The following is a 43789-nucleotide window of genomic DNA, read 5'->3' on the forward strand; positions in this document are numbered from 1 at the left end:
GCCAGCATGTTTGCAAACGCCGCGTTTTGGTCGCCGATGAACATGAACCGGATCCGGTCGATCTTCGGTCGCCCCAGAACGTGCTGGTCGAACGCGGTTGCCTCCATGAACGAGCCGGGCTCCCAACGGCTGAGCTTAAAAGGCCCCGCACCGACAAACTCCGTGTCCCAGTAGTGGCTCTCCCTGATGGCCTTTGGATCACCGAGGGCAAAGGTCGATTCGAGCAGATGTCGCGGCAACGGGACCAGTCCCATTCGGGAACCGGTTCCCAGAAGCACCCCGGCGTCGGGGTACGGACCCTTCCAGTGGATTGTCAGCGACCGGTCGTCGTCCGCGCTCACGCGATCCATCTGGTTGTACGGTGCGATGCCGGTCCGAAAGCCGATCTCCGGCGTCGCATTCTCAAAAGTGAACACGAAGTCGCTTGCGGTGAGCGGCGCCCCGTCGTGCCAGACCAGATTCGGCTTCAGGCGGTAGTGAGTCTCCATCGTCCCGTCGGGGAACACCACCCAGCTATCGTCGTGCAGAGCCGGCAGCGCCTCGGCGAGGTACGGGTGAGAGATGCTATCGCCGTCGTACAGGTCCAGAAACGCGCTGAAGGCGCGCGTCCAGAAGTCGCTGGCGCCCAGGCCAGCCATCGGCGCCAGCGCAGCGATGAATTGCGGCTCGCCCTCGATCGATACAACGAGCACGTGCTCCGCGTGCGGTTCCGCAGCCTGCCCCGCCCGTTGAGCGGGTTGAGGAGCGGGCATGCATGCGGCAACCACAAACGCGGACAGGACCAGCATGGAGGTGCGAGGATCTGGGAGCCACGCTGTCATCCGCCGCCTCCACTACCTGTCGAGGTGAAAGAAGTCGATCAAATTCTGGCTGAGCATCTTCCGCCGCTCGTCGGCGGGCACTTCCGCGAGCTGCTGGCTGAGCAGTTTCTGCGATTCGGGCCAGCGGGTTACCTCGTGCGGAAAATCGCTTCCCCAGATAATGCGATCGATGCCAACCTCGTGGCGAAGCTTGACGCCGATGGGGTCATCGAAGAACCCCCAGTACGCGTGCTCTTCAACGTACTCGCTCGGCTTTCGCCGCAACCTATGGAGTCCGAGTGCCCGCTCCGCCCAAACGTGGTTGACCTCGTAGATCATGTCCATCTGCTCTTTGAAGATGGGTATCCAGCCGATCTGATTCTCCGCAAAGTAGATGTGCAGGGCCGGGAAGCGGTCGAAGATTCCCGTCATGATCATTTCGGTCAACTCGAGGCAGCCGCAGTGGGTCGTGCCGTAGCGCGACATCCGGTCCACGATACAGATCGGCGGCCGCTCCCAGCCGTCGGGCTCGATCGGGTACTTGATCGAGAACTCGCCGTATTCTGCGCGCCGAATGTTCATCGCCGTGTGCACGCTGATGGGCATTTGAAGATCGAGCGCCGCGGCCCAGAACCGGTCGTCCTCGGGCGTGGGGTAGCGCTGGCCGTTCGGCCACTTGTACACGACGACGCCGGTGAGCCCCAGCTTCTTGCAGTGCTCCATCTCCGCGATGTCGTCGTCCACCAACCCGCTGTGGGGAAGGAGCCCGATCCCGAGCAGCCGATCGGGCGCGTAGGAGCAGAATTCTTCGGCGAGATAGGCGTTGTACGCATGAACGACGGCTTTGGTGGTCTCCGTGTCGAAGCCCCGCCGACCCCAGATCGTGTACAGGATCTCGGCGTCGACGCCGTCCGCGTCCTGCTCCCTCAGTCGCTGCTCGGGACCACCGTGGCCGACCTCCTCGTCGAAATGGACGAGGCGCGGATCGAACGTCTCGGGACTATGGCCCGCGTAGTGTCCGGTGCTGCCGACGAACGTCGTGCCGTCTGGATAGCGCCGTCCATCCCCGCCGTTCGGCAGCTTGATCCGCTGGGGCAGCTTGTCGCGGAATTTCTCAGGAACGCGGTGCGCATAGGTTTCCGCCTCGAACTGGACGTGACTGTCGCCCGACATGCATGAATACGTCATTATTCTCATGCTCTCCTGGTTCCGATACACGGAAGCATCAGCGAACGCCTGACTCGGCCTCGTCGGGGTATTCGAGGGCCGACCATGGGATGTCGACGGGGACGACGGATGTTCCCCCTCGGATGAGATCCCAACGGATGGATCTGTCCTCCGCCGGCGTCTCCCCCGATTCCATGAATCGCCGAACTGCCGCCAGCATGCGCGCTCGAAGGTGAACGACAACGGTATCGCTCATCCCGAGATGCTCGGTCTCCCGATCGTAGATCGGGCCCATGCTCTCGGTGACCAGCATATCCTGCAGCGGTTTTCCCCAGGGGATCCCCGAGTAGCTCCAGTACTCCCGCCGCTCCCGCATCGCTGTGCGATCCTGCTGGTAGTTGTTCTGCAGGGTGCGGAGCTTGTGGTGGTCAGGAGCGAGGTCCTCCCCAACGCGCTCGCCGCGCTGCGCGAGTTCCGTATCCCGGTCGATCGCGTGCACTTCAGAAGCACGCACGTCGTAGAGCCACGTGTGCTCGTCATCTGCGGGCACGAACATGTGTGGGACCTCGTGCAACCAGACGTGAAACGGGAGCAGCATCGGCGTCATGTTCAGGACCTTCTTCCCTTCTGGGGCGGGTCGATCGCGTCGCGCGCTCCCGTAACGGAAGCCGTAGGCCGTATCAACGATATCCAACGTGTGCGGAAGCGCCGCCTCCGAGCCCACGGTGCCCACCATGCGGATCCCGCGTATGCGCTCGATCTGATCAGGCGTCCAGTGCATCAACGCAAAACCCGCGTGGAGGGCGCTGTTGTGCGCATCGCTCACCGTGCCCTCCAACCCCTGGAGGTAGTTGCAGGCGTAGTCGATCTTCCCGACGACGCGGTGGCTGGCCGGCACGTTCGTCCACCAATAGTTGGGGAAGGGCGGCTGCTTCTCCCTGGGTCCGAGGTAGGCCCACAGCACGTCGCCGGCTTCGACGGTCGGATAGGCGCGGTGCGTTACGTGGTGGCGGATCATGCTCTCGGACGGCTCGCACGGCGTGTCGAGGATCTTCCCCTCCACGTCGACCTTCCACCCGTGGTAGAGGCAGCGCAGCCCTCCCTCCTCGTTGCGGCCGAAGAACAGCGATGCGCCCCGGTGCGGACACCGGTGCTGCATCAGCCCGACGCGGCCGGACGTGTCGCGGAACGCCACCAGGTCCTCGCCCAAGAGGCGGACGCGGATGGGGTCGCAATCCGGCTCCGGTAGCTCTTCCGACAGGCAGGCCGGCACCCAGAATCGTCGGATCATCTCTCCCATCGGCGTGCCCGGACCGACGCGGGTGAGAAGCTCATTTTCTTCGCGGCTGAGCATCCTTCCTCCAAATTACGACCTACACTGGGGCCAATGTTGTCGGCCATTGTACGGGGGATCCCAAAATGGTTCACGGGACGAACGATATCGAGGCAACCGCGCGCGTGGATACGCGTCATCTATACTCAGGACCACGATTTTTGGGGGGCTGCCATGTTGACCGCGGAGGAAAACCGACTCCTTACGCAAGTGGGTCCGGGGACGCCGGGCGGTGAGCTTCTTCGCCGCTACTGGCATCCCGTCGCATTTGTGTCGGACGTCTGCTCGGATAGTCCCGCGAAATACATTCGGATGCTGGGCGAGGACCTCGTCCTCTTCCTCGACAAGAGCGGTAGAGTGGGGCTCCTCGCCGACCACTGCTCCCATCGTGGCGCCTCACTCCTGTACGGCCGAGTCGAGGAGCGCGGTATTGCGTGCGCCTACCACGGCTGGCTATTCGACACGCGGGGCAACTGTCTCGAGACGCCGGCAGAGCCGCCCGACAGCAAGTTCTATCTCACGGTCAAGCACCGCGCCTATCCGGTCGTCGAGCGTTACGGCATGTACTGGACGTACATGGGGCCAGCGCCGGCGCCCGTGCTCCAGCGCTACGACGTCACCGAACGGGGAGTGATCTCCAGCATTCGACGCCTGGAGAGCCTGGACTGTAACTGGCTGCAGACGATGGAGAATCACGTGGATCAAACCCACACGGTGATCCTTCACCAGGCCACGCGCCAGCGAGGTGTGGATGGCATGAACACAGCGCGGGGTTTGATTGACCAGCTCGCGTCGACCGACTACACGGAGACCGCGTTCGGAATTAGTCGCCACCGGGTGGACGCAGACGGCTACGACGATTCCGACCTGCTCATATTTCCCACCTGTCAGCGCATTTACAACATCTTGAACTTTAAAGTGCCGATCGACGACACCCACACGCGGCGGTTCAGCTTTCTCATTGATCTGGGTCTCGGCAATGCGTCGCCGACGGACGCGCGGGCCGCGGCCGGCCGGGACCCTTCTGGACGGATCAGGTACGCCGATGAAACCGTCGGCAAAACGCCGGCCAACGCCCGCCATCCGTTTGCCACCTATCGCATGGACCAGCTTCTATACCAGGACAACACGGTCCTTGAAACCCAGGGGGCGATCTCCGATCGCACCGTCGAGCGACTCGCGACGGCCGATAAGGGAGTTGTGCTACTCCGCAAGCTGCTCCGTCGGGAGATCGACAAGGTGCAGCACGGTGAGGACCCGATCGGAGTAATTCGGGACCCCATGAATGAGCTGATCGACACCAACATCCAGGTCTATATCGATGCAGTGCAGAAGGTTCCCGCACCGGTGTCGGCCGTGTCGGTGGCGCCACAGCCACGGTGAGAGCGGCTGCGTCACCCTCGCAGCTTGAACCATTGACGCCGGCTCGCCTCGAGCCTACAGTGGCGCAGGCCGATGACATGGGAGGGCTGCGATGAGCGGGCACGTCCGGTTGTACGCGGGGACCGAACGCGGGCTTTCCGTGTGGCGCGAGGGGCTCGCCGGCTGGGAGGTCGTTGGGCCGGGCATCCCGAAGGAACCCTGCCGGGCGGTGGCAGGTTCCCGCTCCACGCCAGAGCGCGTGTTCGCCGGCGTCGAGCATGACGGCGTCTACCGGACAGACGACGCCGGCCGGAGCTGGACAAAGCTGCTGGAGCACGATGTCTGGTCACTCACGGTCGATCCCACCGACGATCGCGTCATCTACGCGGGGACCGCGCCGGTGCATCTGTATCGAAGCGAGGATTCCGGTCAGCACTGGGAGGAGTTGACGGGGCTCCAAGAGCTGCCGCCCGAGATCCGCGCCCGCCAGATCTATCCCGTCTTGGGCGAAGAGAGCCACATTCTCAACATCTTCGTGGATCCGGAAAACCCCAAGCACATCGTGCTGGCGCTGGAGCACGGCGGCGTGATCCGGAGCGACGATCGGGGCGAGACGTGGGAGGACGCCACGGAGGGCATCGACTACGTGGACATCCACATGGTGACGAAGCTGCAGGGGCGCGCCCAATACTTTGCCGCGACGGCCCGCGGCTTCTTCTCGACGACGGATCTGGCGCGTGGTTGGACGCGCGCCGAGAACGGCTTCACGCGCGATTATTTCTACAAATTCATCGTCGTGCCATCTCAGGATCCCACAGCAGACCCGGTGATGCTCATCTCGACGGGCGATAAGTCGCCGGGCTCGTGGAACCGACCGGAGGGCGCGCGCGGCGCAATCTTTCGCAGCCTGGACAGCGGTGAATCCTGGCATCGGGTGGGAGCCGGCGCGGGCCTTCCGGAGGATATGCGGGAGCGCGCGTGGAGCTTCGTCCCGCACCCGCACGATCGCAATGCCGTGTTCACCGGGTTGGGGCGCTATCCTTATCCCAACGTCGATACCGGCCCAGGCGCGATCGCCCTCACCCGCGACATGGGCGAGCACTGGGAGATCATGCCCGGCATCCAGGTGAAGCCCGTTTGGGGGCTGTGGGCCGCGGCGGACGATTGAGCGACCCGATACGATGGGCGGGCGCGAGGATCCCGGCTCTCCCGTACTCGACGTGACACGAGGTGCGCATGGATGAGCTGACGCCGATCGCGGCGGGGTACGCCACGCCCGCCCAGGGGGCCGGACCGATGCTCATCACCGTTCGAGCCGGTCTCTTCGAAAAGCATGGGCTTGCCGTCGAACCGCAGGACCGCGGCCGAGCGCGAAGCGTCGTCGACGGACTCATGGCGGGCGAGCTTCAGTTCGGGAACCTCGCCGCGCCCTCCATGCTTCGTATGGTTTTGACCGGCGAAGCGGACGTGGTGTTCCTCGCCCTCGGGATCAATCAGCAATTTCTGGTCGGCCGCCCCGGCCTCGGCAGCAAGCGCGACCTCGCTGGGGCGCGGCTGGCGCGAAGTGGGGATGGGGCGATCACCGATCTGCTCACCGTGTTCCTCCACGAGCAGCTTGGCCGGGAGGGGATCGGCGGAACGACGCTGGTTCCGCATGCGGGCAGCCAGGCCAGCCAGATCGACGCGCTCTTGCGCGGGGAATACGACGCGGTGGTCCTCACGCCTCCCGCAGCCATCGAGGCGCGGCGTAGAGGGTGCCACCTGGTCGTCGATCTCGCGGAATACGGGCTGAATTATTCGCTGGGAGGAATCGCGGCCCGGCGACCCTACGTCGCCGCCCATCCGGATATTGCCCGGTCCTTCATCGCCGCGTACATCGAAGGGCTCCACCGGTACAGAACGGACCGCGCGTTCACGGTCGGCGTGCTGCAAGAGTTCACCGGCGAGCGCGACCGCTCGCTGATGGAGACGCACTACGACCTGACGATGCCCGGGATGCCGAAGGCGCCCTATCCGCGCACAGACGGATTGGCCACCGCGCTTCGCATCATCGCGCGGGACCTTCCGGCGGCTGCGAGCGCGGATCCCGGGGATTTCGTCGACGAGCGCTTCGTGCGCGAGCTGGACGCGAGTGGCTTCATCGCTCGCGTGTATGAGGAGTCGTGAGCGCCGCAAGGGGCCAGGAGTGAGCCTCGCTTAACGAGCGGGGACAGGGACGGACGCTGGCGCCGGCTCGTGGCTCGCCCGCGTGTCGGGCACGTAGGCGATGAGCAGCACGACGACGACAGCCGCCGCCATGGCGACGTAGACGAACGAGAAGCCGTAGCCGCTGTGGTCGGCCAGAAAGGCGAAGATTGAGGGGCTCGCGGCTGTCCCGATCTGCGCGGTGAAACGCCAGAGACCCAGAAACATCCCGCGTGCGCCGTCGGGCGCCACGTCCGCGCCAATCGTCTGCACCGAGCCGCCGGTGAGGCTCTGCGCCGCCGCGGCGCAGAGAAACGCCGCGACGTACCAGCCGAGTGGGAGCTGGAGGAACGCAGTGGCCGCGACGCCGAGCATCGTGAGACTCACGCCGAGGAAGCCGGGCACCATGGTGATCTTGCGGCCGAAGCGATCCATCAGCCACCCGGAGGTAAAGCTCACGGGAAGGGCCATGACGCTCGTCGTGGTCGCGAGGACGCCTATGGCTTGTGCGTCGAGGTTGTAGGCGAACGCCGCGTACAGGTGCATGACGCCGGCAAATATGGGTCCGCGGGCCATGGCTGAGAAGAACGCGACGCCGAAATACTGGAGGCGCGGCAAGACGATCTCCCGCAGACTGGGCCGACGCGTTTGGCTCGGTGCAGACCGGCTTCGTTCCACCTGCACTGGCCGGATCTCCGGCGCCAGCTTGACGGTCGGGATCAGCGCCAGGAGGGCGAGGACGGCGTACGCGGCGAAGGGACTTCGATCACCCCACGTCGCGGCGATCAGCCCGCCGACCAGCGGTCCCGCCAGTCGGCCGACGTTGTCCATCCCGTACATCCACGTCACCTGCCGGCCACGTTGGCTGCTAGCGGCCCCGAACGAGATCCGGGCCAGCCTGGCGAGAAGCCACATCTGCGCTGCCCAACCGTCGAAGAAGCGATAGATCAGCAGCTCCGGGAAGGATTGGGCGGTCATGACAAGCAGGGCCATGGCGGCGGTGAGGATCGGGCCGGCGATCATCACCGGGCGGCGTCCGAACCGGTCGATCACCCATCCTGTCGGCAGCGTGCCGACCATTCCCCCGATGAGAAATGACGTGACGACGAAGCTCGCAAGGCCAAAGCTCACGTCGAACGATTTCGCGATCCGCGGGATGGCGGGCAGTGCGACGCCGGTCCCCAGGGCGAGGAGCATCGCGGGGAAATAGATCGACAGAAACGCATTCCACGAAACTGCGTTTCCTTCTGCACGGCCGCCGGCTCGCCCGGGGGGCGCAACCTCAGTCACGGGCCCATAGTACCGGATGGGCGCGCCACGATACGGCGCTTCGCGCTCGAATCGGCACAGCGTCGCCGCAGAAGATTGGCCATGATGTGTCCCGGTCCGCCGATCAGTATCATGGTGCCATCGCACGATTTCCGATGGGCAGGAGAAAGGCATGGGACGGGGGATCCTGTGGGTACTTCGCGACAGGGTGCGGTGGCACGCGTCCCGCGCATTCGTGCTTCTGGTCACCGCTCTGGTTGGATGCACGACCACACCCGCAAGCGTCGGCCAATCAACAGCGCCGAGGGACACGGGGCAGGCAGACCGCCCGCTGGTGATTCTGGTCGGCGTGGAACCGGCCACGGTCGCAACGAGGGGATTTGTCCAGAAGGGAGCAGGCCTCCACGTCGCGCTGCGCATCTTCAACGCGCTGCCCACCCTCATCGATGCCCGGGGCCAACCTCAACCCGAGCTGCTCGCAAGCATCCCCGCGCTCCACACCGATACGTGGCAGGTGTTTCCCGATGGCACCATGCGCACTCTGTACACCTTGCGGCCCAATCTCACGTGGCACGACGGCGAGCCGCTCACCGCGAACGACTTCGAGTTCGCCTGGCACGTGTATTCCACGCCCGAGCTTGGCCTCGCCAGCCAGCCGCCCATGTCGTCGATCACAGACCTGGAAGTTCTCGATCGCGAGCACTTCGTGATCAACTGGAGCGTGCCCTACCCCGATGCCAACACCCTCTCGCTGTACAACCGGGAGTTCCCCCCGCTCCCGCAGCACATCCTGGCGGGCGCTTTCGATCAGATGGCGTCGACCGGTCGCGATGCGTTCGCCACCAATTCGTTCTGGGGACCCGAATACATAGGAGCGGGACCCTACCGCATGCAGCAATGGCAGCAGGGCGGGTCCATCGACGCGATCCGGTTTGAAGGCTACCCGCTGGGCGCGCCAAAGATCGCTCGCATCCAGCTGCGATTCGGGAACGATCAGAACGTGGTGATGGCGACGCTGCTTTCGGGGGAGGCGCACGTGGCGACGGACAGCTCGATCGCCCAGGCTGCCGAGACCTTACGGGCGCAGTGGGCCCAGACGAACGATGGCGCGGTCTTTCGCTGGCCCAACGCCTGGCACGCCACGGCCTTCCAGCTTCGCCCCGATTTAGCAAATCCGAACGCCATTCTCGACGTCCGCGTACGAAAGGCAATCGCGCACGCCATCGACAAACAGGCGATAAACGAGGCCGTGTACGCGGGCCAGGCGATCTTCGCCGATACGCCCATCTGGGAAGGCTCGGCATGGGGCGAGGCCCTGGATGACTCCATCACGACGTATCCGTATGATCCCCGAACCACTGAGGCGCTGATGAGTCAGGCCGGCTTCGTCAAAGGGAGCGACCGCTTCTACCAAGGAGCGGACGGGCGGCTGTCGCTCGAGCTGGTCACGAATCAGAATCCCGATTTCGTTCGCGAGATTCTCGTGATGGCCGATGGGCTCGGTCGCGCGGGGTTCGATATTCAACAGAAGGTGCTCCCGTCCGCGCAGTCGCGGGATGGGCAGGTCCGCGCGACATTCCCTTCGATGTTCACGAGCAATACAAACCTGGGTGATTCCGCGCTGAACTACCTGGCGATTAGCCAGATCCCCAGCCAGGCGAACCGATGGGTTGGAGGCAATCGCGGTGGCTGGGTCTCCCCGGAGTTTGACCGGATCCTCAGCAGCTTCAACACCACGCTGGATCGCGGAGAGCGCGTGGACCTGGTGCGTCAGATGCTTCGCATTTACAGCGACGACCTACCGCTGGTGTCGCTCTTCTTCAGCGCGCAGCCGTTCGCCTACGTTCGAGGGTTGACAGGTCCCGCTATCGCCGTTCCGGAGTCGAACCTCGCATGGAACGTGTACGAGTGGGAGTTCAGGTAACGAAGCGACAATGGCGGCAACTTCCCGCACCGACGAGGAGGACCCGATGGCTCGCAGCTATCCGATCATCTCAGCCGACTCACACCTGCAGATCGCCGCGGAGCGCTGGACCTGGCGCGTGCCACCCAAGTACCGCGACTGCGCCCCGAAGACGATTCAGCTGCCGGACGGGACCGACGCGACGGTCGTGCTGGATGGCAGGCCCGAGATGTGTACCGCTGGTCTTTCGGGCCTTCCGTACGAGAAACGGACGCCCAACCTCGGTCGATTCGATTCAGCCCCCGGTCGAGGGAGCCCTCAGCAGCGGTTGCAGGAGCAAGATATCGACGGGGTCGACGGGGAGATCATGTACGCATCGCCCGCTGGGGCCGACTCCTACCGACGGATCAAGGCGAAGGACGTCGCGGCCTATGCGGCCGTGATCCATGCCTACAACGAGTTCCTGGCGGAGGAGTACTGCACGGCATCGCCGCATCGGCTGATGGCCATGGGGATGATTCCGGACTCCGGGATCGATGACGCGGTGGCGGAGCTGGAGTACTGCGCCGCCAGCGGCCTGAAGGGCGTCTGCCTGACGCGGTATCCCAGCGGTCAGGAGTATCCCACGCCCGAGGACGACCGCTTCTGGGAGCGCGCGCTCGAGCTGAACATGCCTCTGACCGCGCACATGTACCTTGCCGGGGCCGGGGCAGATGCTGGCCACCCGCCATTCCCACTCCCGTGGGAGCAAGCCGGGCTGCCGTACGATCTGCGGGACGTGGCCCGGGGCCTCGATCCCTTTTCGAAGTTCACGATGTACGCGGTGCGCGGCGCCGGAAACGCCGTCCAGATGATTTTCGACGGATTGTTCGAGCGCTTCCCCGGTCTGCGCTTCTACTTCGCCGAGACGATGGTGGGCTGGCTGCCTCACTTCCTGGAGACGCTCGACGACCAGTACCAGCGTCACATCTCCTGGTCGTCGCGCTATCTGGGCGTGCGCAAGCTCGATCGGATGCCCAGCGAGTACGTGCGCGAGCACTTCTACTGGGGATTCATGAAGAATCCGGTCGGCGTACGCATGCGCCACGAGATCGGTGTCAACCGCATGATGTGGGCGAACGATTTCCCCCACGCGGAGAGCGATTGGCCGGAGTCGCAGCAGGCGATCGAGGTGACGTTCGCGGGGGTGCCGGAAGACGAGCGGGCCCAGATGTTGAGCGGCAACGTCTGCGACTTCTTCCACCTCGATCCGGAGGCTTACCTCTCGGCCTGAGTGACCCGCAGCTCGATCTCGTTGCCGTCCGGGTCATTGACGCGGAACTGGATCCAGCCGCGGCCCACGTCCTTCGGGCCGTCCCACGGCTTGGCGCCGTGGGCGCGCACGTAGTCCAGCAGCTCGTCGATGCTGCGATCGGTCCTGAGAAACAGGGCGAGGTGCTGGAGATTTTGCCCGTCCGGCCGCGGCGTGTAGTTGGGCTCGTGATGGAGCAACACGCGGGTCGCGGGACCAAGCGCCATGGGCGTGTTGACGGCGCCGGTCGCAGCGGTGCGACCCCCGAACATCTCATAGAAGGCGATCGACTTCTCCAGATCTCGAACGCGCAGCACGATGTGATCGAGGCTCTCGACGATGAATGGGCTCTCCACGTTCCGTCGTCCTCCCTGCAAAGTCAGCGGTATGCGGCGGAGATCAATCCGGGAGGGTGATCCCCGCGTCGTGCAGTCGACGAATCAGGCCGGAGCCTTGACCGGTCTCAACGAATCGCCCGGCGGCCGCCCCATCATGCGGTATCTCGAATCGGAATGCGTCGTTGAGCGCGAGTTGGCCGGCCGCGTCGAGCCCGGCGACTTGGCTGATGCTGGTGACCTTGCGCGCTCCGTCGCCCCCTCGGTCCACGTGGACGACCACGTCCACGCACGCGGCGATCCACTCACGGATAGCGGACGGTGTGGCATGGGTACCGGCGGATGACGCGAGGTGCTGCACCCAGCCGAGGGCTTGGGTCGGCGATGCGCCCTCGACCGCCGTCAGCCATCCCCGGACGCCGCGAGTCATGGCCTCCAGCATATCCAGCGCCTCGGGGCCAGTGCACTGAGCAAGAACGATTCGGTCGGGACGGAGGGCCAGGGCATTGCGGAGGAGTTGAGTCGCTCCGATCTCGCCGTGGCCACTCGCATCAGCAGGCCGTTCTTCCAGAGCGACCACCGGGGCGTCGCCGAGCAGAGTGGGGCCCCTCCCGACCATGGTAACGAACTCCCCCGCGGGAATGAACGAGCAGAGGAGATTCAATAGCGTCGTCTTTCCCGCGCCGGGTGGGCCGGTCACGACGATGTTGAGCTTCGCCATGACGCAGGCACGCAGCAGCGCCACCATCTCGCCGGTGAGGAATTCGCGCCCGAGCAGGTCACTGGCGCTCAGCTGCTCGGTCCGCGGTCGCTGGATGGCGATGACGGACCCACGCGCGGACACCGGCGGGATCGCCACGGACACGCGGCTGCCATCGGACAGCGAGCCGAGCCAGACGGGGTTGGACTCATCCACGCGCTGCCCATCCGACGCGACCAATCGGTCGATGAAGAGGCGAACCTGGGATTCGTTGTCGAGCTGCACGTCCGTGAGATGGAACTTGCCCCCCTCCCGGATGTAGACCTGCTGCGGCCCGATGACGAGGACCTCCTCGACGGTCGGGTCCCGCACGAACGGCTCGAGGGGGCCCAGGCCTATGAGGTCCGCGACGATGACTTCGAACAGGCTTTCCAGCGCCGATTCGGATAGCTCGATCGTCTGGCTTTCCACGATCTGGTCGAAGAGCTCGCGGATGTGCTGGCGCATGCCGGACTTGGTGGCGGCGCCCGGGCGGCGCTCCAGATTGGCGACGATTCTGGTCTTCACCCAGCTCTTCAGGTCCGCGTCCGAGCTAATGGTTTCCGGCGGCCCCGCCGTGGCTCTTGCATTGGTCGAATCACTGGTGGCCTGAGACCCTCCCGGTGTCGCGGTTGCCGATTCAGGAGATGGGGGACTGGATGGATTCGCGGATCCAAGGCGGTTCAAAAGTCCCATGGCAGCCTCACCACGTCGTATCGGTCAGAGCACTGCATTATGGGAGATGACCTGCCCGCTGTCGATCCCGGTTCGTCCCGCGGATCCAACGACTGGACTCGGGCTGGATTCCCGAATTTGGACGCGTGTCCCAACGCGATAGACGCGTTGTGCGCGGCTCGCGGGCTGCGTACACTACGCTCGGTCATCCGGCGACCGTCCGCCATATGGGCGATCACGCGGGCGTCCCCGAGCAAGCGCGGGACACAGTTTGACTTGGGAGACTGATGATGCTGTCCAAGGAAGAGAACGAGCTCATCACCCGAACCGGACCTGGAACGCCCGGCGGGGAGATGTTTCGGCGATTCTGGCTGCCGGCCTGCCTGTCGTCCGAGCTACCGGAGCCGGACGGTGACCCAGTCCGTGTCCGACTGTTGGGGGAGGACCTGGTCGCCTTTCGCGATAGTCGCGGACGGGTCGGGCTGATGCCCGAGAACTGTCCGCATCGCGGAGCGGCGCTGTATTTCGGGCGCAACGAGGAAGGCGGCCTGCGCTGTCTCTACCACGGGTGGAAATGCGACGTCGACGGGAATCTCCTCGACACGCCGTGTGAGCCCGAAGGGAGTGTCGTCCGGGACCGCGTCAAGGCTGACGTGTACCCAGTGCACGAACAGGGGGGCGTGATCTGGGCCTACCTTGGGCCCCGCGGAACACGGCCGCCATTCCCCGATTTCCATTGGACTCTGGTGCCGGCGCCGAATCGGTCCATCAAGAAAGTCTTCGAGGAGTGCAACTACTTGCAGAGCCTCGAAGGCTCCATGGACCGCTCCCACAATCCGGTCCTGCACGATGGGCGCGACATCATGCGGTATCCGGATGAACAGGCCCATCTGCGTCAGAAGCCCCGCCGCGTCGAGGTTGTCGATACACGATACGGCCTGGTTCACGTGGCGACGCAGCCTGATCCTCGAGACCCGGGGGGCGGGAAGGCAGTCTCCGCTCGGCCGTTCGTCGTGCCATTCACCTCGTACGTCACCGGTCCCGAATCGGGAAATTGGGGCGATGCGAGCTGCGACGTGGGCGCGCACCCGTGGGGTGTGCACCTGTTCGTCCCAGCGGATGACTACAGCAACTGGTACTACGAGATTCGCTACCATCCCAGCATGGAGGTAGACCAAATCGAGCCGGATCGCTTTCTGGTGGTGGGCGTCGACATCGACGAGTCCGGGCGGAAGATCAAGCGTCGGCTGGAGAATCGGTACCTGCAGGACCGAGGTGCGATGCGGGCCAAACGCACGTTCTCCGGCATTCCCGGCCGACCCCACGAGGATATGGCGATGATCGAGTCCATGGGGCCGATCTACGACCGAACACGAGAGCATCTGGGGCTGGCCGACGTGGTCACCATTCGGCTTCGGCAGCGCCTGCTGGACGCGGTGCGAGCGGTACAGGACGGACGAGAGCCCCCTGGCCTCGATCCTACGATCCCATACGACCGGCTCGCCGTCTTCAGTCGAGTCGTGCCGAGCGACACGCCCTGGCAGGCGGCCGGAATGGACATCGGTGATGCGGCCGCGCTCCCGGCGAGCGCGCTACGGTAGGGACGAGCCCCCGGCCGATCGGCGATTTGCGCTCCTGTCCGTTGTCACCCGAGAGGTACGTCCGTCGACCACTCCACCTCGTGAGCCATCGCTGTGGACTCAGGGACCGCAGACCGGTGGAATGTGAGCGCGCTCCACGTGACGAGGAGCAAATTGGCGAGAAACGGCGCGATCGGGTTGAGACTGAGATCGATGGCGGCCGCGAAGAGGGCAAGGTACGGGGCGAGAATCCACGCGGCGGCGATGCGCACGGGCAAGCGTCCCCGGCCGGCCAGGTAGAAGAGTGGCGCGCTGAGTAGCAGGCCGGTGTCGATAAGCGAATACCACGTCACACTGCAGGTCGCCGCGAGGGTCCCGAGCGTCATTGTCGCGAATGCGCGTGAATGAGGGCGTCGTGCTCGGTGCCACAGGGACAGCGCACACATGGCGGTGAGCAGCATGCCCGTGATCGCGACCGACCAGGCAATCGTCGGCGGGATCTGCGTCGCAAGCCGAACGGCCATGCCTCGCCAGTTCGGCATGATACTTGGCTGCGCCGTGATGCCGTCCGCCGAGTACGACAGAATGAGCTGGGCCTCGCTCGCGAGGGCCTCGACACCTCCGACCGCCAGAGAGACGAGGATGACGGCGACAGCCATGGTGAGGAGTCCAAGGAGCATTCGCCATCGATGGGCGATGACCAGAGCCGGTGCGAAGAGGATCAACGTCTGGGGTTTGACGAGAAGCGCGCCTAGCCAGAGACCCGACCGGTAGTCTGCCCCACGCATCCCGAGTCGGAGGAACTCTCCGAGCGCGATCAACAGAAAAGGGTTCACCTGGCCCCACCGCAATGAATACAAGGACGGAAACGAGAGCACGACGGCGAGCCCGATGCTGCGCGACGAATGGATCCCCGTGGATCGCTTGAGCACGAGGAGATAGGCCGTGATCGCCGCGAGGCTCAGGGCGCTCCAGATCGCAAATCCGGTCGTCCAATCGACGAGGAGCAGCGGCTGGAACAAGACCAGGTAGGCGGGGAGATAGGGCACGTCCACGGTGACAAAATTCGTGCGGAACTGCCCTGGCTCCGAAAAGCCGACGAGGTGGCTCTCGAAGGCGCCGAGCAGCTGCAAGTCGTAGACCTTGGCATAGCCGTAATCGTGCGCCACCTCCGCGGCGGCTCGATAGGCCCGGAAATCGGAACCGGCCCACGCATAGAGGCCGTCACGCACGACGCCCTGGAGAATGACCAGGCCGTAGATCGTGGCGAGCGCGAGAGCCGCGGCATTGATGCATCCCGCGGGCGACCACCGTGAGCGATAAGCAAGCCACAGCGTCCGAAATCTGCTGACTGCTGGGGAGGCGCCCCGGACGGCGAGAAGGGGCCTGCAGACGGTCCGCGGGAGCCAATTTTGGTCCATTTCGTCCTGATCGCACGCGACTGGGGCTGTCGCGCTGTGAGCGGAGCGAAAGATACGACCGCGGATCATTACATGTCTATTACTGAGTGATTACGAATCTGTACATTCCGCCTCGGGGAGGGCGATATCATTTGACGCGGACCGTGTAGACGAGGACATCCGCTTGGAACCCGCGACGGTGGTGCGTGGGCAGTCCACCCGCAGCGCGAAGCACGGAGGATCGAGTGGAGCCGCACAAGGACGGCTGGCAAGGCGACGGCTCGCCAAGCGAATCGACGCTCCGCGCGCTTGCTGAGCAGACCGCGTCGGGGCTGCTCGTGGTTTCGGACGACGGCACGATCCGCTACGCCGGAAGCTCCACTGAGGTGCTTCTGGGTCATCCACCGCGCGACATGGCGTCCACGAATGTTTTCGCGCTCGTGCACGCAGAAGACGTGGAGCGGCTCCGGTTGGCGATCGCCGCTGTCGGGCCGCGCGAAGGGGACACCAGCTACGAGGAATTTCGGGTGGCTGCGCCTACCGGGGGTTGGCGCTGGGTGGGCGCGTCCATACGCAACTGTACAGCCGACCCGCAGATAGGCGGCCTGCTGCTTCATCTGCACGACGTCACCAGGCGAAAGCAGCTCGACGAGAACGCGGTCCTGCAGCAGGTGATGTACGACCGGCTGACGGGCTTGCCGAGCCGCCCGCTGCTCCAAGACCTGCTCGAGCGCGCGTGTCTCGTGGCGGCTCGCGAGCGCGAGCCGCTGGCGGTGCTCCTGATCAACATCGATCGATTCAAGGACGTGAACGTGGCGCTCGGACACACGCTGGGCGACGCGGTGCTGGCGATGGTGGCGCAGCGCCTACGGGCAACCCTTCGCGTTTCCGACACGTTTGCGCGGCTGATCGGCGACGAGTTCGTTGCGCTCTTGCGGGACAGCGACGAGGTCAGCGCGCTGAACGTAGCGGAGCGCGTCGCGGCAGCATTCGAGGAGCCGTTTCTCATTGACCGCAACCGGATCGCCCTGAGTGCCAGCATGGGAATCGCTCTGTACCCAATGCACGGGAAAGATGGCGAGGAGCTCCTTCGGCACGCGGACGTCGCCGTCCAAAACGCGCGCGAAATGCACCTTCCCTGCGCGGTGTATCGCTCAGAAGACGACGGCCGCACCGTGCGCAGACTAGCCATGCGCGCCGAGCTTCGCGAGGCGATCGAGCAGAACCGCCTCGTTCAGTACTACCAGCCGAAGCGCACACTGCGCACGGGACGTATCGAAGAGGTCGAGGCTCTCGCGCGATGGGCGCACCCTTCACAGGGCTTCGTTCCGCCATCTGAGTTCATCCATCTCGCCGAACGCTGGAATGCGATTAAACCGTTGACGATTTGGGCGCTCCGGACCGCCATCAATGAGGCCGAAACGTGGAGCGCCGCGGGCTTGCCCCTTACCGTGAGCGTGAACTTGTCGACGCGAGACCTGCACGGGCAAGACCTGGTGCCCGCGGTGAGCGAGCTACTGGGCGGGGCTGGGTTGGATCCCCACGCCCTCATCCTGGAAGTAACCGAGAGCACGCTCATGGTGGATCCCGACAATGCGCGGTACGTCCTGGGGCAGCTCCAGGCGCTCGGTGTCGGGATCTCGGTGGATGATTTTGGAACGGGCTACTCCTCGCTTTCGTACCTGTCACGCTTGCCCTTGGACGAGCTGAAGATCGACTCTTCCTTCGTCGCCGGAATGAGGAGGACGGATCGAGAGCGGCTTGTGGTGGCGACGACCATTGATCTGGGCCATCGACTGGGGCTGACCGTGACCGCGGAAGGGGTCGAGGACGAGGCCACAGCCGGAACGCTGGCGGAGATGGGTTGCGATAAGGTCCAAGGGTACTACGTGTCTCGGCCGGTTCCCTCCGAGGAGCTGATGCGCTGGCTCCGCGAGACAGCTACGTCTTGAGGCTGTTGAGGAAATATTGAGGTGGAGCCCGGGTCTGTTGACATCTTGTTGAGCGAAAGCCCTCTATCGTCCTGATTGCGCAGCGCTTCCGAGCGTGTGCGGGGCTGGTGCCCGCCAACGGGTCCAGACAGGAACAGGAGATGGAGAGATCGTCGGACCAGCCGGACGCAGAAATCCGGCCTGACCGACATGGCGCGAACGGCTCCGGGCGGGGCGACGCGAGGACGGACCCCGGCCAGACAAAGGTGCGAATCGGGCGGCACCAGGGCCGCAGTGTCGAAGTTGCCGGCCGGAGGCCTGGCGACCGCTACGTTCGGACCGTCAGACGTCGAGCTCCGGAGTTTCGAGTTTCTGGGCCGGGCCAGCTCGTAGCGACCGAACGCGTATTTCACCCATCCGGGACTTTTGGGCGGATCGCCGAGCGTGTCCGCCGAGTGATCATCGGGCAGCGGATCCCGAACGAGCGCGAGCTTCACGAGCGCATTGGCGTGGTCAAGGGCCTGGCCGTTTTCGCCTCGGACAACATCTCGTCGTCCGCCTACGCGTCGGAGGAGATTATGCGCGTGCTCCTCCTTGCGGGGGCGGGCGCGCTCAGCCTCACATTGCCGATCACGATTGCCATTGTGATCGTCCTTGCCATTGTCGTGGCGAGCTATCAGCAAACGATCCATGCATATCCAAATGGCGGCGGCTCCTACATCGTGGCCAATGACAACCTCGGCGCGCCGGCGGGCCTCACCGCCGCGGCGGCTCTCCTCACGGACTACGTCCTGACCGTATCGGTCTCGATTGCTGCGGGGGTCGCGGCTCTCACCTCTATCTTTCCCGCCATGTACGAACCGAAGGTATGGATCGGGGTGGGCTTCGTAGTCCTGCTCACCATGGGAAACCTCCGCGGGATCCGAGAGAGCGCATCGATCTTCGCAGCACCAACGTACCTGTATCTCGTGTCGATTTTTGGGCTTCTGGCATATGGGCTCTATCTCACTACTACGGGCGCCCTCCCGACCTATCACGCGCCTCTTGAGTGGCAGGAGGCCGCGGGGACCCAGGGGCTCGGAATCGTGCTCCTGCTGCGCGCGTTTGCTTCGGGTTCGGTAGCCCTCACCGGCACGGAAGCGGTTTCGAATGGCGTTCCAGCATTTGCTCCGCCAGAGTCGGCGAGGGCGCGGATGGTGTTGATCCTCATGGGAAGCTTCTTCGGGATCATCTTCTTGGGGATCAGCTTCCTGGCCGGACAACTCGGAATTCTTCCCGATCCGACAGAAGCCGAGACCGTCGTCAGTCAGCTCGCCCGAACCCTCGTCGGCGAGGGGACGCCGTTTCACTATTTGATCCAAATTTCGACGGCGTTGCTACTCGTTCTCGCTGCTAACACGGCATTCGCCGATTTTCCTCGGCTGGCCAGCATTCTGGCCAAGGACGGGTACTTGCCGCGCGCGTTCCAATTTCGTGGCGAGCGTCTCGCGTTCAACGTGGGGATCGCACTGCTCGCCCTGCTTGCCGCCGCGCTCATCGTCGGGTTTGGCGGAAGCGTCACGAATCTCATTCCGCTCTATACGGTGGGCGTCTTTGTCGCGTTCACGCTGAGCCAGACGGGCATGGTTCGGCACTGGTGGCGACTGAAGTCGGTCGAACGGACATGGGGCTGGCGCGCACTTTTCAACGGGATCGGGGCGCTTGCGACGGGGGTCGTGGCGATCGTTGTCGGAGCGGTCAAGTTCTCCCTCGGCGCCTGGATGGTGCTGGTGCTCATCCCGATCCTCATCTCGGTAATGTGGGCAATTCGTCGCCACTATGGACATGTGGAGGCGGCCCTCGCGATCGATTGGCCTGAGACGCTGCCGCCCCCGCCGCCCGCGCCCGACGTCGTAGTGCCGATCCGCGCCCTCGATCGAGCGACGATCGAGGCGCTTTCCTACGCACGGTCGATCTCGCCGAACGTCACCGCTGTCCACGTATCTGATGACCGCGGCCAGGCGGCGTTGCTGCGGCAGCGATGGGATCAGATGAAGAGCGAAGTTCCCCTGGTAATCATCGAGTCACCGTTTCGCTCGCTGATTCCGCCCCTCGTCGCGTACATCGCAGAGCAAGATGACCAGGAGCCCGGCAGGCCGATCACCGTCGTGCTGCCAGAATTCGTCCCTCGCCACCTCTGGGAGCAGTTGCTCCACGGTCAGACGGCGTTGCGCTTGAAGCTCCGCCTCTTTGCGCGTCCGCACACCGTTGTGGTCGATGTGCCCTACCACCTCCACAGAGTAAGCTAACCATGGATTGGAGCACCGACGGATCCATTTCGCCGTCGGATCGCGCGCTCGTCGAGTTCATTGCCGCCACGGCCGCGACCATTGCGCGGAACCCTCACTTGGGGGCACTGCTCGCGGCCCCATGGCGTCGTGGAATGAGCGATCTCGCTCGCCATGTCGCGGACTCCGCTGGTGTCGATCTGGTGATCTCAGTCGAAGGACGGTTTGCGCGACTGTGTTTCAGTCCCCGTCACCAGGATCGGAGCGTGGCGACATGGGCGGCCAGGCCGGGGTTGTGGCAGGTCATGCGCGTCGGGTCACGTGTGTCGCGATGAGTCATTCGGTGCATCTTCTGGCGCTGCGCAACTGCCCGATTTCGTCATGAGCACGCTGAGGCTGGTCGCGCTGGATAGGTTGCGGAGCCTGGGTTGGATGCGTCGGCTCGCGGGCTACGTGTCCGCACTGGTCGCCGTCGGCATTGTCACCGGCGCAATCGGGCTAGCAAGCACACAGGTCCATCTCGCGAACGCGTCGATGCTCTACCTCATAGCGGTGAGCGCGCTCGGCATCTTCTTCGGCAAGGGGCCGGCGGTGGTCGCTTCGATGGCCGCGTTTCTGGCCTTTGATTTCTTCTTCATCCAGCCGATCCACACGCTGACGGTCACAGATCCCGAAGAGTGGATCGCCCTCCTCGTGCTCCTGTTCACGGCCGTTGCGACGGGTCAGTTGGCAGCCGCTCAGCGCCAGCGGGCGCGAGAGGCGGAAGCCCGTGAGCGCGAGGCTATCGTGCTCTACGACGTCGGTCGCACGCTGTCAGAATCCGACTTGGACCAGGCGTTGCCAGCCGTCTCGAGGCGGCTGCGGCGGGAATTGAACCTCGACGCCGTGGCGATCGAAGTCCACGGCGCATCCGGGGGCCGCATTGAGCGAGCGGAGGTAGGCGCCCCGTACGCTGTCGAGGCAACTCGACACGTGGCCACGCAGCCGGCGATGGTGTTGGGCACGAACCCAGAGGAACGAGGGACGGCCCTGGGGGTCCCGGGCCACTGGTTTCGGGCTGTTCCATCCTCAACACCCCGCAGCGAGCGCAGACACCCGCGGCGGCTTCATGTTGTTCCAATCCACAGTCGTGATCGCCAAATTGGGCGCCTGATTCTGGTCCGGGTCCCCGGGGCAACGACGTTTGCCAGATCGGAAGACCGTATGCTCCTCGCGGTGACGAATCAAATCGGACAAGCTGTCGAACGCTCGGCGCTCCGCCGCGAAGCGATGGAGGCCGACGTTCTGCAGCGGGCGGATTCCCTCAAAACGGCGCTGCTGAACGCCGTTTCGCACGACCTCCGGACGCCGCTCGCTTCGATCATCGCGTCCGCCAGCAGCCTGCGTCAGCACGACGTCACGTGGTCGGAGGACGAACGAGACGCCTTCGCGGAGGCGATCGAGCAAGAGGCTACGAGGTTGAATCGGATCGTTGGGAGCCTACTCGATCTCTCGCGGATCCAGGGCGGAAGCCTTCACCCGCAGCGAGACTGGTACGACCTCGGATCTCTCATCGACGATGTGGTTGGGCGCCTCGGCCCCGGACTCGGCCGATGCACGGTCACGACGGATGTGCCGTCCGATCTGCCTCCCGTATTCGTCGACTCCACCGAGATCGATCAGGTGCTCTCGAATCTCCTCGAAAATGCCACCAAGCACACGCCGTGCGGCACCGAGGTGCGCGTCGCCGCGCGCACGCACGACGATGAGATCGAAGTTGAGGTGACGGACGCCGGTCCAGGCATTCCGCCGGACGCATTGGGGCAACTCTTCGACCCCTTCTACACGCTCAGTGCGACGGGCGGTCAGCCCAGGGGCATCGGGCTGGGGCTTGCCATCGCGAAGGGCCTGGTCGAAGCTCACGCGGGGAGGATATGGGCGGAGAATCGCACCGAAGGCGGCGCCCGTTTCGTCTTCACCCTACCTGCCCGGACCGCGACGAGCGTACAAGGCGAACCGTGAGTGCGCATTCCCACCCCAAAATCCTGATTGTGGACGACGAGCCGGCGATCCGCAGAGCCGTCAGGACGAATCTTGTCGGGCATGGGTACGCGGTCGAGGAAGCGGAGAACGGCCGCGCGGCAGTGGAAATGCTTCTGTCGAGCAATGTCGACCTAATACTGCTGGATCTCGGTCTGCCGGACGCGGAAGGGCTGGAGGTCATTCGGGAGATTCGCACCTACGCGCAAACGCCAATCGTCGTCCTATCCGTCCGCGACGCGGAGCGCGACAAGGTCGCGGCCCTCGATGGCGGCGCAGATGACTATTTGACCAAACCGTTCGGCGCCAACGAGCTCTTGGCTCGCATCCGCGTGGCGCTTCGCCATGCCGGCCGTGGACCGGACAGTCTCGGCGTCGTACTCACCGCCGGCGATCTCAGCTTGGACGTGGACAAGCGCAGGGTCACCCGGGCCGGACGGGAGATCCACATGACGCCCACGGAGTACGAGCTGCTGAACGTGTTCATGAGCCATCCGGGTAAGGTCCTCACCGACCGGATGCTGCTTCGCGCTGTATGGGGGCCGTCGTATGGTGCGGAAGCCCACTACCTGCACGTCTACGTGGCCCGCCTTCGGAAAAAGATTGAACGGGATGGGCAGCAGGCGCGCTATGTGAAGACGGAGCCCGGCGTCGGCTACCGGTTTATGGCAGACGAGCCCTGACGGGACCTCTCGCGCTCAAGGTAGCCACGGCTGCCGAGGGGGATCGATGTTCACCGGCCACGGCGCCTCACGCGGCGGATACGACGCGCGAACGCACGCCGGCCCGATCTCCGCAATGGACGTGACGCCGATGTTGGCCATGGCGAGCAGCATCTCCGTCCTCAGGATTTCGAGGGCGCGGGCGACCCCCGCGGTTCCCCCCGCTCCGAGCGCCCACGCCATGAGCTTTCCAATGAGCACGGCTCGCGCGCCCAGGGCGAGCGCCTTCACGACGTCGGTGCCACGCATGAACCCGCTGTCGACGAGCACTTCCGCTCGCCCGTCAACCGCGCGCACGATTTCCGGCAGGACGTCGAGCGTGGCCGGCGCGTGGTCGAGCTGCCGGCCGCCGTGATTTGAGACGTACACGACCTGTACACCATGCTGCACGGCCAGCTCGGCGTCCTCGGGGCTCAGGATTCCCTTCAGGATAATCGGAAGCGGGGTGGCGGAGCGAAGCCAATCGACATCGTCCCAGGTTAGACCCGCCTGGTAGTCGCGTGAGCCGCCGCCTTCGCTCCCGGGCAAGCCTGCGAGATTCGGCTGGGTGCCGCCGTCGCCTCGGAAGTACCGCTTGTGCAGGTCGCGCTCGCGCCGCCCGTAGGCCGCCGAGTCGACGGTCAGGCACAGCGCGGAATAGCCAGCGGTCTCGACGCGGCGAACGAGCGCGGCCAGCCATGCACGGTCGCCGCGAATGTAGATCTGGAACACGAGCGGGCCATTTGATCCGGCTCGGACCTCCTCCATGCTGGGCGACGAGAGCGTGCCGATGAAGGCCATGGTCCCAACCTGGTCCGCTGCTCTCGCGCACGCCAAGGCGCCGTCTGGGTCATAGTTCTGCGGACCGCCGATCGGCGCCAGCATGACCGGAAGCGAGAGCGGGTTGCCCAGGAAGGTTGTGGACGTCGTACGCGAGCGGACGTCGCGTAGGACGCGGGGGCGCAATGCGACGTAGTCGAACGCGGTTCGATTCCGTCGCAAGGTGGTTTCCGTCTCCGCGCCCCCGAAGGAATAGTCCCAGGCGTTGATGGGGAGGCGCTCCTTCGCCGCTTGAACGATCTCGGGGATGGTAATCCAGTCTTCGGGTCGATCCATGTGTTTCACTCCATCTGAACCTGGGCTGATCGCGGAGTCTAATGATCGAACGGATGCCGGTCAAGCGCCCGCATGGAGGCTCGGCTCATCGTATACTGGCGTACGTCGTGATCGCTGGGTTTCAATGGAGAACGAAGGCTCGGTAGGCGACCTCGTCGGGCGCGTCCTCGGCCAGTACACCATCATCGAGCTGCTCGGCCGCGGCGGGATGGCGACCGTATACAAGGGCTACCAGGCTGCCCTGGATCGTCAGGTCGCCGTCAAGGTCCTGGATCCGTACCTCGCGCGCGACCCCGGGTTCGCGGAACGCTTCCGCCGCGAAGCGCTCTCGATTGCCGGACTGGAGCATCCCAACATCCTCCCCGTCTACGACTTTGGGGAGGAAGGCGGCGTCTCCTACATCGTGATGCAGCTCGTCCCGGGCGGCACCCTGCAAGATCGAATGCGCGATGTGCTCCCCCTCGGCTGGTCGGTGGACATCTGCGGCCAGGTCGCCAGGGCCCTCGACCATGCCCATGCCCGAAACATCGTTCACCGAGACGTCAAACCCGCCAACGTCCTGCTGAGGGACGGCGATTGGGCGCTGCTGGGGGACTTTGGCATCGCCAAGATGCTGGGGAGCGGGGCCAAACTCACCGGAACCGGCCTCGGCGTCGGCACACCCGCGTATCTCAGCCCCGAGCAGGCCCAGGGTTTGGCTGTCGACAGCCGGTCAGACGTCTATTCGCTGGGGATGACGCTGTTCGAGATGCTCGGTGGAACGGTCGCGTATGCGGGGGACACGCCCCTCGCCGTAATTCTGAAGCAGATCAACGACCCGGTTCCGAGCATCCGCGCGGTGCGTCCAGAGATACCCCAGGGCGTGGACGACGTCCTGCAGCGAGCGCTCGCGAAACGCTCCGAGGATCGGTTCCCCACCGCGGGGGCGTTCGCCGATGCGCTGCGGCGAGCCGCGGCGCCGAGTGGTCGGGCCGCGTCCGCCTCCAGCTTGCCCCCGACTGTTGAGGCACGGTACCCGTCGGACGCGCTCGAGGCGAGACGGTCCCAGCGGCCGTTGTGGCCGCCGCTGACCCGGCGTTCGACCGCCTGGTTGACAGGCGTTGGCGTTTGTGTCGCGTTGATCGCGGTCCTGGCGCTTGCATTGGTCCAGCGCGGCCCCATCGGAGCAAGCTCCGACCCGGGCACGGTTGTTGAGACGGGCGTCCGACCCGCAGCGAGCGACCCGCCCGATGCCGCGTCGGCCCCGGTTTCGGGCGGGTCGGACGCAACGGTGGAGGCGCGATCGGATGCACCGATTGGCGCGAATCCATTGGGCGATGGAGGCGGAGATACCGAGAGGACGCAGTCGAACCAAACGCCCATCGACTCAGTGGCAACGCGAATCGCAGAGGTGCGCCAGGGGATCGCCCCAAGAGCGGGGCGGCCATCAGTCCACCTAGCCCTCGAGATCACCCACACGACGTGTTCGATTGTCGCCGGCACGGTGACGGCGCAGGGCGAGCCAGTCCGCGGATACGCGTTAAAGGGGACCTACGTCAGTCCCAACGGGGTGACTCGGTCTCTCGGCGGGGAGATCAACGTGGTTGGTCCGCAGTTCCGTCTCGATGTTCCTCTCAGGCGCGGGACGGCTGAGGTTCAGATCGTCGCGTCGAAGGCGGGATTCCTCGACTCGGCACCAGCCCATGCCACGTTGACCTGCTGAGCGGCGTGTGGATGGACATGTCGCTCACTCGTTACCGCGGGCCGCGTCGCCAGAACGCGATTCCCCGCTTGGCGGTCGGTGGTGGGGGCGCCAGCGTTCGGCCGGCGACGACCTCGACCAGCCGAATGAGGTCGCGCGCAAATTGGTGATCGGGTTCCTGGTCCTGATAGAGCACGGGCATGCCGCGATTGGCCGCGTCGACAACCAGGCGCCCGGCGCTGGGGAGCGACACGGCGGCCGGCACGTGCAGGTGCTGTTCGACGAGATCGGTGCTCACGCCAGTATCCGCGCGGTTGACGACGAGCACGATCTTGGTCAGATACCCGACTCGCTCCGCAATGTCGAGGAATCTCCGGGTGTTGTGGAGTGCGCTCACGTCCGAGGTGGCGACCAGAACGATCTCGTCCGCCGAATCCATCAGATCCAGGGTGAGCTCGCTGAGGCTGGGCGCCGTGTCGACAACGACGAAGTCGAAGAGTGTCGTGTAGCGGGCAATCGCCTTGACGGCAAGGGCCATATCGAGCTGTTCGACCAAGGCGGGATCGTCCGGTCGCATCAGCACGGACACCCCCGACTTATGGGCCGCCGGCACTTTCCTCAGCTCCCATTCGTCGAACTCTTGCCCCGTCCACGTGTCTACGGCCCGAAAAATCGTCGCCGTGGGCTTGAGGTCCATGAGAACGCCGATATCGCCGTACCAGAGGTCGGCATCCACGAGTAAGGTTCGCGGTTGGCCGGTGCGAGCAAGGCCGACAGCCAAATTCGTGGCCACGGTGCTGGCGCCGACACCCCCTTTGGCGTGAGCGACGACGATGAGCCGGCCGGGCGCGCCGTTGGCCTGCGACGCGGCGTGCCGGAAAGCGTCACTTTTCGGCTGGTAACCGCTGCGAATCATCAAGGCTTTGACCAGTACGGCCAGCTCGTCTGATTCGATCGGCTTCGTTGCGCATTCATCGCGCGCGCCAAGAATTGAGTCGCCCCGCACCTGTTCGGCTTCGCCCGGCGGGACGAGCACGAGCGTCGGCACCGACCCTGCGCGCAAGGCCTGCCGGATGTCGGGAAGCACTTCCTCCGAGATGCTCGCGTCCAGGACTGCAACCCAATGCGGGTATTGTCCGAGTGCGAGCTTAAGCGCCCCGGCCGAATCCACGACATCGGTATCGATGCCGTCCATCGTCAATGAAGAGGCATATCCACGAATCATTGGGTCGTTGGAGATGAGGATGAGTCGTGCATGTGGGCGGGATCGCGCTTTCACTTCAGTCTGTTCCGCAAGGCTTGCAACCATCGTGACGTCTGGACCTTCCTCACAGCGTTGGGCGAGCTGTGTGCATGGGCCGCGTAATACATTTGTATGCCAACAACTCCCGCTACGGGTGCGGATTTACGCAAATCGTAACGATACGTGGCAGGAATAGTAACAGAATTGTCATGCGCCCCTATCGCGCAAGCGACGGGCCACTGGCCTGCCGCAGGCCCGAATCCGTGGCAGCGACGGATGGGAAGCCGGGCCATGCGCAGACGACGTCGGACGTGCCGCCGACTCCGGATTCGGTGAGGCTCGCGATCACAAAGCAGCTTGGTCCGCCCATCTGGGTCGACGTGGCGCGTGCGCTTGCAGGGAGCACCGAGGGATCCCCGCTGAACGGCACGAGGGCATAGCCGCTGATCGAATCGACCGTCGCGGGCGAGATCCAGGTCAACGTTGCGATGGTTGACTGGCCGAGCTGAATTGTCGGCTCGCCGGGGGGCAAGGCACCCGAGTGACTCCCCGGCACACCGCACAAGAGGTCGGAGCCAGCGAGCACGGCGGCGGCGCCGATGGCGAAGACGACATAGCAATCTAGCCCGGTGGGTGGCGCAACGTCCGTGAAGCCGGTGGCCGATGCCGGTAGCGCAGCGTCGGATGGCAGCAGCGTCGGTCCGGTGGAGTCCAGGCGGACGATTACGTACGACAGGGTACCGGGGATGTTGGTCCAGGAAAGAGTCGTCGAACCCGACCGGTCCGCTCGGAGGTTCAGGTTGAGACCTGAGGGCGGCGGGAGCGCCAGCCCGCCCCAGAGCCGAGGAGGAAACACGGTCGCCAGGTGCGTATCGTCCAGACACGCGGAGACCGATCCGACCTGGCTCCTCGAGGTCAGAAGCGCAGCCGTGACGAGCGCGACCCCCTTGCCGCACCCGAGGTCGGCGGACGCGTCGGCGGGCCAGGTGACCGCGCCCTGGGATAGCTGGCCGTTCAGGGTGGCGGACCCGGTCGAAAGGGTCCAGGTACCTTCGTTGATGACGACGGCATGGCCGAGTCCGGCGGCGCCAGAATAGTTCACGATCACCACCCAGGCGATCGGGCCGCCGCGAAAGGCCGCCCATCCATTTGAAACGGGGCCGGCGCCGCCGATCCACCCGCCAAACGTCACGCCGCAGTTTCCGGCGAGCCCGGCGACGACGCATGCGCGTCCGGCCGAAACCTCGTACCCGGAGACGAAGATTGGCGTCCGGTCAGCAGCACGCGCTGTCGGTCCGTCCCGCAGCCACAGGGCGAGCGCAAAGGCGATTGCGCCGCGTGCGGTCGTGCGCCAGAGCGGACGGGCGGGTCGGAGATGGATTCGCGACAAATCAGCCTCTCGGAAGTTCTCGATCGTGGCGCGAAGCTCACCCGGCCGCACCTTGCCCTCTCCACACTCTACCCCGGGAGCGCCAACCTCGCATGGCCAGCGCCCGCAATTGCGGCGATGGGGCATGCCGGCAATATCATTGAGCCGTCGCGATCGGTCGGCGTGCTCCTCGGCCAACGGAGCCCGCGGCTTTCGCGCGATGATTCCCGATCGTGGAGCCGGTGGTGCTGCGTCTTTCGCTCTCCTGCGGCGTGTACGACCGCACGCTTCCGCTGCTCTTGGGGGACGTCAAACCGGATGGGATCGACCTCGACGTTGGGCCGATCGAGCTGGGGCGGTCCATGGGCTCGAGCGATGCTGACGTGTTCGAGATGCCGATTGTCGGCACCATCATGCAGCGGGCCCGGGACGACACACTCCGCGCGCTTCCGATCTTTCCCAAGCGAACGTTCTTTCATCAGCTCGTCCTCACGCGGGTGGATCTCGACGTGACCGGGCTCGGCGACCTGCGTGGGCGGCGCGTGGGCGTGATGAACTGGTACCAGCACGCCATGGGCGTTTGGCTTCGTGGCCACCTTCTTGAAGCGCACGCCATCCAGGCGGAGGAGATTCGATGGGTCACGGATCGACCCAACGCGTTTCCCATGCCGGAATCGAGCAGAGTGGACATTCAGTACACGCCGCAAGGCGCGACTCTCCTCGAGCTACTGCTCCAGGGCGAGATTGACGCGCTCATTCATGAGCACGCGCACGAATTTTTGGGAGATCACCCGAGCTTGCGGCGTCTCGTGGCTGACCACCGAGACGAGGAGGTCCGATACTACCGCGCGACGGGGTGCTTCCCCATCAATCACGTCCTGGCGGTCCGGAGAACGCTTGTGGAGGCAGAGCCATGGATCGCGGGATCTCTGCTGCGGGCATTCGAGGAATCAAAGGCGCGAGCTACGGAGCTGATGCGCCGAAACAACGCGGTCGTGAGCGCGCCTTGGATAGCCGATCTCCTCGAAGCGCAGGAGCGCGACCTGGGGCCGGACCCCTTCGCCTACGGGCTGTATCGGACCCGTGCCGAGCTCGAGCGCCTCGTCCGCTATCTGGTTGAGCAGGAGCTCATTCCGGCGCCGATCCCGATCGAGGCGATCTTCGTCGAGTCCTCGGCATAGGCCAAATGCCGTCGCTTCATGGCTTGATGATGGCTTTGAGCCTGGCGCGAAGGTCGTCCGGCGTCGCGAGCATCTCGAGGACGAGCTTCTTGATGTCGTCGCCGAAGAAGGGGTCGATCTCGAGTCGCGCGCTTTCCGCCTCGGCCAGAAAGCCCTTGTCAGCGAAGGTCTGACGAAATGCCTCCTGCAGCGCGGCGGCGCGATCCGCCGGAACCTCGGGCGCCGCGACGTAGACCTTCCCAAATTGATTTGGATAGAGAATGCCCAGCTTGATGAGCTGGCGCATCTCGTCCGTCTTGCCGATATCGTTGATCGTCGGCGCGGGGAACGGGAGATCTTTGGTGGGATGATCGTTGATGTCCGCTAAGACGGTCCACGTTCCGTCTTTGACGTCGTCGAGATTCGTCAGCTTCACGGACTGCCACGAATTCACGAATCCGTCGACCTCGCCGCTGTCGATGGCGAGTCGCACCGGAGCGGTGCCCTCGTAACCGGACACGACGCGGATGTTGGCCCCCAGGGCTTCGCGCATCATGTATGCGCCCTGCTCGACAGCCGAGTTGGGGATGCCTGCGAGGACGAGAGTCTTGGCGTTCGGACCGGTCACGTCGTCCAGCTTGGTTATTCCGGTTCGACTATGCACGATGAGCACGTACGTCTCTTTGACCGGGACCGCCAGGTACCAGAACTTCGAGGCGTCGTACTCGACCCCGTCGGTCTGGAAGAGCTGCTCCGTAACGAGTGGACCTCCGATGTTGGCGACTACTGTGCCGTCCTTGGGGAGGGAGTTGTAGGTTTGGTTGGCCGCGATGATGCTCCCCGCCCCCGGGAGGTTTTCGACGATCACGTTCGGGTTTCCCGGAATGTAGGTGCCGAGGTATCGGGCGATCAGCCGCGTGTAGGTGTCGTACCCGCCGCCGGGCGAGAAACCGACGATCAGGCGAACGGTCTTCCCACGGTAGAAGTCGGCAACCGCCGGCTCGGCAGCCGCCGGATTGGACGATCGTGCGCTCGACGAGGCGGGTGTTTGCGACCGGCTGCAGCTCGCGAGGGCAAGCATGGAGGCCGCGAGCGCCAATGCGATAGACCGCTGCCGTGTCATCTTTGACCTCCTAGTCGCTGGCTACTGGAGGACCCAAGTCTCGATGTTCCAGTACACGTTTGTCTCGGGCGGCTCTTCGTGCGGTCCTTTGAGCCCCGCCGCCGCGGCCCAGACGTTGGGTGGGAAGACGAGCGAGATCGCGGGGAGGTTTTCGCCAAAGACGTGCGCCATCTGCGTCATCTGCTGCCCGCGCTGGTCACGGTCGAGGGTCGAAATGAACTGGTTGACGAGATCGGTGTATGTGGGATCCGTCCAGCTCAGTTGCGAGCCGCCCCGCCAGCCATTGTCGGGCGTCGGGATGTTCCCCGGGACCGGCGATTCGACCGTTCGTTCGGTGGCGGGAATGGTCGTGATCGCTACACCCGGGTACCCGAATTTCGTCGCGAGGTCGAATGCCTGGGCCGGCGGGATGATGCGCTGATCGGCTTTGAAGCCCGCGGTCTCCCAGTTCTTGGCGAGGATGGCCGCCTCGTTCCCGTCGTTGGTCCCGGCGCGCAGCTCCATGGCGAAAGGGCCGTCCGTCGGGCTGGAGTAGATGCCGTCGGGTCCCTTCTCGTAGCCGGCCTCACGCATGAGCTGGTCGGCGAGTCGCACGTCAAGGTCGTGCTTGACGACGCCGCGCTGCACGTCCGGCCCCCACTGGCTATTGGGGGGTAAGAAGAAGTCGGCCTCCGTCGCGATTCCGGCGAAGATCGCCTCGTTGATTCCGGGTTTGTCGATGCTATGCGCGAGAGCGCGCCGAACGCGAACATCGGTGAGGGAGCGTGGCGTGGTAAGGCCAGGGAGAAATTGGACGATCACCCCGTGCCAGACGAAAACCTGATAGAACACGCTTCCGCCCTGGCGCCCCTGCCATTGCTGTTGAAGGGAGAGCGATTGGGGTATCCGCAGCGCGGTGGCCGAGGCGAGGTCGACGTCCCCGCTCAGCATATTGGCGAGGACGGTATCTGGGTCTGAAATGAAGACCAGCTTCATGCGATCGATCTTGGGGCGCCCGGTGGCATGGCCGTCGAAGGCGGCGGCCTCCAAATATGCCCCCGGCTCCCAGCTCGTGACGCGATATGGGCCGAGGCCGACGAACCCGTGCGTCCAATACCGATTGTCGACGAAGTCCTCCACGGACTGGCTGTTGAACGATTCTTCGAGGAGGTGCCGCGGCAGCGCGGGGAGGTTTCGGTCGCGACCCGTCATGTGGGCCGCATCCGGATAGAGCTGTTTCCATCGAACAACGAATGTGCGGTCGTCGGTCGCCTCTACTTCGCTGATGGCGTTGAAGGGGGGCTGTGACGCCAGGCCGACATCCGGTTTCGCGTACACCCGCCATCCAAAAACGAAGTCGCCAGCGGTGAGTGGCGCACCGTCGTGCCACGTCAAGTTCGGGCGGAGGCGGTATGTTGTCTCCATGCGGCCGTCCGGAAACACCTTCCACGTGTCGGAGTTGATCTCGGGCAGCGCCTCTACGAGGTAGGGGCGCGGGACGGCCTGCTCATCGACGTTGGCGATGTCGGCATTGAAGATGCGCCGATGGTCGACGTTGGAGACCTCCTCGGTCGGCGGCCGGAGCGCGAGCCCTTTCGGCTCGAGGCGTAGGGCCACGACAAGCGTTCGTTGCCGGGACGTCTCTCCACCTGACGGCGCGTTCTCACTCGGCCGTCCGGCGCTCGGCGCGCTGGCCGTGCAGGAGAGAAGCAGGGAGGTGAGGAGTAGGATTGCCACCCGCGCGGTTCTGGTCATGGATCTAACCCTCCGACGACGCGCCCCGTGAAGGTGTGCCGCCCGTTGCCGGCAATCGAACCATACCGTCGAGAGCCCTCTCGGGACTGGGCCCATTGTGCCGCGAGTTCCCGACGGGCTCAAGGGAGTCGGAGCGCGTTTGGTCGGTCATTCGGGCAAGGCGCCCGATTACCGGCGTCGCCAAGACTCGTGGGACTTACGCGGTGCTTCTCGAAACCCAGACGTTGGTCGCCGGGAGCGCAATGCGGACGGTGGTTCCCCTACCAAGCTGGCTCTCGATCTCGAAACTCCCGTCGCGTTCTTGCACGATGCGGCGGCGGATCGCGAGTCCCAGCCCCCCGATGCCCGCGGGCGTCACGGACGAAAATGGTGCGAGGACGTGGGGGAGTAGCTCGGGCCCGTCGATGATTTCGAGAGACCGACGGTTGCGGTCTTCCTAAGGGGACGTCACGCAAGACGGATTCGAGGCGGAGGCTCATCGTCGCGAGGGGATTGTTCAGCACGTTCGCGACGCTCGCGGCGAGCCCCCCATGGTGACCAGCTTCGCGGTTTGCCAGAGCTGCTGCGTCGTCGCTCTCAGCTCTTCGGACTTCTCGGCCAGCTCGGCGGTGCGGGCGACGACGCGGTCTTCCAGATCAGCAGCCAGACTCTTGAGCGCGGCGTTGGCGTCCGCGAGCAGGTTGGCCTGGGCTTCAATCGTCTGGAGATGGAGCTTTTCATTGTCGTGGAGGCGTTTTCTCTCTATGGAGGCGCCGATCCTGGCGCGGAGAATCACAACCTCCTACGGCCTGGTGAGATAGTCATCCGCTCCCAATTCGATGCAGCGAACCTCCGGCGGGCCTACGCTCAGCGGGCTATTCCCGCGGGCAGGCCAGCTCGATGAAGTTGCTCGACGGATCTTTGAGATAAATTGACTGGGCGACCGGACACGGCGCCGGGTGCTCCACCGGTCCTTCAAAGGGTATGTCGCATCGCGACAGCACGTCGATCGCCCGTTCCAGTTCATCGGTCGATACGGTGAGCGCGATCCGGGGAGTGCCTCGCATCTGTTCCGGCGGGGGCTCCTGCACATGCTCCTGATACAGAAACAACGGTATCAGCGTTTCGCCGACGCGGACGCTGCTATGCGGCGCTATGACGTTCCCCGAACCGGTCGTCCCGCGCATTTCGCGCAGCCGCTTGCCGCGAATGATCTCGTCCGTCGTGAGTCCGCTTCGATCTTCAATTCTCCCATAACCGAAGATCTCGCCGAGGACGTCGCAGTAGAACCGTTCGGCGAGGATCAGATCGTTGACGGCCAGCACGGTGTGATCGATCTCCAGGAATTCTTCCATGCCCGTCCTCACTTCTGCTGTCATGGCCGTTCCGAGTTTCCCGCGCGGGAGCTGCTCAGGTTGCGGCCGGAACTGGGACCATCCTTTTCGCTTCCGCGGGCGACCGCGCGATGTTACGGTCCGTATCGACGATAACCTGTCCGTCCTGAATCTCGACGGCATATGCCATGAGAGGCGGAACGCCGGGGGTGTGCCCGATGTGCTCGCCCTTTCTCGTGAATTTGTTGTAGTGGCACGCGCAATAAAAGCGGTAGTGCTCCGGTTGATATACGAGGTTGCACTGCATATGCGTACAGGTGTGGTTCAGGGCCAGGATACCGTCCTCCAGGCGCACAATGAAGAATTTACCGTCTTTGATGTGCGTGATGGAGCCGACCGGAAAATCCTCGATCTTGCCCGCGACCATCTTGCCGAGACCTGCCGCCGGCACCTGGAACGATTCCGCAGAAAAGGCCGTCACCTGGAGCTGATGGCCATCGGGGTCGACGAAGTACTGGCTGATCTCTCCGACGGACCGCTGCCCGAGGTCGCCTCGAAAGTCGCCCTTCAAGCACCCCGTCTCTCGAAGTCGGTCGACGACGCGATGGTAGTCCTCGATGGTGAGCAGGAAATCCGTGTGCACGCCGGGCCCGTCGCGCTTGACCTCGGGAACCTCGACGAGGACGAGGTACTGGCCGGCACTGGTCTGAAACGTGCTGTTCGGCCGATCCTCGTTCCAGAGGTCCCGACCAACGTGCACGAGGCCGACGGCTTCCTTGAAAAACTGCTCCGAGCGCGCCAGGTCGGCGACTTCCAGCATCACGTGACTGAGCTGGCCCGGTCGTGGCATGCAACCCTCCTCTAGTTGACGTCCCAGTCCGCGGCGTTCCAGGACACGCTGGTGCGTGGGCTCGTATCTCCGCGAACGCCGCGGACGCCCTCGCGAAAGATCGCGACGTTGATGTTGAAGTACAGCGGAAGCACGGCGACCTCCTCGGTTTCGCTCCGGATGAGCTGGCGGTACAGCTCCCGGCGCTCGTCGGTGTCGATCGCTCGGAGCAATGCGTCGACCACGCGGTCCATCGCCTCGTTTTGATAGCAGCCGCGGTTTCCGCCCTGCCACCGGGTCTGCTCGGTCGGACAGTCGCGGCCGTACAGCCGCTTGAGGGTGTTCCCCTCGCCGAGCGGGATGGACGTGATGTCGAAGGCCGCGAAGCTGGCGCGGGCCTTCGTGTCTCGCATGAGGGGCTCGGGGATGACGGACTGGTCAACGGCGAGACCAGCGCTTCTCCACGAATCGGCAATGATGGCCAGCTCCTGCTCGCTCTGTGCGCCGGCCGTTGTCCAGATGGGGAGCGCGACCCGCTCACCTTCCCTGTTCACGACTTGGCCATCGGCGCCGACGCGCCAACCTGCCTCGGTGAACAGCTCCCGAGATCTCCGGAGGTCATACGCGTAGCGAGCGGTGACGTCATCCACCCATGCGGATCGAGGATCGTCCGGCGGGATGAACGAGTCGGAGACGGGGGCCTGCCCGTCGAGGACCGTATTGACCAGCGCCTGGCGATCGATAGCATGCAGCAGCGCGCGGCGAACGCGCACGTCCAGAACCTCGCGCGGAGTGGGATTCCGAAACTGCACACCCACGAAGCGCCAGTGAGTGGTTTGGATGACGACGAGCGGATCGTGCCCGGCCCGCTGCCATTCCTGGCGTACCAGCATCGCTTGAGAGAACGAGATTGCCTTGTTGTCCAGGGCCCCGTCGACGGAGCCCGCGAGCAGACTGGCGACGACAGTCTGCTCGTTGGTGATGAAGCGCAGGATGATTTCGTCGAGCTTCGGGCGGCCCGTATAGAAGCCGTCGTACGCAGACAGCGTGAGGTGGCTTCCGGGCACCCAGCTCTCCATCTGGAAGGGACCGACTCCGACGAACTCACGCGTCCAGTACGGAAGCTGCTGAAAGCGTTGCTTGTCGGTGGCATAGACGTCGCCGAGGAGGTGATCGGGGAGTGGACCCAGCTCGTCGGTCACAATCGCATTGCCCCACGGACTCGTCTCGGACCACTCCGTCACGAGCGTGTATTCGTCGGGCGTGTCGATGCGGGTGATCAAGCGGGCGACAGCAGGGAAGAGAGGGAGATCCGGGTCGCGGGCGACGGTCCACGCAAGGAGGAAGTCCCGTGCGGTGAGCGGCGTTCCGTCGTGCCAGGTCACGTCGTGGCGGAGACGGTAGGTGACCTGCATCGTGCCGTCGGGCCGCACGACCCAGGAGCCATCGTCTCTGGATGGGACGGTCAACGCCAGCATCGGGTGGAGGTCGCCTCGGTCGTCATACGTTACGAGCTGCTGGTGCACCGCGAGCCGAAAATTCTGCGCGATGGTTCCCGAACCGCCACCGCCGCCGAGGTTCGCCATCACGATATACTCCGGCTCTCCCCCGAGCGCGATCGTGAGGCTCTTGCGTCCGACTGGCGGCGCGGAAGTGTCGCCGGTTGCCCCACGACTGGGCGCGGGTGCCTCGCGAGAGCACGCGCCCAACAAGGCGACCAGGCCCACGATTGCGACGGTCCGCCGCGGCCACATGCGAATCGCCAACTCCCCGTATCTGCTCGGGGTACAGTATCACCGGCGCCGGCTCCGGGCAACTGTCGAGAACGTTGTTCGGCGGGCGATTCAGACGCGCGCAAGCGGGCGTTGGGCGCGGAGGGAGGAGCGATGCGCGAGCAGGTGTCGCCTGGCGGCGACCTCACATTGCGGGCTGGCCATCACTGGAAAGAGGCGGATCGGGTCGCCGACTACGTCGAGCAAAACGACCGTGACGCACAACAGATGGCGGAAGTGTTCGGCATCGCGACAGGGCTCCTGCCCTTCGAGGCCAGTCGCCCACTGCGCGTGTTGGACGTTGGATGCGGCCATGGGGTGTTTGCCGCCGCGGTCCTGGACGCGTTTCCGCAGGCAACGGCGATCGGGCTCGACGTCTCTCGGGCGATGATGGACGTGGGCCGCGAGCGAATGGCCCGCTACGGCGAGCGGTTTGCCTACTTCGAGGGCGATTTCGCCGACGGCCGACTCCCGATCGAGCTGGCAGGCCCGCTCGACCTCGTCGTGTCGTCGCGCGCCATTCACCACATCACGCCGGACGCGAAGCGGTTGCTCTTCGGCGAAATCTTCGCGCGGCTCGCGCCCGGTGGGTGCTTCGTCGACGTGGACAATATGCGCCCGCGCGACGAGTTCCTGCGGTCTCGCTATGCTCAGGTCGATCCGGCTCGGCCACGCTACGGGAACCGAGCGCAAACGCCCAGAACGGGCGGAAGCCGCGAGCACCCGGATCCGGTCGCCGAGCAGCTGGCAATTTTGCGCGAGGTGGGGTTCGAGCACGTGGACTGCTTCTGGAAGCGACTCGGGCGCGCGTTGATCGGTGGGTTCAAACCCGCGGAGGGGGCGCCGGGGCCTTCAGGCCGTCTGTAGCGCCTTCATGAGCGCGCGAATGTTCTCGTGCACTAACGCTGTGTCGAAGTGCGCCGCGACGCGGGCTTCCGGGCCGGCGCGAAGCTGATCGGCGAGCGCCTTCACCTCCCCTCCCGCGATCCGTTCGGCGATCTGGTACATGCCGCCAGGGGCCTCTTCGCGCTGGTTGTGGCTCACGAGGAGATCGCGGAGCTGCGACAGGATCTCCACAGTCGGCGTAGGCACCAGCATCGCGGCGAACAGGGCGTGCTCCTGGTGGAGCCGGGAGATCATGGCCTGGGTAGCTGCGTCTCCGGTTCGACGCGCGACCGGAAATACGAGCTTCTCCTCCAGCCCAATGTGCCGCAGGAGTCCCGCCCGAAACGCCTCATAGGAAGCCAGATCCATACTCGCCGGTTGCAGGGCGTCGTCGAGGAGACGTCCGAGGCGGTCGTGATCTCCGGCTAGGTACTGATGGACCGGGCCTTGATTCGAACGGCTGGCGTTCATCGCGCGATTCGTCCAGGAGGTGGCCGGCGTTGGCCGCTCGAGGCCTCGCCTCGACAGCCTACCAGATGCGCGAATTGCGTTGCACCGATGCCCCAAGCACCCTCACGTCGGAACGGGCACAGGCTTCGCGCGAGGATATGATGGGGCCAAGTTGCCGCACGATCCAAGGAAGGAGGGCGCCGCCATGCGCGTGAGCGACGCGATCGCCGAGGTCTTGAAGCGCGAGGGAGTCCAGTACCTCTTCTGCTACCCGGTCAACACGCTCATCGAGACAGCCGCCGAGGCCGGAATTCGTCCGATTGTGTGCCGCCAGGAGCGAGTCGGGATGGGGATGGCAGATGGCTACAGCCGGATCTCCAACGCAAACCCGGTCGGGGTCTTCACGATGCAGCACGGGCCAGGCGCGGAAAACGCCTTCTCGGGCGTCGCGACGGCCTACTCCGACTCGACGCCGGTGCTGGTTTTCCCGTATGGGGAGGCGACGACGCGATTGGGGATTCGTCCGGGCTTCAGCTCCGCTCGCGCCTTCGAACCGGTCAGCAAGGCCGTCGAATTACTGATCCGGACGGACCGGGTAGGCGAGGTGATGCGGCGGGCGCTAACGGCCTTGCGCATGGGCAGGCCCGGGCCCGTGATCGTCGAGGTCCCCGACGACCTGGGAACGGAAACCTGCGACCCGGCCCAGCTCGCCTTTCCGGTGGTGAGGGCCACCCGATCGGCGCCCGATCCGGACGACGTGGATCGGGCCGTGGTCGCCCTCCTTGGCGCCCGCTGCCCGGTGATCTTCGCTGGGCAGGGCGTGCGGTCCGCGGGCGCGACGGAAGACCTCGTGCAGCTCGCGGAGGTGCTTCAGGCGCCGGTGATGACGACGCTGCTCGGCAAGGGGTCCTTCCCAGAAGACCATGCCCTGTCCGCGGGTACGGCGGCTGGAGTACGAACGGGCGCGGCGGCCCACTTCCTCGCCAAGGCGGACGTGGTCCTCGCCATCGGGACGAGTCTCACGCGCCATGGGATCTCGACGGCCACGATTCCAGACGGCAAGACCATCATCCACGCGACGAACGATCCACGCGACATCAACAAGGACTATGCCGTCGATTTCCCCATCATCGGCGATGCGCAGCTCACCATTCGCGGATTGCGCGACGCCGCCCGCGACCGGCTCGGGGGGAAGCTTCGCGACGAGGATGGGGTGACTGCCGGTGAAGTCAAGCGGGTCACCGACGCGTGGCTCCAGGCGTGGATGCCCAAGCTTACATCGGATGAAGTGCCGATCAACCCTTACCGCGTCGTCGGAGAGATCATCAGGGCAGTTGATCCCGCTCGGTCGATCCTGACCCACGACTCCGGAAGCCCGCGGAGTCAGCTCGTCCCCTTCTATCGGTCGGCCCCGCGAGGCTACATAGGATTCGGGAAGTCGCACGCGCTCGGGTGCGGGCTGGGGCTCATCATGGGCGCGAAGCTGGCCGCTCCCGAGAAGCTCTGCATCAACTGGATGGGCGACGCGGCGTTCGGCATGGTGGGCACCGACTTCGAGACCGCGGCGAGAAACGGCATTCCGATCCTTACGATGGTCTCAAATAACTTCGAGATGGCGGTGGAAACAGCGCGCATGACGGCATCGCACAGTCGCTATCAGACGCGCACGACGACCGGGAACTACGCGGACATGGCGCGCGCGATGGGCGGGTACGCGGAGCGAGTGGAGAAGCCGGGCGAGATCGCGCCTGCCATCCAGCGCGCGCGCCGCGCGACCGAAGACGGGCGCGCGGCGCTCCTGGAGTTCATCACCTGCGCAGAGACCGCCACCTCGACGGGCGGCGGTCCCGAGTAGGACGGCCACAGCCGATAGCACCCGCGCGATCCGGAAGAGCTGCGCGCCGCCAGGCGCCCCACCCGTGCGGGTAGGGGCAAGACTATCCGTTCGCGTGGGCTCCGTACCACCTGAACGGCGCGGTCGGACCCGCTTGATCGCTCAGTATCGTTCGATTAGTCGCCCGCGTCGACGATCGGGGGCGCCGGCCTGCGTGGTCGGCGTCCGGGCGCGAGCGTTGCTGACGCGATTCGCAACGGCGCGGGACTGGGAGCGGGAACGATGTTGAGCAAAGAAGCGAATGAGCTGCTGACGCGTGTTGGTCCGGGAACGGTAATGGGCGATCTCATGCGGCAGTACTGGATGCCATTCCTCTATTCGTGGGAGATCGAGCCGGATGGCGCTCCCTTGCGCGTGCGGCTCCTCGGTGAGGACCTGATCGCATGGCGGGACACCGATGGTCGCGTCGGCCTGATCAACCAGTACTGTCCCCACCGCGGCGCATCGTTCTTCTTTGGTCGCAACGAGGAACGGGGGATTCGTTGCGTCTACCACGGTTGGAAGTTCGACGTGGATGGGAACTGCACCGATATGCCCAACGAGCCGCCCGAGAGCAACTTCAAACACAAGGTGAAGGCTACGACGTACCGGTGTGTAGACCGAGGCGGAGTGGTCTTCGCCTACATGGGTCCGCTTCAGGACAACCCGCCGGGATTGCCCCAGTTCGAATGGATGACCGTTCCGGCGGTTCAGCGGCACCACGAGTACAAGGCAGTCCTGGAATGCAATTGGGTGCAGGCACTCGAGGGAGATATCGACACGGCGCACCTGTACTTCCTGCACAGCCGTCTCGATCCGAGCCAGAATCCCGCGACGGGCGTTTACCACCCGGATCGGTCCCCGCGACTGGAGATCACCGAGCAAGAGTACGGGCTACTCTACGGTGCGCGCCGCGTCGAAGGGCCAGACAGAATCTACTGGCGTACGACGCAGTTCCTCATGCCGATCTACACCATGTTTCCCGCGAGCGAGGACGGGATCGTGCCGTCCCACATCTATACGCCCATTGACGACGAGCACACCCTCCATTGGGGCGTTCGCTGGCATCCTGTGCGGGAGTTGCCGGAGCGTGAGCTCATGAGCAACAAGGCGGAGATCGCTGGGATGGGGCACATGCGCGAGGAGCAGCACGGAAAGTTCTTCGCTCACTGGTGGCCAGCGGCGCGACAGGACAACGACTTCCTGCTCGACCGCGACGTTCAGCGATCGCAGACCTACACCGGCATCCCGACGATTCGGCTCCAGGACGCCGCGGTCATCACGAGCATGGGCCCCATCCAAGACCGAACGACCGAGCGGTTGGGCACAACGGATGCGATGATCATCAAGGTGCGCCAGCGGCTCATGCGCGCCGCGACCGCTCTGCGCGAGCATGGTATGGCCCCGCCGGGCGTGGATCGGCCCGAAGCCTATCGCGTGCGGTCGGGGTCCGTCGTCCTCGCCGATGGCCTGGACTGGAAAGCGGCCATGGCGGCATGGCACGAAGGCCGGGATACAGAGCCCCCCTCGGTCACGGTGGCCCGGGCCGGCGGCTCCGTCTAGCGTCAGTCGGCGTACGGCGTACGGCGTACGGCGTACGGCGTACGGCGCACGGCGCACGGCGCACGGCGCACGGCATCTCGATCTCGCCCTCTGCCAACCCGAGAAAGTCGCGCATTCTTCGTCTTGTGCTGTTCCAACGGTGGGGGCACCGACCGAATGCTCGACGACCCTGGTCGGATCACCCCGGCGCCAGCCTCCGGTCGGCGCCGGCGCCTGTGATATCGTTGTTGTCAATCGCCCCGCGTGGACGAATCCCCAGGACGATCAGCTCGATGCTGCGTGGGACTCGACCCTCGATCCGACGGAGCGCGGCAACTCCGTCGCTCAGCTCATGGCGCTGATCAGCGAGAACCTCCCGGGCTATTCGCTCTACTTCCTGCAAGTGGTGAATAGCTGGGTCGCCGGGCTGCAGGGCCCAACCGCCGGGAAGGAAAGCACCGGGTTCGGCCAGACCAGTCGCGGGACGACGAACTACTGGAGCATCCAGGATTGGACGTTGGCGGGGCCGGAAAGGACGGCGCAGCAATGACCGCGATCCATCGGAGGTTCCCGTTCACCCGACTGAGCGCTTCCGTCGTGCTGGTCGTCTTTGCGCTGGGGTGCGCTGCCCCTCAGGCGCCCCAGGCTGCGCGCGAAGGAGCGACCTCCGCGCCCCGCGCTCCCAAGCGGCTGGTGGCCGCGATGAAGACGATCCCACCGTTTCTCTACAACCAGCTCAACCCGGCGAACGTCGGCGGCGGTGTCGAGCTTGCCGAGCTGGTCAACAGCGGAATGGTTACGATGGGCGACAGCGGCCTGCTGGTGCCGCGGCTGGTGACCGAGGTTCCGTCAACCGAAAACGGGCTCTGGGTGGTTTAGCCGGACGGCCGCATGGAAGTCACCTGGAAGCTGCGCCCCAACGTTCGGTGGCACGACGGCGCGCCCTTTTCAGCCGACGACCTGACCTTCACCCTGGACGTTGTTCGCGATCCGGATCTGGCCGTCCTGCGGGATCGGACTTATGAGGCGATTGAGGGCCTCGATGTTCCCGACGCTCGAACGGTGGTGGTCCGCTGGAGCCGACCGTACATCGAAGCGGATCAGCTCTTTTCATCGGTGTTCTCCGATCTCGCCGTCCCGATGCCCCGGCACCTTCTGGAGCGGGCATTTCGCGACGATCCGGCCAGCTTTCTCGACCTCCCCTATTGGAACGCGGAGTTCGTTGGGACCGGCCCCTTCAAGGTCCGGGAGTGGGAGCGCGGCAGCTACATCACCCTAGACGCAAATGACGACTATACCCTGGGCCGTCCGAAACTCGACGAGATCGAGGTGCGCTTCATCACCGACGACAATACCCTGATCGCCAACATCCTGTCCGGTCAGGTCGCCCTCACCCTCGGGCGCGGGCCATCCATCGAACAGGCGCTGCAGGTCCAGGAGCAGTGGCGCGACGGGCGCGCCGATTTTCAGGCGCTGGATAGCTGGCTGCTTCTCTATCCCCAGTTCCTCAACCCGACGCCACCCATCGTCGCCGACCCGCAGTTCCGTCGCGCGCTGATCTCGGCCATCGATCGGCAGCAGCTCGTCGATAGCATCGAAGCCGGCCAAACGGTCGTCGCCCCAAGTCCGATCAGTCCCCACTACGCCGGCTATACGGACATCGATCCATCCATCGTGAAGTACCCGTATGACCCGCAGCGCGCGGCGCAGATGCTGGAAGGCCTCGGGCTGACGAGGGATTCGGCCGGGATGTTGCGCGACGCGGCGGGCCAGCGGCTGTCGGTCGGAATCCAGGTCACCACGGTCCTCGACGTCCAGCCCAAGTCGGCCTACCCCGTGGCGGATTTCTGGCAGCGAGTCGGGGTTGGCGTCGACATCGACGTGGTGCCACCCCAGCGGGGGCAGGATTTGCGCTATCGCGCCGAGTTTCCTTCCTTCGCCCTCCAGCGACAGCCTGTGAATGAGCGCATGCTCATTCGCATTGACGGATCACAGGCTCGCACACCGGAGCGCGGGTACACCGGGATCAACAACGCTCGGTATGTGAACCCGGACGTCGATGCGCTCCTTGCCCGAGTGGAGACCACCATTCCGGTTCGCGAGCGCAACGCCGCGATCGCGCAGCTCGTCCATCGAATCACGGACGAGCAGATCTGGATGGGGCTGTTCTTCGACACGGAGCCCGCGCTGATCGCCAACTCGCTGGCCAACGTGACAGCAAAGCACGACGAGTCGCGCGAGACGTGGAACGCTCACCTGTGGGATGTCAAGAGCTGACGGTCCCGATGCGCCCAATGTCGGGCGAACGATGACGGTCGGCCGAACGAGGAAGCCAGGAGGCGCGATATGTCGGAGTCGATAGCTGGGCCGCCGTGGGGCGGTTACACCCTTGCCGAGCGGGACCGCCGTTGGGCCGCGGTGCGCGAAAAGGCCCGCGCCGCAAACCTCGACTGCATCCTCGTGCCGATTGGGAACCGCTTCGACGCGCGCTATCTCACCCAACTCCTCGACGCCGCGGTGGTGTTGCCCGCCCATTCGGACGGCGCGCCTCCAATCGTTGTGTCGGAAGGCTTACCGCGGAGCCCGTGGGTGAGCGAAACGCGCCCGGCCATCGCTGGCTGGGGCAGGGCGATGGGCGATGCCCTTCTCGATGCCGGGATGGAGCGCGCGCGAATCGGCGTGGCGGGACTCGGTCCGGGGCTCGTCACCTACGTGCGCGACACGGATGGCGTAATCGACCACA

Annotated in this window: 36 protein-coding genes; 19 read left to right on the top strand and 17 right to left on the bottom strand. The window is 65.0% G+C overall.

Translation table 11 applies throughout. The features are described from left to right. From VFC51_17650 to VFC51_17660, 3 genes are all read right to left on the bottom strand, one after another. A partial coding sequence (locus tag VFC51_17650) for an ABC transporter substrate-binding protein (protein ID HZT08852.1) occupies nt 1-821 on the bottom strand: 821 nt, incomplete at its 3' end. 12 nt (nt 822-833) lie between these two features. Then, on the bottom strand, nt 834-1973 hold the full coding sequence (locus tag VFC51_17655) for an amidohydrolase family protein (protein ID HZT08853.1): 1140 nt from the start codon (nt 1971-1973) through the stop codon (nt 834-836). Nucleotides 1974-2025: 52 nt separating this feature from the next. Then, nucleotides 2026-3321, bottom strand: coding sequence for a Rieske 2Fe-2S domain-containing protein (locus tag VFC51_17660; protein ID HZT08854.1), 1296 nt, complete (start codon nt 3319-3321; stop codon nt 2026-2028). Nucleotides 3322-3474: 153 nt separating this feature from the next. Between VFC51_17660 and VFC51_17665 the strand changes: the two genes are divergently transcribed. The 3 genes from VFC51_17665 (at nt 3475) to VFC51_17675 (ending at nt 6828) form a co-directional block, all read left to right on the top strand. Continuing rightward, nucleotides 3475-4683, top strand: coding sequence for a Rieske 2Fe-2S domain-containing protein (locus tag VFC51_17665; protein HZT08855.1), 1209 nt, complete (start codon nt 3475-3477; stop codon nt 4681-4683). Between the two features lie 91 nt (nt 4684-4774). Further along, a complete protein-coding gene (locus VFC51_17670; GenBank protein HZT08856.1) occupies nt 4775-5830 on the top strand; it encodes a hypothetical protein in 1056 nt (351 codons plus the stop codon). 68 nt (nt 5831-5898) lie between these two features. Beyond that, complete coding sequence (locus VFC51_17675) at nt 5899-6828, top strand: ABC transporter substrate-binding protein (GenBank protein ID HZT08857.1); 930 nt, start codon at nt 5899-5901, stop codon at nt 6826-6828. A 30-nt stretch (nt 6829-6858) separates the two neighbouring features. Here the strand turns inward: VFC51_17675 and VFC51_17680 are convergent, their stop codons facing one another. Next, nucleotides 6859-8136 carry an MFS transporter gene (locus VFC51_17680; protein HZT08858.1) on the bottom strand — a complete coding sequence of 426 codons (1278 nt, stop codon included), beginning with the start codon at nt 8134-8136 and terminating at the stop codon, nt 6859-6861. Nucleotides 8137-8287: 151 nt separating this feature from the next. Between VFC51_17680 and VFC51_17685 the strand changes: the two genes are divergently transcribed. After that, a complete protein-coding gene (locus tag VFC51_17685; protein ID HZT08859.1) occupies nt 8288-10039 on the top strand; it encodes an ABC transporter substrate-binding protein in 1752 nt (583 codons plus the stop codon). A 46-nt stretch (nt 10040-10085) separates the two neighbouring features. Then, complete coding sequence (locus VFC51_17690) at nt 10086-11291, top strand: amidohydrolase family protein (protein HZT08860.1); 1206 nt, start codon at nt 10086-10088, stop codon at nt 11289-11291. On the opposite strand, the gene VFC51_17695 is transcribed toward VFC51_17690, so the two are convergent. Both VFC51_17695 and VFC51_17700 read right to left on the bottom strand, forming a co-directional pair. Then, nucleotides 11276-11665 carry a VOC family protein gene (locus tag VFC51_17695; GenBank protein ID HZT08861.1) on the bottom strand — a complete coding sequence of 130 codons (390 nt, stop codon included), beginning with the start codon at nt 11663-11665 and terminating at the stop codon, nt 11276-11278. The two genes, VFC51_17690 and VFC51_17695, sit on opposite strands and share 16 nt — an antisense overlap. Before the next feature lie 43 nt (nt 11666-11708). Further along, nucleotides 11709-12911 carry an ATPase, T2SS/T4P/T4SS family gene (locus tag VFC51_17700; protein ID HZT08862.1) on the bottom strand — a complete coding sequence of 401 codons (1203 nt, stop codon included), beginning with the start codon at nt 12909-12911 and terminating at the stop codon, nt 11709-11711. A gap of 437 nt (nt 12912-13348) precedes the next feature. On the opposite strand from VFC51_17700, the gene VFC51_17705 reads away from it, so the two are divergent. Further along, on the top strand, nt 13349-14659 hold the full coding sequence (locus VFC51_17705) for a Rieske 2Fe-2S domain-containing protein (GenBank protein ID HZT08863.1): 1311 nt from the start codon (nt 13349-13351) through the stop codon (nt 14657-14659). A gap of 44 nt (nt 14660-14703) precedes the next feature. Here the strand turns inward: VFC51_17705 and VFC51_17710 are convergent, their stop codons facing one another. Further along, nucleotides 14704-16059 (bottom strand): glycosyltransferase family 87 protein, encoded by a 1356-nt coding sequence (locus VFC51_17710; GenBank protein ID HZT08864.1) that lies wholly within the window; start codon nt 16057-16059, stop codon nt 14704-14706. A gap of 224 nt (nt 16060-16283) precedes the next feature. Here VFC51_17710 and VFC51_17715 point away from each other — a divergent pair, with 224 nt between their 5' ends. From VFC51_17715 to VFC51_17730, 4 genes are all read left to right on the top strand, one after another. Continuing rightward, a complete protein-coding gene (locus tag VFC51_17715; GenBank protein HZT08865.1) occupies nt 16284-17990 on the top strand; it encodes an EAL domain-containing protein in 1707 nt (568 codons plus the stop codon). Nucleotides 17991-18424: 434 nt separating this feature from the next. After that, nucleotides 18425-20257 (top strand): APC family permease, encoded by a 1833-nt coding sequence (locus VFC51_17720; GenBank protein HZT08866.1) that lies wholly within the window; start codon nt 18425-18427, stop codon nt 20255-20257. Between the two features lie 411 nt (nt 20258-20668). Next, complete coding sequence (locus VFC51_17725; protein ID HZT08867.1) at nt 20669-22237, top strand: ATP-binding protein; 1569 nt, start codon at nt 20669-20671, stop codon at nt 22235-22237. Next, nucleotides 22234-22938: a response regulator transcription factor gene (locus VFC51_17730; GenBank protein ID HZT08868.1), complete on the top strand. Its 705-nt coding sequence runs from the start codon at nt 22234-22236 to the stop codon at nt 22936-22938. The genes VFC51_17725 and VFC51_17730 overlap by 4 nt, the downstream gene beginning before the upstream one ends. A gap of 15 nt (nt 22939-22953) precedes the next feature. Here the strand turns inward: VFC51_17730 and VFC51_17735 are convergent, their stop codons facing one another. Further along, nucleotides 22954-24072, bottom strand: coding sequence for an alpha-hydroxy acid oxidase (locus VFC51_17735; protein ID HZT08869.1), 1119 nt, complete (start codon nt 24070-24072; stop codon nt 22954-22956). 124 nt (nt 24073-24196) lie between these two features. Here VFC51_17735 and VFC51_17740 point away from each other — a divergent pair, with 124 nt between their 5' ends. Then, nucleotides 24197-25774, top strand: coding sequence for a protein kinase (locus tag VFC51_17740; protein HZT08870.1), 1578 nt, complete (start codon nt 24197-24199; stop codon nt 25772-25774). A gap of 31 nt (nt 25775-25805) precedes the next feature. On the opposite strand, the gene VFC51_17745 is transcribed toward VFC51_17740, so the two are convergent. Both VFC51_17745 and VFC51_17750 read right to left on the bottom strand, forming a co-directional pair. Continuing rightward, entirely contained in the window at nt 25806-26948 is a 1143-nt protein-coding gene (locus VFC51_17745) for an AAA family ATPase (GenBank protein HZT08871.1), read from the bottom strand. Nucleotides 26949-27213: 265 nt separating this feature from the next. Then, nucleotides 27214-28437, bottom strand: coding sequence for a hypothetical protein (locus VFC51_17750; protein ID HZT08872.1), 1224 nt, complete (start codon nt 28435-28437; stop codon nt 27214-27216). 173 nt (nt 28438-28610) lie between these two features. On the opposite strand from VFC51_17750, the gene VFC51_17755 reads away from it, so the two are divergent. After that, nucleotides 28611-29546, top strand: coding sequence for a hypothetical protein (locus tag VFC51_17755; GenBank protein HZT08873.1), 936 nt, complete (start codon nt 28611-28613; stop codon nt 29544-29546). Between the two features lie 16 nt (nt 29547-29562). Here the strand turns inward: VFC51_17755 and VFC51_17760 are convergent, their stop codons facing one another. The 6 genes from VFC51_17760 to VFC51_17785 all read right to left on the bottom strand — a co-directional run bounded on the left by VFC51_17760 (nt 29563) and on the right by VFC51_17785 (nt 36110). Beyond that, nucleotides 29563-30648, bottom strand: coding sequence for a tripartite tricarboxylate transporter substrate-binding protein (locus VFC51_17760; protein ID HZT08874.1), 1086 nt, complete (start codon nt 30646-30648; stop codon nt 29563-29565). A 21-nt stretch (nt 30649-30669) separates the two neighbouring features. Beyond that, on the bottom strand, nt 30670-32382 hold the full coding sequence (locus tag VFC51_17765; protein HZT08875.1) for an ABC transporter substrate-binding protein: 1713 nt from the start codon (nt 32380-32382) through the stop codon (nt 30670-30672). A 496-nt stretch (nt 32383-32878) separates the two neighbouring features. Further along, nucleotides 32879-33157, bottom strand: coding sequence for a hypothetical protein (locus tag VFC51_17770; GenBank protein HZT08876.1), 279 nt, complete (start codon nt 33155-33157; stop codon nt 32879-32881). A 79-nt stretch (nt 33158-33236) separates the two neighbouring features. Further along, nucleotides 33237-33716, bottom strand: coding sequence for a VOC family protein (locus VFC51_17775; protein HZT08877.1), 480 nt, complete (start codon nt 33714-33716; stop codon nt 33237-33239). A gap of 55 nt (nt 33717-33771) precedes the next feature. Continuing rightward, nucleotides 33772-34545 carry a VOC family protein gene (locus VFC51_17780; GenBank protein ID HZT08878.1) on the bottom strand — a complete coding sequence of 258 codons (774 nt, stop codon included), beginning with the start codon at nt 34543-34545 and terminating at the stop codon, nt 33772-33774. An 11-nt stretch (nt 34546-34556) separates the two neighbouring features. Further along, nucleotides 34557-36110, bottom strand: coding sequence for a peptide ABC transporter substrate-binding protein (locus tag VFC51_17785; protein HZT08879.1), 1554 nt, complete (start codon nt 36108-36110; stop codon nt 34557-34559). Nucleotides 36111-36410: 300 nt separating this feature from the next. Between VFC51_17785 and VFC51_17790 the strand changes: the two genes are divergently transcribed. Then, on the top strand, nt 36411-37163 hold the full coding sequence (locus VFC51_17790) for a class I SAM-dependent methyltransferase (protein ID HZT08880.1): 753 nt from the start codon (nt 36411-36413) through the stop codon (nt 37161-37163). On the opposite strand, the gene VFC51_17795 is transcribed toward VFC51_17790, so the two are convergent. Next, nucleotides 37149-37652, bottom strand: coding sequence for a hemerythrin domain-containing protein (locus VFC51_17795; protein ID HZT08881.1), 504 nt, complete (start codon nt 37650-37652; stop codon nt 37149-37151). The two genes, VFC51_17790 and VFC51_17795, sit on opposite strands and share 15 nt — an antisense overlap. 19 nt (nt 37653-37671) lie before the next feature. Between VFC51_17795 and VFC51_17800 the strand changes: the two genes are divergently transcribed. The 6 genes from VFC51_17800 to VFC51_17825 all read left to right on the top strand — a co-directional run. Continuing rightward, complete coding sequence (locus tag VFC51_17800) at nt 37672-39486, top strand: thiamine pyrophosphate-requiring protein (GenBank protein ID HZT08882.1); 1815 nt, start codon at nt 37672-37674, stop codon at nt 39484-39486. Nucleotides 39487-39747: 261 nt separating this feature from the next. Continuing rightward, nucleotides 39748-41067: a Rieske 2Fe-2S domain-containing protein gene (locus VFC51_17805; protein HZT08883.1), complete on the top strand. Its 1320-nt coding sequence runs from the start codon at nt 39748-39750 to the stop codon at nt 41065-41067. Between the two features lie 139 nt (nt 41068-41206). Next, nucleotides 41207-41596 (top strand): hypothetical protein, encoded by a 390-nt coding sequence (locus tag VFC51_17810; GenBank protein ID HZT08884.1) that lies wholly within the window; start codon nt 41207-41209, stop codon nt 41594-41596. Continuing rightward, nucleotides 41593-41925, top strand: coding sequence for a hypothetical protein (locus tag VFC51_17815; protein ID HZT08885.1), 333 nt, complete (start codon nt 41593-41595; stop codon nt 41923-41925). The genes VFC51_17810 and VFC51_17815 overlap by 4 nt, the downstream gene beginning before the upstream one ends. Nucleotides 41926-41937: 12 nt before the next feature. Beyond that, nucleotides 41938-43323, top strand: coding sequence for an ABC transporter substrate-binding protein (locus VFC51_17820; protein HZT08886.1), 1386 nt, complete (start codon nt 41938-41940; stop codon nt 43321-43323). A gap of 69 nt (nt 43324-43392) precedes the next feature. Then, nucleotides 43393-43789 (top strand): hypothetical protein (locus tag VFC51_17825; GenBank protein HZT08887.1); only part of this gene is annotated, 397 nt, incomplete at its 3' end.

This window comes from Chloroflexota bacterium, assembly GCA_035652535.1.
Taxonomy (GTDB): Bacteria; Chloroflexota; UBA6077; order UBA6077; family SHYK01; genus DASRDP01.

Coding starts and splice junctions, on each gene's coding strand:
- VFC51_17795 (HZT08881.1), bottom strand. CDS start 37,652: ATGAACGCCAGCCGTTCGAATCAAGGCCCGGTCCATCAGTACCTAGCC.
- VFC51_17670 (HZT08856.1), top strand. CDS start 4,775: ATGAGCGGGCACGTCCGGTTGTACGCGGGGACCGAACGCGGGCTTTCC.
- VFC51_17710 (HZT08864.1), bottom strand. CDS start 16,059: ATGGACCAAAATTGGCTCCCGCGGACCGTCTGCAGGCCCCTTCTCGCC.
- VFC51_17815 (HZT08885.1), top strand. CDS start 41,593: ATGACCGCGATCCATCGGAGGTTCCCGTTCACCCGACTGAGCGCTTCC.
- VFC51_17675 (HZT08857.1), top strand. CDS start 5,899: ATGGATGAGCTGACGCCGATCGCGGCGGGGTACGCCACGCCCGCCCAG.
- VFC51_17785 (HZT08879.1), bottom strand. CDS start 36,110: ATGGCGAACCTCGGCGGCGGTGGCGGTTCGGGAACCATCGCGCAGAAT.
- VFC51_17805 (HZT08883.1), top strand. CDS start 39,748: ATGTTGAGCAAAGAAGCGAATGAGCTGCTGACGCGTGTTGGTCCGGGA.
- VFC51_17780 (HZT08878.1), bottom strand. CDS start 34,545: ATGCCACGACCGGGCCAGCTCAGTCACGTGATGCTGGAAGTCGCCGAC.
- VFC51_17735 (HZT08869.1), bottom strand. CDS start 24,072: ATGGATCGACCCGAAGACTGGATTACCATCCCCGAGATCGTTCAAGCG.
- VFC51_17725 (HZT08867.1), top strand. CDS start 20,669: ATGCGTCGGCTCGCGGGCTACGTGTCCGCACTGGTCGCCGTCGGCATT.
- VFC51_17705 (HZT08863.1), top strand. CDS start 13,349: ATGCTGTCCAAGGAAGAGAACGAGCTCATCACCCGAACCGGACCTGGA.
- VFC51_17745 (HZT08871.1), bottom strand. CDS start 26,948: ATGGACGGCATCGATACCGATGTCGTGGATTCGGCCGGGGCGCTTAAG.
- VFC51_17775 (HZT08877.1), bottom strand. CDS start 33,716: ATGGAAGAATTCCTGGAGATCGATCACACCGTGCTGGCCGTCAACGAT.
- VFC51_17665 (HZT08855.1), top strand. CDS start 3,475: ATGTTGACCGCGGAGGAAAACCGACTCCTTACGCAAGTGGGTCCGGGG.
- VFC51_17690 (HZT08860.1), top strand. CDS start 10,086: ATGGCTCGCAGCTATCCGATCATCTCAGCCGACTCACACCTGCAGATC.
- VFC51_17820 (HZT08886.1), top strand. CDS start 41,938: ATGGAAGTCACCTGGAAGCTGCGCCCCAACGTTCGGTGGCACGACGGC.
- VFC51_17685 (HZT08859.1), top strand. CDS start 8,288: ATGGGACGGGGGATCCTGTGGGTACTTCGCGACAGGGTGCGGTGGCAC.
- VFC51_17760 (HZT08874.1), bottom strand. CDS start 30,648: ATGACACGGCAGCGGTCTATCGCATTGGCGCTCGCGGCCTCCATGCTT.
- VFC51_17765 (HZT08875.1), bottom strand. CDS start 32,382: ATGACCAGAACCGCGCGGGTGGCAATCCTACTCCTCACCTCCCTGCTT.
- VFC51_17790 (HZT08880.1), top strand. CDS start 36,411: ATGCGCGAGCAGGTGTCGCCTGGCGGCGACCTCACATTGCGGGCTGGC.
- VFC51_17660 (HZT08854.1), bottom strand. CDS start 3,321: ATGCTCAGCCGCGAAGAAAATGAGCTTCTCACCCGCGTCGGTCCGGGC.
- VFC51_17740 (HZT08870.1), top strand. CDS start 24,197: ATGGAGAACGAAGGCTCGGTAGGCGACCTCGTCGGGCGCGTCCTCGGC.
- VFC51_17655 (HZT08853.1), bottom strand. CDS start 1,973: ATGTCGGGCGACAGTCACGTCCAGTTCGAGGCGGAAACCTATGCGCAC.